The sequence below is a fragment of the Thalassospira tepidiphila MCCC 1A03514 genome (assembly GCF_001662875.1).
In the GTDB taxonomy this organism is placed as follows: Bacteria; Pseudomonadota; Alphaproteobacteria; order Rhodospirillales; family Thalassospiraceae; genus Thalassospira; species Thalassospira tepidiphila.
The window spans coordinates 1-57,671 of sequence record NZ_JPVZ01000012.1; the positions used below are offsets into that span (position 1 = coordinate 1).

Genomic DNA, 57,671 nt, shown 5'->3' on the forward strand with positions numbered 1-57,671 from the left:
CACCGCCGTTGCCGCCGCCATTACCGCCGCCGTTGCCATTACCGCCGCCGTTGCCGCCGCCATTACCTTGACCTTGCGCAAAGGCACTTTTGCCTGCGACGTCAAACTGGGAAAGGTCAAGCGAGAGGGGGGTTACCACCAACGCAAAGGCACCAAACCCGAGAATGCCCGCTGTCGTAATCCTGCTGCGCAGACTTTTCTTCTTAATGGTCAACATTGTCAGCTCCACTTCCTTAGCAGTGAATTTCGCGTTCATTTGACAGGACAACGCACGGGGTTCGAATTTTCTTCCCGGCTGTCGAAATTATTTTTCACAATATTTTTTTCGTGGCCGAGGGAAGAAACACGAAGGCCCCGTCGTTATATGTTCAACAAGACCGAAAAATTGCGCCTGCGATCATGAATGGGACGTCTGGTTTGGACACTGCTTTAAGACAAGAGCTTGCAGATCTTCTGCCGCGCGCATTGCGGTTTGCGCGATCGCTGACGCGCGATGCTGTCGCGGCAGAGGATCTGGTGCAAACGGCATATGCGAAGGCGGTTGAACGGATCGAACAGTTCGAGCAAGGCACACGGCTTGATAGCTGGCTTTATAGGATCATCCAGACAAGCTGGATTGACGAAAAACGCCGCGATCAGCGCCAGGGAAATGTGGTTTCGTTTGAAGATGCACGTGACAGTGCGGTTCCGGGCATAAATCACGGCGGCACCGACAGGATGTTTTTGCAGGCAGCACTTGCGTCCCTTGCCGAGGAACAGCGGGCCGCCCTGACACTGGTCCTGATCGAAGGATACAGCTATCGCGAAGCCGGCGACATTTTGGGCATCCCTGACGGCACGGTCATGAGCCGCGTCGCCAGAGCCAGAAGAACACTTGCCGCTCTGCACGATGATGACGGCGAGACAATAAACAAGGACAGCATTTACAGAGGTTCGTCATGAGCAAACAACTTGAAGATCGCGACTACGTTTTGCTGTCTGCCTATATTGATGGCGAACTGGCCCCGACGGAATGTCGCGAGCTGGAAGACAGAATTGCCAAATGCCCAGCCATGACCCGTCAGTTCAACATCATGGCGGGACAATCGGTCGTTTTGCGCAATCAGTCTGAGCGCCTTCTGGCCGATCGGGTTTATCCTCAGCTGTCTCAGGACATCGAAGATATCCTTGATCAGAAAAAGACACCGACAAAACACTTCGTTACCAAAAGCGACGTCGATGCACGCCCGCGCACCGTTGCAAATAACAATACGCCGATCTGGACTGGAATTGGTGCGGCGGCGGCTGTGCTGCTGGCGTTTGTTGGCGGCAACTGGTTTAACGAAAACGTCCGTGATGCGGCTGTTGGCACCCTGGCATCAAACGATGCACAAATGTTTTCCTATTCGCCCGTCAACAACCCATTGCTTGATGAACAAATCAGCATGACGCTGGAAGAAACGCTGAGCGGCGATATTCGCCAAGTCTCGCTGGGGCTTGCCGAAAACAGTGGCGGCACCATCAAGATTGAACCGCTCAGAACCTTCCGTCAGGGGACGCGTTTCTGCCGGGAATATCATGTCACGTTCCCGACAGACCGCCTTGAAAGTGGCCCGGACGGGTTCTTTGGTCGGGCTTGCCGCACAGAGGATGGCCAGTGGGAAACAGTTTACCGGCTGATCCCGGGCGTCGATCTGCCGGGCCTTGGCAGCTCTGATGAAACACTGCCCAAACAAAAGCTTTGACTAAATCGACAGCGATGAGGGGCTCCTCGTCGCTGTCGGTGTTTTTTTTAACCGCAACAACCAAGCGATAAGAACCAGGACGTTAACGACCTGACAAAATGAATAAGCAGGATCAGAACAATGAATTTGCCGAACTACCAGCGCCCGTTTTTGGCGCTTTCTTGCGTTTTAAGCCTTTCATTGCTCGGAGCGTGCCAAACGCTTGAAAGTTTCGAAGATTCTTTAAACAGTCTCAATGACGGTCTGGGCGAATATGCCGAAAAGACCGAGAATACCGGCCCGGCCCTTCGGCCCGCTTCCTTGCCTGAATTCGGCATTGGCGATGCCTTTGTCTATGATGGCGGACGCGCCATTTATGTTGCCGATATCAAGGGGGACCGGATCGTCTGGAATGGTGGCGGTGACTATCTTTTCGAAATGACCCGCGATTTCACCGGCCCGATCCTTGACTGGTCCTACACCGATGAAGAGGATCAGAAACGATCGGGTTCTACGACGCTCAAGGCTGGCTCGGAAAATATCTGGCCGTTGGAATATGGCGACCACGTTCGTATTTCAACCCGGTCATCCAATACCGATCCCGTCACCGGTGAAGTAAACGAATATGACCAATGGCTGACCTGCACGGTACCTGCAACCGAAACGGTCGAGGTGCCGGCAGGCACGTTTGACACCTACGTTATCGAGTGTTCACGCTATTACAAACAGTGGTGGATGCAGACAACCAAATGGTGGTACGCGCCGGAAATCGGCTTTTATGTCAAACGTGACCGTTCATGGAATTCCGGCGAAGACCACAGCGAAGAACTGGTGACATATGGCCCTGCCCCGGCAAAAATTGCGAAATCCGCACAGGACCTTTTGGCAAAAACTGTTCAGCAATCGCTTGAAACCAATAATTCCGGCGATGCGAAAACAGCATCCATCGGTGCGCTTGATATCGCGGTGACCCCACTCAAAACCGTTCAGACGGACAAAGGCGTCTGGTGCCGAACCTATCGTCAGGAACTCACCGCACGCAACCGTACCAGCAGCCAAATCAAATCGGCCTGTCGCACGGATGATGGCTGGGTACTTGAAGATGATGTGCCGGATCTGACCACGCAATAACCTGAACAGGCTGGCTGGATAAAAGTCAAAACTGCGAACCCGGAATTCCCCCGCCCATATTTTGGCGGGGGATTTTTTTTACTTGCTGATTTTTTTCCCGAACGATCACCAGGACCCACTGCCCGCCAGATATCTCAATCAGCAATAGATTATCCCACGACGAGCGCGTATCATCTGTTTGTCTTAATTTGCCGGAAACAGTCGCCCACAGGGCTCCATGATCCGCCGAATGGACAATTTTCCGGGTATGCACGTCGGGGGGACGGCAATGACCTATCTTCAAAATCACACGATACTATCTTCGGGCGACCTTGATGAGGTCCGGGAGTCGATCAAAAACCTTGCGTCACGGCACGATCTGGATGTCAAAGGGCACAACGCAGAGTTTAACGCCCGCGTCGCCGCCGTGGAGTGTGATGACATCAGTCTGATGCATGTCGCATTCGGAAATTCTAGACTGACGGTCGAATCCTCCGAAGAGGATGACGATGGCCTGCTGTTATATATTGTCACGTCTGGTGCGGGTGTTGCGCAGCATTGCGGGCAAGAACTGGAATTCTTCCCCAATGCCGGGTTCATGCGCGATTTGGCCGCACCGGTCAGCGCCACAGAAGATAACTTTAGCGCCTTTGTCCTTCGTTTATCGAAAGACAAACTCAAAAACTACACACGTTCGGTGGTTGGCGAAGATGTTGAATTAAATGGATTGCGGTTCGACCCTGTGATTGATCCCACCACACCAGGCTGGAACGTTTTCTGCAATACAGTCCACTATGTCGCCGAGGCGCTCGACGGGCCTTTGCGTGAATTGCATAACCCGATCGTCACGACCCAGATGAAAGACATCCTGGTCGCACAATGTCTGAGCCTGTTGCCCAACAGTTATCAGGACATTGTGAATGGCCGCACCGTCACCGAAGTTGTGCCCTATTACATTAAACGTGCACGTGATTACATTCACGCCCATGCCGACAAGAAACTGGGACTTGCCGATATTTCGGCTGCGGCCGGATGCGGCTATCGCGGGCTGCAAAAAGGTTTCATGGACGCCTTTGGCATCACGCCGATGGCTTATTTACGTGTTGTGCGTTTGAAACGCGTCCGGGCCATTTTGATGGCGGAGCCGTACGGAAAAACGGTCTCTGAAATCGCAAGGCAATGGGGCTTCACCCATATGGGCCGATTTGCGCAGGACTATCATCGGGAATTCGGCGAACTTCCATCTGAGACAATCCGCAAACACGGCTGATATTCGCCTCCGGTATCCGAAAAGCGCCCTCAGTATCCGAGAAGCGCAGCAAACGTACCACACCATCCAATTACATGTATCCTTATCGGCGTCGCTGCTCAATTCTCCGTGCGGGGAATGGGCCGTCATGCCTTTGTTTTCAGACATGACGGAGAGTGGGGGAACACTCTGATCAAAGGACAGTCCTGAAATTGGTCAGGACTGTCCACCCAACGACAATCAAAGCGTTGGCCTTGCTCCAAAGAGACTTGGTGTGTCGCTGATTGATCGGCTGCAAGGTAAGCGGTTACGATTTTTATACTTCTTCTCATCCCCAACGCAGTCCACGCGGCACACCTCGTGTGATGTGCGCCTTGAACCTGCCTGCTGAATGGCCGGCGGGCGGGAAATTTACATAACAAGCGTTGTTTGGTTGAGGAAAGATCGATGGGAAGCCGTATTAAGTCTGGCTACATACTCTGGCGGGCGTTGATCGTCCTGATTGCAGGGTTCGTCAGTATTCTGGCAAGCATTTCAGAGGTAAAGGCGCAGCAGACGCAAGCTGCCTTCACAGAAGGTGGCCATGCCATTTGTGGCGCAATGGATTTGCGCACAAACACCCTTTTGGGGGCTTGCGGCTTTGCATCGGCAACCAAAACAGGCAAGGCTGTTGGTGAATGCCCACGGGGGTCCTTCTTCGACATCGGCACCTGGTCCTGTTTCTCATGTCCAAGTGGTTACAATCGAACCGGTTTTGCGGTGGACACTCCGAAGGCATGTTCAAAGCAGATTTCAGCAGAATATAAACGCGCAACCCGCGTCGGCGCACACAAATCCTGCCCGTCTGGCTCGTTCAAAGATCTTCGTAATGGCGGTGAATGTTGGTCTTGCCCAGCCGGATTTGACCGTACCTTGTCAGCCGTGAATGAATGGGATGCTTGCGGTAAAATCTTTGAACCAGCACGTCGGGCAGAATTCATTGATCGGGTTTGCCCAGAAGGTTCGTTCCCGGATCTGAATGGCAGTTGTTATACCTGCCCTGACGGATATCGCCGTACGGCGGCTGCGGTCAGCGCGCACAATGCCTGTTTCCGCAATGAAAGTCTCGTGGCTGCAGAAAAAATAACTGCGCTGACCTGTAAAGCTGGCGAATATTTCGACTTCATCGACGGCGGGACATGCTGGTCATGCCCGGTGAATTCGGTCCGGTCGGTTTATGGCGTTAAGACCAGTCAGGCTTGTGAATACCTTACCATGCGTTGGGAACCCGCAAGACGTACACCCAATGGGTTGTTCGGTCTGCCTGGCGCCCATGAGATCGTTGCCGAGGTAATTAAGGACCGTACGCTGATCGATGAAAGCATCAGCAATTACATCGCAGCTGCCGGACTCAATAAAGCCAAAGCAGACGAGCTAAAAACCGAAGCTTGGAACCTGATCCTGACGGAACCCGAGGAATCGGCGATCCTAAAGGCGGCCGTTTATATGCATGTTTTCAACGTGATCAAAAGAGGGGCAAAGACCAAAGCTGAACGCGATTTATTGAATTATTTGGCTGTATACGTTCAGCAGTCCCGGCTTTTGGTCGCGAAAGAAATGCAAGGCGTCTGGCAAAGCTGGGAACGCGGCTTGAAGGTAGCGCGTCCGGGCAGGTCAACCGGCTTGAATCCCAATGATATTGGTGTTCGTCCGCCACAAATGGAAGACCAGGTAGGCGATATCATGTTGCTTGCGCCGGGCGCTGCGGTTGTCGTCGCATATGTAGGGCTTGGGAGCGCAACGCTTGTATCAACGTCCGTCGCCAAAGCGGTGGGAACGGTTGGCCAAGCAATTTTTCCCCACTTGGTGCAGGGGATGAAAGAAACAATGAGAATAACGGTAACGACGACTAGTATTGGCACCACCTCTATGGCCTTTATGGCGCCGACAATGATTATTTTGTCCGCAAGCTCGATTGTCGCCAGCATCGGAACCGATATCGCTCTGGATCAGATCAAACAAGAGTCCATCATCACTGACGCCCTCGCGAACTCAAAAAAGCCCGTAAACTTATCCCGCCTTCTACTGACTGATAACGGGCGGACCGAGGTGTTGATGAACTGGGGGCTCATGACCCAGGAGACCATCAAGCCGAACACACAGACCTGGGCACAATTGATGCCGGCTGAGAAGGCAACGGGTGCCGGCGATCACAGCGTGACGTTGGACAACGGCAATGTTGTTGTCGGCAACTTCGAAATCGATACTGTCATTGATGGCGGCCAAAATAACACTAGAAATGACACGATCACGTTAAGCCAGATTGAATCGACCGGTACAGTCGGCGCTGCTGGTCGTGCAACGAATTGGGACTTGATCCCGGGGGACGCCACCGATGTTGCGATCGGCACGGATGGAACCACCTATGTCATCGGTGTAAGCAAAGCTGGCGGTGGCTATGAAATCTTCAAGCGCGCCAAGACGGCAAAAAGATGGATCAAAATGGCCGGTGCTGCAGTCCGTATCGCTGTTTCAGATAAAGACGCATGGGTCGTCAACGATGCGGGCCTGATATTCGCCCAATCAGGAACAAAATGGCGGCAAATCCCCGGCCCGGCGGCACAAGATATTGGCGCCAGTGCCAACGGGGTTTGGATTACCGCCGTTGACAACACCATCCATGTCCGGAATGGGAACCGCTGGCAAAAACTTCCGGGAACGGCAACACGGATCGACATTGATCAGAATGGTCGACCGTGGGTCGTAAACAAAAATGGCGATATCTTTGTCCATGACAACAACAAGAAGTGGCAAAAGCTTCCGGGCGCGGCCGTTGATATCGCGGTCGATATCCCGGGTGCGGCGTTGATCATTGGCACGGACGGCAAAACCTACCTGTTTAATGGCGCCAAGCAAGACTGGGATCCGATTGTAAACGAGCCGGACTCTAGTGCGATTGGTGCTGGCGATGGTCAGGTATGGCGGCTGACCAAAAACAATAAAATCTATCAAATGCAGTAGCCGGTCACGGGTTGGGGCTCATCGGGGCCCCAACCCGCCCGCACGCCGAATTTATGCACCTAGCGTGCACAAGAAACATCAGGAATAGGTATTTGATGCGGTTGTTTATGACGTCTCTTCGCAGCACGGTTGCGGTTTATGCCTTGGTGACTTTGGCCGGTTGCCAGACGGTGGGTTTAAACAACGCACAGACAAAGCCGGACAATCAGTTTGTTGTTAATTCCGGGGTCGAGGCGGATGCTGTTTCGGAACTGGTGAACGCAAGTAATCTGGCCCTGGAAGCCCGGAAAATGGATGAAGCATCACGCTTGATCAATCTGGCCTTGAAGCTTGATGTTACCAATCCGGATTTGCAGTTTCTCAATGGCTTGACCTACCACCTGATGGGGGTGCAGGGCGACGCCAGCAAGTTTGATCTGGCAGAGCAAGGCTACAAACAGGCGCTTAAATTCGATCCGGGTAACCTGTCGGCCAGTTACCAGTTGGGCCTTTTGTATATGGACCAACGGCGCTATGGCCTTGCGCAGGCCTATTTTGCCGCGGTCGCCCTTCATCGCGGTGACGACCCCGCGGTACTGTATAGTCTGGCTTCGGCGTCATACTACGCGCGTGATCCCCTAACCGCGGAAGCCGCGTTAAAACGTCTGATGGATGTGGCACCCGAGGCCAAACAACAGCCCGAAGTGCTCAAAGCTGCGGCATTGTCTTTGGCGGCAATGGACGACCGTACAGGCGCGTCGGCATTTTTGGCAGCCTATCGCAAGGCAGTTCTGGGACCGGAAAACATCGAATATCTCGAACGCCGCGTCCAAGGATGGCAGTCGTTTTATGACAGTGATGCCAAAGTCATGCTGGCGCAGTATGGAAATGATCCCTATGGCAGCAGTGATCCTTATGGCTCGGCAAATCCATACGGCGCCCAAGATCCTTACGGTTCCAGCAATCCTTACGGCGCAGCAGCAGCCCCGGATCCCTATGCCGCTCAGCAGCAGGATCCATATGGTGCGGCAAACCCTGCACAACAGGGCTTTGCAGATACCGGCATGGTGGTCGTGGATGTGGTCCTGATCGGCACACAGGAAGATGTCCGTAATTCGCGTGGCATCAACCTGTTGAACGGGTTGCAGTTGCAGTTCGGCGACCCGCTCAGCGGAACGTCCGGATTTGGCTATGAGTCCACACGGACCAAGGATTATCTCAACACCGGGCTGGAACAAAGTACGCAAACAATCACCCGGGCCATCAGTATTCCTGCGGTAACGTATTCGCTCAATATTGCCAACTCCGCCGATGCTGACAATCAGGTCCTGGCCAAACCAAGTTTGGTGGCCCAGACCGGACAAACGTCGGAATTCTTCTCGGGGACTGAAATTCTGGCTGCTGCCGTTTCCGGCGGCAATGGCGACAGTGTTTCGGTGCAAAAGGAGGTTGGCGTCAAACTGGCTGTCACGCCGGAAATACTACCAGACGACATGATCCGCTTGCACGTGGTTGCAGAACGTACCTTCCTGACTGATCCGTCGAATTCGGTTGTGTTTGAATTCCGCCTCGACACCACCAAAACCAATGTCAATTCGACCGTCACCATGAAGTTTGGCGAGACGCTTGTTTTGGGTGGCCTCAGCGAACGCGAAACATCCAAATCAGCCGATGGTGTACCGGGCCTGATGGATATACCGATTGTCAATTTGTTGTTCTCACAGCGCATTGAACGCCAGTTCGAACGATCTGTATTGATCCTGATGACGCCACGCCGTCCGCTTTATGCCCGTCGGGCTCAGGAAGACCGTGACGTCATGATCGAAGAAATGTCGGATCTTGAACGCGACATTGAACGTCTGGAAAACCGTCACAAGGATTGGTTTACGCCGCGCGCAACCTTCAGCGAAGTCATTGAAAAGCTTCAGGGGCGCGAATTCTTCGAAGAGTTCAGGAATGGAGATGTGAAAATTCAGTCTTGGCAGAACGACGAAAATGGCCAGCAACATATCGCGATGGTGCGTGACCGGTTGCTTGGTCTATAGCTTTTTGTATTCGGAGACTGCGATGCGAAGTCGTCCAATGACACCGCTCATCATGCGGTTCTGTCTGGTTTTGTACTGTGTTGCCTTTACGACAGTTCATCCGATCACCGGCGCACACGCGCAAGACAGCGCCCCATCATCAAACTGGACCCGTTTGCCCGGCACGGCTGTTGACATCTCGATCAACAGTGACGGGCAGGCCTATGCCGTTGCCCCGGATGGCACGCCGTGGCGCTGGGACGCGATAGAACAGCGTTGGCGCAAAATGTCGGGCAATTTTGTGCGCATTTCCGCAGCCGAGGGAAACCGCCCCTGGGCAATCAGCGCCGACGGCGTGGTTTATCGCTATAACGGGTTGTGGTGGGAAAACAAGGACACCGACGTTGCCGATGTTGCGGCCGATACGCTTGGCAATGTCTTTATTGCCAAAGTCAGTGGCGAAATCAAAAAATGGTATCCGTTGCGCAGTGAATGGCGGCCGATCGACGGCAGTGCGTATCGCATTGCACTCGACAGGACGGGAAATCCATGGGCGGTGGCGCGCGATGGCGGCATTCGGTCCTATGATGGAAAGACCTGGACCACTATGCCGGGTCGTGCCCTCGACATTGCGATTGCCGGTAACGATAGGGTTGTAATTGTCGATGCCGAAGGTCAGATCAGGATCTGGAATGCAACACAACGCAGTTGGCGTATTGTCGGCGGTATCAGTGGTGCGACAGCCACCGCCGCCACACCCGATGGTGGACCGTGGGCGGTTGTCGCCGGTGGTGCCATCATGGCAACGACATTGCTGGTTGCACCGGAAAAAATCAAAACCGAAGAAGGCCGTGCACCGGAAATTCGCGCGCCCGATGCCGTCGCCCCTGTTGATAGTGCGCCCGCGGCAATTGCCCCGGATGTCACAGCCCCGCCCCTGCCACCAGCAGCAGCTGTTGCACCACCCGCAGCACAAGCAGCACCATCAACGGCACCAGTCGCGGTGGCAACTGGCGCAACCGCGTCACCTGTCACACCAAGTACAGATGCAACTGCGCAAGGCCCCAGCCGAACCGTGGCCCCGTCAACCGGGGACGACCCCGGTCTTGATCCGACGACGGTAACAACGACCGAAGACATTCCCTTTACCAACACCCGCGAGAACGCCACGGCTTTGGCAATCGGTCGGGATGGAAGTGTGTTTGCTCTGAACGCGGCCGGAAGTGTTTTCCGCTGGTCCAACAGCCGCAAACGGCTTGAAGATTTTCCGGGAACACTGGTGCGTTTGGCCGTTGATACAAATGGCGACCCTTGGGGCATTTCCACCTTGGGCCGGGTATTCCGTCATACCGGAAAACTGTGGAGGCAAATTCCCGGTGCAACCGGTTCAGACATTGCGATTGGCGGGGATGGATCGGTTGTCATTGCCGATGCCAGCGGAAGCCTATCCAAACTAAATGACGCCATGACGCGGTTTGATCGCATTCCCGGTCAGGGCATTTTGGTTGCAGTCGACCCGGACGGAACGCCTTGGACAATTCGTTCTGACAACCTTGTCCAACGATGCGAACAATCACCGTGCGAGGTGTTATCGCAAAAGGCCAAAAGCATCTCGATCGGTCCGGATGGCAGCGTTTATATCGTTTCCGCCAATCAATTCCTGATGCGGTTGGCTGCGGATGGCAAAACCTTTGAAGTCGTTCAAACACCGGGCCACACCGCGGAAAGTGTCGCGGTCGGCCCCAATGGTTATCCCTGGGTTGTTACAACTGATACTGTTGTGCTTGCATCAAAGTTCTTTGAACGTGACGAACAGAATGATCGTCTTGTTGCGGCCTCAACCGTCGGGGATACCACCGGCAGTGGCGATACCGCGGCTGTTGTGGATGTTACATCCCCAAGCGCCTTTACGTTTTCAAAAAACATAACTTTTGAAACATTCACCGCGGACCTCAATACGATTGATGAAATCGCCGTCGGACAAGATGATGGTTTCTACCTGTATGGCACACCCTTAAATCAGGGAGCAAACCAGTTCCAGAAGTTCAACACCAAGACCAAGAAGCTCGAACAAGTCACCCTGTCCTTTAACCAGAATGTCGAGAAGTTTGATGTTGCGACTGATGGCAGCATCTGGACAAACGGAAACAGTTCGAACTCGATCTATAAGCTGTCATCAACGGGCACTATCCAGCGGACCTATTCGGTAACATCGGGCAACATTCAAAATATATCGATTGGTCCGGATGGCACGGTTTATGTCGTCATCAGCGGCAAGCTTTATCACCTTAAACCCGGAACCAATGCCTTTGCCAAATTCAGCAATGACGACGTGCGCAAGGTGGCTATTGGCCGTGCAGGTGATTTGTGGATCGCGGACGAAAATAACATTGTTCAGCAGTACACCGGCACAAGGTTTGAAAACCGCCCGTTGGGTCAAAGTGTAACTGTCGAAGATATTGGTGCCGGGACGGATGGCAGTGTCTATGTCACCGTATTCGAAAACAGTGCATACGCTTTGAAAAAATGGAATGCGACAAACGGTTCGTTTGACAAGGTTAACAACGTAACTGCCAACATGGTCGATGTGTTGTCAGATGGCCGTCCCTGGATCACGAATACCAGTTCCGGTACCGACGTCAAACGCGCCAAGGATTAGGTTTCATTCGCTTCGCATTCATCACGAAATGAAATGAAAAACGCCCTGACCATTCAGTTGGCTCAGGGCGTTTTGCCAGATCGTCCAGATCGTATTTTATCAGGTCTCTGGCGTCAGGACGCGGCCTTGCGGACAAAATTGCCACGCTGGTAATCGTCAAAGGCCTGCATCAGTTCCTGTTTGCTGCTCATGACAAACGGGCCATAGCGCACGACCTGTTCGTGGATCGGACGTGCGGCAATCACCAGCATGCGGCCACCCTCGGCACCGCCTTTAAGGGTCACACCATCACCGTCTTTCAAGATCGCCAGATGATGGGTCGGGACATCTTTGCCGCCAACAATTGCATCGCCGATAAAGACATATACCACTGCTGTGTGCCCTTCGGGCAGCGGGACGGTGATTTCCGCACCGGCATCAAGTTTGGCATCAACAAAGACCGGGTCGGTCGAAATACCGTTGATCGGGCCGGTTGCCCCATGCATCGACCCTGCCAGAAGGCGCAACTGCGCGCCCTCGACCGGGGAGATTTCCGGCAGTTCATCGGGCTCCATATTCTGGTAGCGCGGATCGATCATCTTGTCCTTTGCCGGCAGATTGATCCAAAGCTGGAAACCCTGCAAAAGGCCGTTTTCCTGTTCAGGCGTTTCGGAATGCACGATGCCGCTACCGGCGGTCATCCACTGACCACCGCCTGAACGCAAAATGCCCTCGTTGCCCATGCTGTCCTGATGGCGCATCGCCCCTTCGACCATATAGGTCACGGTTTCAAAGCCGCGATGGGGATGTTCCGGGAAGCCTGCGATATATTCGTCCGGGTTATCGGTCGAAAGTGAATCAAGCATCAGGAACGGGTCAAGCATATCAAGCTGCGGCGTCCCAATGGACCGTCGCAGCGACACGCCCGCACCATCGGATGTATCCATCGCGCGCAAGACACGTTCAACACCGCGTGCATTTTTCACAGACTCAGACATTTCAAAACTCCTCTGCCTGTCGGCATTCTTGCCAGACAACATTTCATACCCCGCATGGTCGCACAAAACTGTCGCCAAACAAGGCCCAATCAGGCACCTGATTGTTTATCAAATCGCAACAAAAAAGGCAGCGCAGGAACCCTGCACTGCCTTGATCAGATCAGACGACTTGAAAATCAGCCTGCAAGTTTGGCGGCAAGTTCTGCCACGTGCTTGCCCTGGAATTTGGCGATATCAAGCTCGTTCTGGGAGGGTGTACGCGAACCATCGGCACCCGCAAGCGTACCGGCACCATAAGGCGAACCACCGGTGATTTCGTCCATATTGGTCAGGCCAGCACAGCTGTAAGGCACACCGACGATCACCATCCCCTGATGGAGCAAGGTGGTATGGGTCGAGGTGATGGTGGTTTCATGACCACCATGCTGGGTGCCGGTCGAGGTGAAGACAGAACCGATCTTGCCGATCAATTTGCCTTCGGCCCAAAGACCACCGGTCTGGTCAAGGAAGGTGCGCATCTGGCCTGGCATGTTGCCAAAGCGGGTCGGCACACCAAAGATGATCGCGTCATATTCCGGAAGATCGGAAACCTCGGCAACCGGGGCAGCCTGATCAAGCTTGGCACCTGCGCCCTTTGCGACATCTTCAGGCATGGTTTCAGGAACACGTTTGACATCAACATGCGTTCCGGAAACACCGCGTGCGCCTTCGGCAACGGCGTTGGCCATGGTTTCGATATGACCATACATCGAATAATAAAGTACCAGTACTTTCGCCACGTCATCCTCCTTGGTTGAATTTCGTCGGCTTGCATAGTGACCTAAGAATGCACCCCTGATAACGGCCAGCTTGGAAACAGTCTGTTCGTTATCGGATGCGAACCCGATCAGGCATCAGGATTAAGCATCGGGATTAAGCATCGGGATTCCGGGCCAGATACTGCACGACCTGATCGGGGAAATCGGTGAAAATGCCATCAATCCCGGCATCATCAAAAATGGCCTTGAGCGCGATCTGCATATCCCCCGCCCATTTCGGCAACTGATCCGCACGCAGGGTATAGGGATGAACCTTCAATTGCGCGCGCTGGGCGGCAATCAGGGTAGGTGTCATGATCGCCGTGCCATTTTCGCTGAGGCCTTCAATAACTTGCGGCAACCACGGCCCGATACCATCAACAACACTGGCCATGTCGGTGATGCCGTCGTCAGATTTCAGATAATCGTAATCGGTTCCCTCTGGCGCGCCCCAGCGGTTTTCACCGATAAGCTGCACCAGCTTGCCCTGATAGTTAAGCTCTTGACGGATACGCTTGGTTTCAGACCAGTCAAAGCATTGCACAAAGGCATTTGAGTCCGGGTTATTATACCCCCACTTCTCCATCACCGCGATCACGGTTTTGGCGATGTCCTGGCCTTCCGCACGATGAAACGCAGGGTCCTTGATTTCCGGATAGATTCCAACATTGCGCCCGGTAGAGTGGTTCAATCCACGGATCAGTTTAATCTCTTCTTCAAGGGTCGGGATCTTGAAGATGGCAAACTCAGCCGGAAAGCGATCCGCATAGACCTGTTTGCCGGTATCGGCCTTGAACCGTTCGGTGACATTAAGTGTTTTAAGTTCGGCAAGGGTGAAATCAATCGCGTAGTACCGCCCGTCTTCACGTTTGCGATCCGGGAATTTTTCCGCAACGTCGGTGGTGGTATCAATGTGGATATCGTGGAGCACGACCGGAACGCCGTCCTTCGACAGAACAACATCCTGTTCGATGAAATCCGCCCCCATGCCATAGGCCAATGCCTTGGCCGGCAGGGTATGTTCGGGCAAATAGCCCGACGCCCCGCGATGGGCAATCACCACCATTTCCTGATCAAGTGCCTGCGCATCGGCCGAATTCATCGCACCTGTAACAGGCATCAATGTGGCTGCGGCAAGCCCGCCAATCGCCAGTAAGGTCGACTTGATCATTTTGCGTATCAGCATCCCGGGTTTCCTTATCCAGTGTCCTTTTGTGATCAAGGACTATAGGCGCGGATTGGCAGCACAAAAACGCGTCACCGCGTCTTGGGTGCAATCTTCATGAAACTGTTACAGCAAAGAACGCGGGCCTAGCGGTTAAGTTCCCCGGTCATGCGATCAAGCCCGTCAAGGGTCAGCGGAAACATCCGGCCTTCCATCAGCTTGTGCATGATCTGGATCGATTGATGGTGACGCCACCAGTTTTCCGGTTGCGGATTGATCCAGGCGGCATGTTCGAAATGATCGAGCAATCGCTGCATCCAGACAGCCCCTGCCTCGGCATTCCAGTATTCCACCGCCCCGCCAGGATAGGTAATTTCATAGGGGCTCATAGTGGCATCGCCGACAATCACCAGCTTGTAATCCGCGCCATAGGTATTGATCACATCCCAGGTCGATACCTGTTCGTTCCAGCGCCGCGCGTTATCTTTCCAAAGCCCTTCATAGGGGCAATTGTGGAAGTAGTAATATTCAAGATGCTTGAATTCGGTTTTCACCGCCGAAAACAGTTCTTCACAGACCTTGATGTGATCATCCATTGATCCACCAACATCAAACAGCATCAATACCTTGACCGCGTTGTGGCGTTCCGGGCGCATCTGAACATCAAGCCAGCCTTGGCGGGCAGTTGATGTAATCGTGCCCGGCAGATCAAGCTCATCCGCCGCCCCGGTCCGCGCCCATTTGCGCAAACGTCGCAGGGCAACCTTGATGTTGCGCGTGCCGATTTCGACACTGTCATCAAGGTTCTTGAATTCGCGCTTGTCCCAGACCTTGACCGCCCGGCGATGACGGGATTTATCCTGCCCGATCCGCACCCCTTCGGGGTTATAGCCATAAGCGCCAAACGGCGATGTCCCGGCCGTGCCAATCCATTTATTGCCGCCCTGATGTCGGCCCTTTTGCTCTTCCAGACGCTGTTTCAGCGTCTCCATCAGTTTTTCCCAACCGCCAAGCGCCTCGATCTCGGCTTTTTCTTCATCGGTCAGGAATTTCTCGGCAAGCTTGCGCAGCCACTCTTCAGGGATTTCAGTCTTATCGACCTCGTCCATTCCCTCGGCAAGGTCGATCACGCCTTTGAAATGCTCGGAAAAGACGCGGTCGAACTTATCAAGATGGCGTTCATCCTTCACCAGCGCGGATCGCGCCAGATAATAGAAATCCTCAACCGAATAGCCCGCCAGTCCCTTTTCCACCGCCTCAAGCAATGTCAAATATTCGCGCAAACTGACCGGCACGCGCGCATCTTTCAGCTTATAGAAAAAGCCGGTGAACATCGGGATTAACGCCCTTCGCGCCGTGCCATGAAGGCAAGCCGCTCGAACAGATGCACGTCCTGCTCGTTTTTCAAAAGCGCCCCATGCATCGGGGGCACGGCGGTTTTGGCGTCCTTGGCGCGAAGCGCCTCGGGCGGAAGGTCTTCGGCCATCAAAAGCTTCAACCAATCAAGAAGTTCAGAGGTTGAGGGCTTTTTCTTCAAGCCTGAAACCTCGCGCATGTCATAGAAAAGGTTCAATGCCTCTGCGACCAATCGTTTCTGGATACCGGGGTAATGCACCTCGATGATTTCAGCCATGGTGTCTGCATCCGGGAAACGGATGTAATGAAAGAAACAACGCCGCAGGAACGCGTCTGGCAGTTCCTTTTCATTGTTTGAGGTGATGATCACGATCGGGCGTTTGGTGGCTTTGACCATCTGCTGGGTCTCGTAAACGAAGAACTCCATGCGGTCGAGTTCCTGAAGCAGGTCATTGGGGAACTCGATATCGGCCTTGTCGATCTCGTCAATCAGGAGGACGGGCGCTTCGCCGTCGGCTTCAAACGCCTCCCACAGCTTTCCCTTGACGATGTAATTGCCGATGTCATGGACACGCTCGTCGCCCAGCTGACTATCACGCAGGCGCGATACCGCGTCATATTCATAAAGGCCCTGTTGGGCGCGCGTTGTAGATTTGATCGACCAGGTAATCAGTTTTTTGCCGAGCGATTTGGCAATTTCCTCGGCCAGCACCGTCTTGCCCGTGCCCGGTTCGCCCTTGACCAGAAGCGGTCGCTGCAACGTGATCGCGGCATTGACCGCCACCATCAGATCTTCGGTCGCGACGTAATTTTCCGTACCCTGAAACTTCATTTTTGCCCTGCAACACAAGTTGACGTTTGCGTTAACCTAGGGCGTCCAACTGATTTGAGCAAGGGCACAAACACCGCACAGCTTATGCGTTGTTGCGCTTGAGTGCCTGAGCCGGACTTTCGCCATACCAGTCGCGATAGGACCGCGAAAAGTTGCTGACATGGTTAAAGCCAACCGCTGCTGCGACCTGCTTGACGGTGAAATCACGCGATGCCAGCAATTCCCGGGCCCACTCCATCCGCCTGGAGCGGATAAAGTCCGCACAGCTTTTGCCCGTCTCGTGCTTGAACAGGCTGTTAAGGCGGCTTTCCGTCATACCGCCCGCATCCGCCAACTGCGCAACCGAAACCGAGCCCGCCAGATCGCGAGTGATTTTGGCAATCGTGTCTTCGATCACCGTCTTTTCAAGAACGCTTGGTTCCGGCGTCTTTTCGCCATCGTGATGCAGCAGGCAATAGGCATCAATCATCTCGGCCAGAAACAGGGTTGATAAACCTTCAAGCTTGAACTTGCGCCCAACACCGGTCGCTTGGGCGGAGAACATCGCACTGACGATGCTTCTGATCTTGTTGTTAAGCCCAAGCGCCCTGACTTCAATCACGCTTTGATCATCGGACAGATAGGGATCAAGTGCTGCTGGCAGATCATCGCCAAACTTGGCACGCAGCGCATCAAGTTCAATGGTAACCCCGGCATGGCGGATCACTTGTCCACCGGGCAGGAAATAGCGCGTCCCGGGCCGGTCGACGCGCATTATCAAACCAATCTCGGGCGACATGGTATGTTTGCCGCCATCCGGGCAATCAAAATCAAGGTCGCCGAGAATATTGACAGATCCGGCAAGCCAGCCCGGCGGCAAAGCGTTTTGAACGTCAAATCTGGAATCCTCACGGACATTCAATTCCGCACGGTGCAAACAGATGCCGTTACCGAAATCGATCCGTTCCAGACGCCCGGTCACACCGGGCAATTCAAACAGGTCACCATCGGCAAGCCTGAGCTCGCCGATACCGCCTGCTCTGTCCTGATCCGAAAACATGCCAAACGCGTCATCCGCGCTCTGACCGGTCTCCTGCATACTCTGCCCGTTCCACTATTTTTAACTGACTGTCGATGCGATCACCCGCCGACGCAATCAACAGCATTTTGTCTTTGATATCATGGAATCAACGGGTTGTCTGTGACAGTGCGCACCTCAAGTCGAACTCAACATGGGTCTAAAAGCGTCTTGTTAGACGAATGATCGGGTGATCACGACGTTGTTTTCTGAGCCAGACTGGTAAGCTTCAGGCCGCGTCACCAGACATCAGCAATGCCAGCGGGGCATTCTGCCGTGCCACGCTGGCCTTCAGGCCATCGACATCCATCTCCTCGTCTTTGACGAACTCGATGAACATCATGTTGACGTTGTTAAAGATCAGCTCACCTGTGGCATCGCAGTCGACACCCTTGCGCACGACACCGCGATTCTGCAAGGCGCGAATCAGATCGCAGACCTGTTTGGACAGCCGATGATCAAGCGCTGTGTAGCGCTGGGAAAACGGCGTTTCGGGCTGCGCAATCGACAGTGACATCGCCGTGCGCCACATCTCCTTGGACAGATATGTCAGGGAGTGGTCGTAATATTTCCCGATCAGTTCGGACAAGGCCGTGGCGACATCTTCATGTTCGCGCGCGATAATAGCATCTCCCGCTGCCAGCACTTCCTCGACCTCCATCGAGACCGTGGCCATCAGCATATCGCCCTTGTTTTTGAAGTAGTTATAGAACGTGCCGACAGACACACCGGCCATTTCGGCAATGTCTTCGATGCGCGCACTGTCATATCCGACTTTGCGAAACAGCGTCGTCGCCGCCTCCAGAATACGGCGGTTTTTATCGGCTTTCTTTTGGGCGCGCAGTCCTGACATCGTCACTCCGGAAAAACTGAACGGGTTCAAAATTAACATTGACTCAAAAAATGAACGCGTTCAATATTTTTTCAACGGCGCCGGATAAGCGCCGAAAAACCCAATTCAAGGGAGGCCTCAACTATGAAATCAGGGAGAGCCTATGTCTCGTCACGTCTCTACGGGGAAGACCCGCAACAAGTTTCTGAGTAGCACTGCGACCTTTATTCTGGGCGCTGTTGCCATGGCGCAAACCGCACAAGCAACCGAAGAATTGAATGCTTTGGTCTGGTGCGACCATACCGATCCGGCCTTGATCGAGCCGTTTGAGAAAGAATACGACGTCAAAGTCAATCTCAAGGAGTACGAAGGCACCGGTGCCGGTCTTTCGATCATTGAACAATCCCGTCCGGGCGACTGGGATGTGTTTGTGATCGACGGGGTTGATGTCCATCGCGCGGTCGAAATGGGCGTTCTGGCCGAAATCCCGGCCGATGCCCTGCCGACATCCGATATCTTCCCCGAAGTCGTGATGGCCGAAAACAACGTGGTGGATGGCAAAACCTATGCTGTCACCGAGAAGTTCGGCTACAACACCATTTCGTTCGACAAGACCAAGGTCGATCCCAAGGACATGGAAGACATGTCGGTGATCTGGTCGGACAAATATGCCGGCCGCATCGCGGTTTATGATTATTACCTGCCGGTGATCGGCCTTGTTGGCTTGGGTCTTGGCATCGATACGGCTGATCTTGGCGCGGACGACATGCCCGCGATCAAGGAAAAGCTGTTTGCGATGAAAAAGGTCTCCAAACAGGTTGGTGAAGTTGTTTCTTCCCAGACCGCCCTTGCCACCGGGGAAGTCGATATCCTTGTTGGTGGTGGTGAATGGATCACGGCGGTTCTGTCCGAAGAAAAACCGAACCTTGACTGGATCATCCCCAAACAGGGCGGCCTTCGCTGGGCCCAGTCGATCGGGGTGATGAAGGATTCTGAAAAGCCTGATCTTGCGCTTAAATTCGTTCAATACATCATGAGCCCCGAAGGCCAGGCGCGCCTTGCGACCTCGTCTTGTTATTGGGGTATGCCAGCCAACGCCAAGGCAGGCGAAAACCTGACCGATGCCCAGAAAGCGGCCCTTCGCTGGGATGATCAGGACGGATACCTCAAAAACTCGCAGCTTTACCCGATCCCGGATGCCGATCTCGATGCCGAGATGCAGGATGCCTGGGTCGAGATGCTCCAGCAGTAAGCAATCCCTTGTCTACTGCCACCAGCCGATGTCCCGCTTTTTGCGGGGCATCGGTGCCAAACTTGCGGTAAGCTGACCCCAACGGCGCCCACCATCCCAAGCGAGTTATAAGCAACCATCCCCCCACCCAGGCGGGCTGGTTTGCGAAAAGGATACCGTTATGGCCACTGCCAGCCTTGAAACACGCGAAAATCGCCGCGCATGGGGCTTTGTGACCCCGGCCCTGCTGTGGACCGTCGCGTTTTTCGTTATTCCCTTTATCGTCATGGCCGCGATCAGCCTTGCGACCCGCAAGGGACGCGAAATCGTCATGGCGTGGAATTTCGATAATTACATCGAATTCTTTGAAAAGGCCCATCTGCTTAAAGGGCTTTTTGTCTCGCTTGAAATCACCTTCACAGTCACGATCATTTCCGTGATCCTTGCCTATCCGCTGGCCTGGATCATTGCCGAACGCGTCCCGCAGAAATGGCAGCGTATGGCACTAATCATGGCGATACTTCCATTCTGGACGAGCTATGTGGTGCGATCCTATTCATGGCTTCTGGTGCTGGCGCAAAACGGCGTGATAAATAACACTCTGGTCTATTTGGGGGTGATTTCCGAACCGCTTGAACTGGCCAGCACACGGACGGCCACCGTCATCGGGTTTGTGCATTTCTTTGTCATGCTGTTGACGCTCACGATCTATGCCAATCTGGTGCAGATGCCGCCGAACTATCGCAGGGCTGCGGCCGATCTTGGTGCAAACGGGTTTCAGGTATTCTGGCATGTTGTGTTACCGCTCACATTGCCGGGCATTATGGTCGGTGCGTTCCTGACCTTTGTGCTGTGTATTGGCGATTACATCACCCCGCAGATCCTGGGCGGGAATAACGAACTCGCCCTGCCGCAAGTCATCATGCTCCAACTGGGCCGCCGGGCTGATTTCCCGATGGCAGCCACGCTTTCGATCATTCTGATGGTGGTGGTGACACTGGCCTATATTGCCTGTGCGCGCTGGCTTAAGATGGAGAGAACATAAAATGATCTCTTCACGCTTTTCCAAACTGCTGTCCTGGTCTTATCTGGCGGCACTTTATGGCTTCATCTTTTTGCCCGTGGCGGTCCTTGTCCTGTTTTCGTTTCAGGATGGCCGCCTGCCGGTTCCGCCTTTTAACGGCGCGACCCTTAAATGGTATGGCGAGGTCTTTTCGGACAATCGTCTGATGTCGGCCCTGACCAATTCCTTGATGGTTGCCATCGGCTCGGCCACGGTTGCCTGCGTGCTTGGTTTCTGTGCGGCCTATGGGCTGGCGCGCTTTGTTTTGCCCGCATCGCGCTTGCAACGTGGCCTTTTGATTGCACCGATGACGGTCAGTTACCTGATCATTGCGTTGGGCTTGCTCACCACCTTTAACTGGCTGGGTGTTTCGCTGTCGCTTTGGACTGTCGGCATCGGGCATGTGGTGATCAATCTGCCGCTGTGCTTTGCGATTATTTATGCATCCATGGGCGATCATCAGAAAAATATCGAACGGGCCGCCCGCGATCTGGGTGCCGCCGAATGGCAGGTGATGACGCAGGTATCTGCCCCGATGTTGATGCCATCGATCCTTGCGGCCTTTTTCCTGTCGGTGACGTTTAGCTGGGATGAATTCATCATCGCATTCTTGCTGTCGCGCTTTGACGTCACCCTGCCAGTTGAAATCTGGAGCATGCTTCGTTCGGGCCTGAACCCGAAAACCAACGCGGTTGGAAGCATTGTCTTCCTGGTATCAGTTGCGCTTCTGCTTATTCTTGAATTGATTGTCTTTAGAAGGACGGCAAAGAAATGACCGCCCCTGTCTCCATTCGCAACGCCACCAAGATTTTTGGCGACTTTACCGCCCTTGACGATATCAGCCTCGAAATCGCGGCGGGGGAATATATCGTCCTGCTGGGCCCATCGGGTTGTGGCAAGACCACCTTGTTATCCCTTCTGGGCGGGTTCCTGTCGCCATCCAGTGGCACGATTGAAATCAATGGCAAGGATATGGGCGATGTCGCACCGGCCAAACGCCCGACCACCACGATGTTTCAGGACTATGCCCTGTTCCCGCATATGAGCCTGCGCGACAATGTCGCCTTTGGCCTTAAAATGCGCAAGGTCGGCAAATCCGAACGTCACGCCAAGGCCGAAGAACTGCTTGATATGGTCGGGCTAAAAACGTCCGCCAACAAGAAACCGCATGAACTTTCGGGCGGGCAGCGTCAACGCGTTGCCCTTGCCCGTGCACTTGCGGTCGAGCCCGATGTGTTGTTGCTTGATGAACCGCTGGGTGCGCTTGACCTCAAGCTGCGTCGTCAGATGCAGGATGAGCTTAAAGCCATTCAGAAACGGGTTGGCACCACCTTTGTCCACGTCACCCACGATCAGGAAGAAGCCATGGCGATTGCTGATCGGATCGTGGTGATGAATGCCGGCCGGATCGAAGATGTCGGCAGCCCCGAAAATATCTATATGCAGCCCAAGACGATTTTCACCGCAAGCTTCATGGGGGAGGTCAATTTCATCCCCGGCACATTTGAAAGCGCAACCGACAGCACCATTTCCGTCAAGACATCGCTTGGTACTGTTGAACTGCCTGAATTCGAATGCAGGGGCTTCACCCCCGGCGCATCGGTCACCCTTGCCATTCGCCCGGAACATTTCCGTGCCAGCACCGGGACTGGCCCGCGCATCACGCTGGGCAAGGCCAAGGTCGAAGACGGATCGTTCTTTGGCACCCATCATCGCGCCCATCTAAGCCCGCTTGATTACCCCAACATGACGATCACCGCCCACATGCCGCAATCGGCCATCATCGAACCGGGGGCATGGGTTGAACTGACCCTTGATCCGACCTCGGTTGTGGTGTTGCATGGCCATCCGCCCCGCCCCACGCCAGAAAGTGCTGCCCTATGACGATTGACCGCGCCAAACCCGAAGACTGGTATAGCCTGAAAACCGTCGGCGATGACGTCACGTATATCGGCGAACCGTTTATCGAGGAATTTTACCGTTGCAACATCTGGCATGTGCGCGGCCGCGATGGCGACATGCTGGTCGATAGTGGCATGGGTGTTGTATCGCTGACCGAATGGGTACCACTTGTCACCGAACGCAGCGTTCAGGCGGTTGCCAGCCACACCCATTTTGATCATATCGGTTGCCACCATGAATTTGAAAACCGGGTATGCCATCGTTGCGAAGCCGATCTTCTGGCCGCGCCAACGCGTAAAAACACGCTTGCCGATCCCTATGTGACCGACGAGATTTTCACAAAACTCCCGCCGCTTCCCTATGCCTCGACCACCTACGCGGTCAAGGCCGCACCGGCGACCCGCATTGTCGAGGACGGCGATGTGATTGACCTTGGCGACCGCCATTTCGAGGTCATCCACACACCGGGCCATTCACCGGGCGGCATTGCGCTTTGGGAAAAGGCCACCGGCATCCTGTTTTCCGGTGACATTGTTTATGATGGACCTTTGATCGAAGACACTTATCATGCAAATGCAGCTGACTATGTCCGATCGATGGAACGGCTTTATGATTTGCCGGTCCGGGTCGTGCATGGCGGACATTTCGCCAGTTACGGGGCCGAACGCCACCGGGAAATAATAAAAAACTGGCTGAGGGAACGAACCTGAAACCGCGCCAACAGCGTCACCAGTGCGAGGGATAATGCGCTGGCCCGAACCACATACATGATCAGGAAGGCTTCCTATGGATAACGCAGGCAAATTTTACATCAACGGCAAATGGGTTGATCCGATTTCCTCGGAAAAGATGGACGTGATCAATCCGGCCACCGAAGAAGTCATCACCCAAATCACCCTGGCCAGCGAAGAAGATGTCGACCTTGCCGTCGCCGCAGCCAAGCGCGCCTTTGAAAGCTATAGCCAGACCACGCTCGAACAGCGTCTTGGCTGGCTTGAGAACCTGCTTGCTATCTATAAGCGCCGCTACGGCGAAGTTGCAGATACCATCACCATGGAACTCGGCGCGCCAACCACCATGTCGCACGAACAGCAGGCCGCAGCCGGCACGGCACATCTCGAAGATTTCATTGTTGCGCTGAAGAAGCTCAAGACTGAGGAAATCCTTTATAATGGCGAACTTCTGTTGCGCGAACCCATCGGGGTTTGCGGCCTGATCACGCCGTGGAACTGGCCGATCAACCAGATCGTGCTTAAGGTCATCCCGGCCCTTGCCACCGGCTGCACCTGTGTGTTGAAGCCATCCGAATTCACCCCGCTTAATGCCATGCTTTATGCCGAAATGATCCACGAGGCAGGCTTCCCGGCAGGCGCCTTTAACATGGTTCAGGGTGCGGGTCCGGTTGCCGGTGCAACCCTGTCGCGTCATCCCGATATCACCATGATGTCCTTTACCGGATCGACCCGTGCGGGCAAGGCAATCACCAAGGATGCGTCGGAAAACATCAAACGCGTGACGCTCGAACTCGGCGGAAAGTCCCCCAACATCGTGTTCGACGATGTCGATATCGAAGACCGCATCGCCTGGAGTGTGAATGCCGTTTTCAACAACTCCGGCCAGACCTGTGATGCGCCGACCCGCATGCTGGTGCAACGCTCGATCTATGATGACGCGGTCACGGTTGCCAAACGCGTTGGCGAACAGGCATCCGTCGGCGATCCGACCAAGGAAGGCAGCCATATCGGCCCGCTGGTCAGCCACATCCAGTTTGACCGGGTTCAGACCCTTATTCAGGCCGGCATTGACGAAGGTGCGACCCTTCTCGTTGGTGGTGCGGGCAAGCCTGACGACACCAACGAGGGATACTTCGTCAAACCGACCATCTTTGCCGATGTGAACAACAATATGCGCATCGCACGCGAGGAAATCTTTGGCCCGGTGGTCTCGATGATCCCGTTTGACACCGAAGAAGAAGCGATTGAAATCGCCAATGACACGCCATACGGTTTGGCCGCCTATATCCAGACCCCGGATGCCAAAAAGGCCGACCGCGTCGCCCGCCAACTGCGTGCCGGTATGGTGTTGCTGAATGGCTCCGCCCCAATGGCGGGCAGTCCGTTTGGCGGTTACAAGCAATCAGGCAACGGCCGCGAAGGCGGTCTGTTTGGCCTTGAAGACTTCATGGAAATCAAGATGATCCATAAGCTTTAAAATCGCCTACCTCTTTGCCGGGCGCTGACTGGCTGATGGCGCCCGGCCCTGCTTCCATCGGAAATGCTTCAAATACCTCCTGCGAACGACACTATCCGAATGGGCGCGTCCCCATGAATTTGGATAGTTTACCCTTTCCATTCAGACACGTAAGAATTGTCGGGACGTTGAGGAAAGGGACACAAATGATCAAAAAATTCGTCATTCTTGCGACTGCTGCCCTGCTTGCAGGATGTGTAACGGCTACCAGTGCATTTAACGAGCAAAACAAAATTGGCACGATCTATTCAGGGAAAGTGAGCGTCCCGCAAGGCCAAGTTCTTTTGCCACCAGGCGATTGGAAGGTTGTCGGAAAATCAATATCAAAAAACAACTCAGGTCAGCCATTTGGTGAGGTTGTTTTGGCCAAAATTGATGCTGACAAAAATCTGGATGGCCTCGTAATGTTTGCCACCGCACTTGAGACGTCGATGCGGTATTATTTCTATGCGACCGACTATTGTGATCCTGATCAGAGCACACTCTATTACGAGCAGTCGGCCAATCAGGAAGGCGGAAATCAAAAGTGCTTTATTATTGAAGATTGGTCGCTGCATGTCGGGGCGAACGCAAATGAACGCGTCAAACAGGCTGAGGCCTATTTCCGTGGAAACAACATAAAGAAACCCGAAACTATGGTGTTTTCCAACTATCGCTTTTCCCGCCGCAACAAGCTGCTAACCGTGCAGTACGGCTTTAATTACCGCCAACCCACCGACGAGGTAATCCCAGGTTACATCCCGGAAGAAAAGTTTTCTTATGATCGCCCGTTTGGTACGGAACTCTGGAAAACCAACCTTGAAACCATCATTGCTTGGACCAAGGAACATGAAGAACCGATTGCTGACACCTTCTTGAACTAAGTGCTCAGGGATCACAAATCGGTCCTGACACAGGCCCCGGCTGGTTCCGGGGCCTTTTCTTTTTGGGGCTCACAACGGCAACAGGTCTGGCGTCATGAATTCGTTATGACATAGGGCTGGTAATGATCGGTTTGGGCATTATAATCCCATCGTTAATCGATAAATTCAGCAGTCCGGTCAACGGATTGCGATTGGATTGGGAGACCTCCTATGAATGCAATGTCCTTTTCTGATATGGGGCTTGCCGCCTTGAAGCAGCGACAGTATGACGCCGCAATCAACATGCTGCGCCAGGCACTTGGCGAAGATATGGATAACCTTGATGCCCGTTTCGGGCTGGCGCGTGCGCTTCATGAAAAAGGTTCGATCATCGAAGCAATCGGTGAGTATCGCACGGTGCTGCAATCTGATGGGGGTCATGAAGACTGCCTGCATCACATTGCACGCGCATTGCTTGAAAACGGTGACGCACGTAGCGCACTCAACCACATTGATATCGTGCTGCGCGCCAAACCGACTGATCCGGAAATGCTGACCTTGCGCGGGCAGGCATTGATCGCGCTGGAACGCTATGACGCAGCCCTTTCGGCCCTGCAAACTGCCGCCCACCACAATCCGGGATCAGAGGGCATCCACCGGCTGATCGCCACATGCCACCGCACCAACGAGGATTTTGAAGGCGAACGGCGTGCGGTTGAACAGCTGCTTCGGATCAATCCGTCCTCGCTTGCTGCATCAAACGATTTGGGTGTGATCAATCTGCGCGAAGGCCATCTGATAGCAGCCTTTGAGGCGTTTGAACAAATCCTGTCCCAGGATGCCAACCATCCGCAGGCAACGCTTAATCGCGCCATCTCCCTGACCGTTATGGGCGGGATGGATCATGACGCGATCTGGAACCGGGTGATGGAAGTCTGTGACGAGATCGATGACCTTGACGACATCCGGGCAACCGCCGATCAACTGGCAAAGCTGCCCGACACTGCGCGCAAGGGCACACCAGAGGCACAGGCGCTGATTGGCAAAGCAGCCATCGAACAAGTCGATATCTGAGACGTTTGCCCTGCCTTTCTGCGCACGTTTCCTCATTGCTTGCGCATTTTGAAATCCCCTTTGCCGACGGCAAAACAGATCAGGCGGGAACTGCATGCACTGATCGGCGTTTAATCATATGATGTCCATGCGTTTTCCCCCGATCCGGGTCACGCGACACTCTTTGACCCGAAAGGGGTTTTTGCATCATGGTTCAACGCCTGATCCGCGTCTGGGAATTTCTGACCTATAGCCTGTGGGTATCGCCTTTGCTTTTTGCACTGGGCGGTGCGGCCCTTGCGGTCGGCATTATGGCAGCCCCCCAGGATATCTTGCGCGACATGTTTCCCAGCCTGCTGCCCGGGTTTAATGAAATCCAGGCAGTGCGCGGGTTGCTTGAAACGCTGTTGGCCACGCTCGTCACCCTTACAACCTTTGCCCTGTCGATCACGATGGTGGTCCTGACCCTTGCCGCCGGATCACTTGGACCGCGTATGATCCGCAACTTCATGGGCGATAACAAAACCCAGAATGCGCTGGGCACTTTTGTTGGCAGCATTCTGTTTTTGATCACCTCGCTTATGTTGATGGGTGAAAAACCGGATTCTGCACCGGTGCCGCATCTGGCCGTGACGGTCGGTATCGCGCTGTTTGTCATCAGCGTTTTTGTCCTGATCCTGTTTGTCCATCACCTTGGCCGGTCCATCGTTGCCGATGAGGTCATACAGCGTGTTGGCAAAAACCTTGAAGAAACCATTCAATCGGCCAGCAACACCCTGACTGACCCAATCAAGGCGGCCGAAAGCGCCCAGACAACCCTGCCCGACCCACAGGACATCCCCCGCGATCAGGCCATTTGCGTCGCGTCTTCGGGATATGTGCAGGGCGTCGACTATGAAAAAATCTGTGAAATCGCCAAACAGACGGATACGCGTATCTCGCTTGTGATCCGCGCCGGGCAGCATGTGCTGATCGGTGATATTGTCGGGCGCATCACACCCTTGAAGGATGACGTCTCCAAACAGGCACAAGACAATATCGAACAATGCCACGCCGATATTCTTGAGGCGATCATGATCGGATCGCACCGCACGGCCATGCTCGATGTCGAATTTGCCCTGCGCCAGCTGGTCGAAGTTGCTCTGCGCGCCCTGTCACCGGGCATCAACGATCCGTTCACGGCCATTGCCGCAATCTATCGTCTGGGGGACGCACTTCCACATGCCATGCAGTTTCGCTATCCGGTCGGCATCTGGCGCGATGATGACGATGAAGTCCGCCTGCATGCCCTGATGTCCGATTTTGGCGGCATGCTGGGGGCAGCCTATGACCAGATCCGCCAGTCTGCGACGGCAAAGCCGGATGTGTTGTTGCCGATGGCTGAAATCCTTGAAAGCCTGATGCGACTGGCCGAGACCGATCATCAACGCGAAGTGCTGCGCACCCACGCCCGCATGATCGCCAATGCCGCCGAGCGTGACATCCCCGAAGAAAACGACCGTAAAACCGTCGTTCGCGCCGCCACCCGTGTCCTGCATCATCAGAAGCCGGTCAAAAATTCTGCGTCCGAAGAAGACGCATAACAAAAGCAACCGAAATCATCAGACAAAAGAAAAGGGCCCCGATTGGGGCCCTTTTAATTCATCAGACTTTTGGCAGGTGATCGCTTAGCCGGCGATATGTGCCTCAATCGCGGCCAGTGCGGCATCCGCCTGCGCCGGATCAGAACCGCCGCCCTGTGCCATATCCGGACGGCCACCGCCGCCCTTGCCACCGAGCTTTTCAACACCGATGCGCACAAGATCAACTGCGCTGTATTTATCCGTCAGGTCCGCGGTCAGGCCGACAACGATGGAGGCCTTGCCACCGTCGCCCGAAACAAGGGCAACGATGCCTGAGCCCATCTGATCGCGGAGCTCGTCGACCATGCCTTTGAGTTCCTTGGCCGGGATGCCGTCAAGCGACCGCAGCGCCATTTTGACGCCATTAACTTCCTTAAACGCATCAGCGCCGGAAGCCGCACCAGAGCCAGCCGTTGCCAGCTTTTTGCGCAGGTCGGAAACTTCGCGTTCCAGACGACGACGTTCTTCCTGCAGCGCCTTGACGCGGGCCGGGACATCTTCAGGAACGGCCTTAAGGTCTGCTGCAACCGTGGTCAGAACGTTTTCACGGGCCGACATGTATTTGGCGGCATCGGCGCCGGTCAGGGCCTCGATACGGCGGACACCGCTTGAAACAGCGCCCTCTGACACGATCTTGAACATGCCGATATCGCCGGTACGCTTCACATGCGTACCGCCGCAAAGTTCAAGCGAATAGGCATGTTCATTGGCGACCGGCAGGCCCATCGACACAACGCGGACTTCATCGCCGTATTTTTCGCCAAACAGCGCCATGGCACCCAGCTCAATCGCCTCGTCCGGGGTCATCAGACGGGTGGTGACTTCGCTGTTTTCGCGGATCAGGCTGTTGACGTCGGCTTCGATTACCGCGGCTTCCTCGGCCGTGACGGCCTTGGGATGCGAGATGTCGAAACGCAGACGGTCAGCCGCGACCAGGGATCCCTTCTGGGTTACGTGGTCACCAAGATGCTTGCGCAGAACCGCATGCAAAAGGTGGGTGGCCGAGTGGTTAGCACGCAAGCTTGAACGGCGGGTATGATCGACGCGGAATTCCGCAGCGTCGCCAACCTTGACGTCGCCTTCGGTCACTTTGCCGAGATGCACATGCAAGCTTCCCAGCTTTTTCTGGGTGTCGGTGATTTCAATGATCGCACCATGTTCGGTTTTGATCACACCAGCATCGCCCTGCTGACCACCGGACTCACCAAAGAAAGTGGTCTGGTTGGCAAGAACGGCAACTTCGTCGCCCTTCGATGCCGATTTGACTTCGGCACCGTCCTTGATCAGCGCGGTAACCACACCCTCAGCCGTTTCGGTTTCATAGCCCAGGAACTCGGTCGCACCGTCACGGTCATTGATGTCAAACCAGACTTCCTCGGTCGCCGCTTCGCCCGAACCGGACCAAGCCGAACGTGCCTTGGCTTTCTGTTCTTCCATGGCGGTGGTAAAGCCGGCTTCATCGATGCCGATTTTGCGTTCTTTAAGCGCATCGGCCGTCAGATCAAGCGGGAAGCCATAGGTGTCATAAAGCTTGAACGCGACATCGCCCGAAAGGGTCGCGCCCGCATCCATGCCATCGGTCGCGTCATCAAGCATCTTGAGACCGCGATCAAGCATGGTTTTAAAGCCCTGCTCTTCCAGCTTAAGGGTTTCTTCGATCAATGCCTGTGCACGGACCAGTTCCGGGAAGGCACCGCCCATCTTGCTTACCAGGGCGGGGACCAGCTTATACATCGTCGGATCCTGGGTTCCGACCATATGCAGGTGGCGCATCGCGCGGCGCATGATACGGCGCAGAACGTTGCCACGACCGGCATTGGACGGCAGAACACCATCGGCAATCAGGAAGCTGGTTGAACGCAGATGGTCGGCAACCACACGGTGCGACACATTATGCGAACCATCCGGATCGGTGTTGGTGGCATCGGCCGATGCTTCGACCAGCGCACGCATCAAATCGATGTCATAGTTGTCGTGCTTGCCCTGAAGCACAGCGGCAATACGTTCAAGCCCCATGCCGGTATCGATCGACGGTTTTGGCAGATCAACACGATCACCATTTGCCATCTGTTCGTACTGCATAAAGACGAGGTTCCAGATTTCAATGAAACGGTCGCCGTCTTCTTCCGCACTGCCCGGAGGACCACCCCAGATATGATCGCCATGGTCAAAGAAGATTTCCGAGCACGGACCACACGGGCCGGTATCGCCCATCGACCAGAAGTTATCCGAGGTCGGGATACGGATGATGCGATCTTCGGTCAGACCGGCGATCTTTTTCCAAAGACCATGCGCCTCGTCATCGGTGTGATAAACCGTGACCAGCAGCTTGTCTTTCGGAAGGCCATATTCCTTGGTGATCAGGTTCCAGGCGAATTCAATCGCGTTTTCCTTGAAATAGTCGCCGAACGAAAAGTTACCGAGCATTTCAAAGAAGGTGTGATGGCGTGCGGTATGACCGACATTTTCAAGGTCGTTATGCTTGCCCCCGGCGCGCACGCATTTCTGCGAGGTCGCGGCACGCGAATAATCGCGGTGTTCCTGGCCGGTGAAAACGTTCTTGAACTGAACCATCCCGGCGTTGGTGAACATCAGGGTAGGGTCATTGCGCGGCACCAGCGGGCTGGACGAAACGACTTCGTGGCCGTTCTTGCGGAAGAACTCCAGAAACGTGGTGCGGATATCGTTGACGGTCTGCATATCTCTCCAACCCGGAAAACGCGGAACAACTGCGCGCGCCATACTGGCGAACGGACTGCCCTATTTAGCGGCTCGGCCCTGCCCTGTCCAGTCAGGCGAAAGGAGTCCGGGGGATTTGCCGCAAGTTTTGCCCAATTCGGCGATTTCGGGCCGCTCCGTCTGGCCAAAGGCAGCCAAAATTCAGCCGGTTTTCAGCAATAATGTGAATCGATCCCGGTTCATTTCCTCGACAAACCCGGCGGCCTCAAATCCAAGGCCCAGCAACAATTTGCGCGATGCCGAGTTTTGCGGATGGGCAAAGGCGGTCAGACACGAAATCGATGTCCGGCCGCGTCCATAGTCAAGCGCCGCAGCCGCCAGTTCCCGGCCTAGCCCCTGCCCCCAGGCGTTCGGGGCCAGATAATAGCCAAGCTCAGGTCCCCAACCGGGATCAAACGGATCGGTATATAACCCGCCCCATCCAATGATGTCGCCAGACGTGCGCAGCCTTACGACCCATGGTGCAAATCCATCACGACGCCGGAACCATTCATGGACCAGTACGCGCTTGCGGCACGCCGCAAAGCTTTCATCACACTGGGTGAACCGCATCGCGTCACGATCACCAAGGAACGCATAAAGGTCGGGGATATCGGCCAATCTGGCCGCCGAAAGGTCGAGGCGGTCTGTGTGAAGAAGGTTTGTCTGAAGATGGGCCGTTCGTGGACTAGTCGTTTGCACTGTCCTGGATCGACTTGCCGAGTTTTTCCATATCGCGACCAAATCCTTCGGCGGTTTCGCAGGCACCAAGGGCAAGACCAAAGCCAATAACCATCAGGACGGCCAGAAGACGTTTTGTCATCGTTTCCATCTTTGCAGGATGCTCCATTCAAGTCCGGATAACAGGCATGTCGCCTGTCTTGTTGTTTATCGCGATATTTTGGCCTCGGGGCATCCGGCTTGCAACCGTTATCGCGCACAAGGGCCGTTTGCCGCACTAAACGCAGAAAAGGACGCCAAAATGGCGTCCTTTCTATAGGCATGTATGCTTCGTGCAGTTTTGCAACTGTCTGGTCATCAGACCGGCGGGCGACGGCCACGCAACGCGTTAACGACAAGCGATACGACAAACAGCACGAGGAAAACAAAGAACAAGATCTTTGCGATCCCGACGAATGTCCCTGCAAGGCCGCCAAAGCCAAGAACGGCGGCGATCAGTGCCAGAACCAAACAGAATATTGCCCAACCTAGCATGGGATTCTCCCACTATTGTTGCTTTAAGATAATGAATAACGATCCGTTACAGATCAGGAAGCGCCGTCCTGGATTGCTTCACCGGCATCTTCGACGTCTTCGCCAAAGCCTTCGGCAGTTTCACAGGCAGCAAGGCCAAGGCCCATACCCGAAATCATCAGAATCGCGAGAAACTTTTTCATTGTATTCGACATGTTCATTCTCCTGGTTGATCGTGTCAAAGCTCACAGGAAATCAAACGGCGACAACTCATAATTGTTCCCAGCATTGTTCTTCCCGGTCAAATTTTCCGTCATAAACAGTGCGACAATCCGTTGATTTTAAATGAACTTTCCTCAATCGTGATCATTTTGGGGCACGTCAAGTGAAGGAGATCACGGTGGACCTCCTTCACATCAATACCTGCGAAATCAGGATGCCTTTGCATCAAGCGCCAGATATTCACTGATTTCATCAATGATCTGGCGATGGATCAGGGCGCGGTCCGTACCAGGGGGATCGGTGCAGATCGGATCGCTACCTTCTTCTTTCAGGATTTCGGCGACGTTTGGCTGACATTCGTCAAGAAATGTCAGGTGATGTGCAGGCGCAAAATTCGCCGAAGATGCATTTTTGATCCGTGCAACAAGATTGCTGCCAGTCGGACCAAAATCGGCAGCCGCCCATTTTTCTTCTTCGCCAAGGCCAATGAAAAGCACAGGAGAAGTTACCGCTGCAAGGCTTTGCTCCGTCGCTGCGAACCCCATGCCCGGTTCAATCGCAATACTACGCACAATCCGGTCATCCCGGCTGGGAACGTCGAAATCATTGGGCATATGATCAAGATCGACGCCTCCTTTGCGCAAAAAGTCGCAATCCTGTGCGGCATCGCCAAATCGGTCGCAATATTGCGCAAAAAGCGTTTGATCAAACCTTACCCCGATAAGGTTTAGGATCGTCGTTCCGCCCAAAGAGAAGCCAATCGCAGAGATATTTTGGCGATCAATGTAAGGAGCAAAGGACGGATTTGACAGAACCTGATCAAGGGTCGCCCGAATATCTGCCGCCCGCTCGCCAATAAATGGTGTCCGGCGGGGTGAAGAATCCCCTGATGTCGTGCCGGGATGGTTTAGCGCAACAACAATTGCCCCGCGCAGGGCCAGTTGCGAAGACAACCAGCCAAGTCCATCCATATTACCGCCCGAACCATGCGACAGAAGAACAAGCGGGTGCTTACCCGGTGCAATTGCCGCACCGATATAGGCGATTGTTCCCTTCCAGATGATATTGTTGCCGACAGGTGCCTTGTAAATCACGGTATCTGCGGGATACCAGACTGAGGCCGCGATTGGCATGGAACGATGGGCAGCACGCACATCAAAACGATCATACCCGGCATAATCGGTTTGCTGTTCCGCCAGCACAGGCGATGTTTTCAGGCCTGCGAACAGACACAGGGCAAAGGCGAGATATATCGGTTTCATCACAAGGATCCTTGTCCTAAGTTGGAGTACAGAAGAAGTTCTGCCCAAAACAGGATGGCCTTGCGTCCTCGAACGGGTTTGTGGACGTCTCAAAACCGGTTTTGATACCCCTTAGGCGGAAAATTGCGATCAGATGCTTGTTCTACCTGTTCCGATGATTGTGGCGCTGGTTTTAGGGTTCTTGTTTGTCCGCGCCCTTGTCGGCCAGAAAACGCCCAAGATGCTGATGGCGCTTCTGCTGGCGGCTGCCGCGCAAAGTTTTTTGGTCGGGCTTGTTCAATATTACGGCATCGACGGGCTGAGATGGCTTCAGCCGATCACGGCTTCTGCCATTCCGGTCATGGCGTGGATGGCATTTGTCGAAGCAAGCCTTCGCGCCCGTTTACAACGCGGGGATCTGCTGCATTTTTCGATGCCCGCACTTGTCGCGTTCTGTGTCTTCTTTTTGCCTGTCGTGATTGATGCTGTCTTGTGCAGCCTGTTTGTCGGATATGGATCGGCAATTTTGGTGATGCTTCGTCGCCAACGGGGTGATTTTGCACATATGCGTCTGACATCGGGACAGATCCCCACACTGGTCTGGCGCTTTATCGCCATTGCACTGATCATATCAGCCATCAGCGACCTTCTGATATTGCTGGCCAAGATTGACGGGAACGACGAGATTGCCGGTGTGGTTCTCAGCGTCACCTCGTCAATCGCGCTACTGACAATTGGCTTTCTCAGCCTGTCGCCAGACATTGCGATTGATGTCGCATTGAAGGACCCGGTCGATGATAGCCAGGCCGTATTGAGTTCTGAGCAATGTCAGGCCATCATGAACGAACTCAACGCGTTACAGACACAGGAACGGTTGTATCTTGATCCGGATCTGACCCTTGCCCGAATTTCCCGACGCATGGGACGCCCCCTAAAACAGATTTCAATGGCGATCAACACCACGACCGGTGAAAACGTGTCGCGCTATATCAATAAATACCGGATTGACCATGCCTGCCGCATGCTTGACGCGGGGGAAAATGTGACCAACACGATGCTTGAAAGCGGCTTTAACACCAAGTCCAACTTCAATCGTGAATTCCTGCGGATTACAGGCAAGACGCCAAGCCAATGGCAGCAGAAAACCATTATTTCACGCGAAATTTGACAACGCATTCGCCCCAAGCATCATGCCCGGATCATTCCAAAACCGGGCGCATGAAGCTGCGCTCATAGGAAATGATGCTACGATTACGTACTTCCATTTCAAACACTTCCTGACATTCGGGATCATCGGCCATGCGTTTGCGGTAATCCTCATAGTCGGCAAGGCTTGGAAAGCTAAACAGCGCATAAGCAACATTGCTGGCCCCTTCATGAGGCAAGAAATAGCCATGATGGGTTCCGCCCATGCGAGTGACGATGGGGATCCAGCGTTTGGCATAGGTCTCGAATTCAGGGACCTTGTAGCTGTCGAGGATGTATTTCACATAACAAGTAACCACGGCTTTATCTCCGCCATAGGGTATTGCAGCAAAAAGGGCGGGATACATTTGTACCCCACCCTTTGAAATTATGTCGCCAGATTGATCAGATCAATCGTCGTTGACCGGTTCGTCTTCGCTCATATTGGTCATGGCTTCGGCGATCAGACCGGCACTCTCGCGAATGCTGTTTTCGATCTCCTTGGTCATTTCCGGATTTTCACGCAGGAAGCTCTTGGCGTTCTCGCGGCCCTGACCGATACGGGTCGAGTTATAGGAGAACCAGGAACCAGATTTCTCGACGATGCCGGCCTTGACGCCAAGATCAAGGATTTCACCCATCTTGGAAATGCCTTCACCATACATGATGTCGAATTCGACCTGCTTGAACGGCGGGGCCATCTTGTTTTTGACGACCTTGACACGCGTCTGGTTACCAACGACTTCATCACGGTCCTTGATCTGACCGATACGGCGGATATCAAGGCGGACAGAGGCATAGAATTTAAGCGCGTTACCACCGGTGGTGGTTTCCGGGCTGCCAAACATCACGCCGATCTTCATACGGATCTGGTTGATGAAGATGACCATGCAGTTCGAACGCGAGACCGAACTGGTCAGTTTACGCAGTGCCTGGCTCATCAGGCGGGCCTGCAGACCAACGTGCGTATCGCCCATCTCACCTTCAAGTTCGGCGCGCGGGACAAGGGCAGCAACCGAATCGACGACCAGAACATCAATCGCGCCAGAACGCACCAGCGTGTCGGCGATTTCAAGAGCCTGTTCACCGGCATCAGGCTGGGAAATCAGGAGTTCGTCGGTATTCACACCCAGCTTGCGGGCATATCCCGGGTCAAGCGCGTGTTCGGCATCGACAAACGCACAGGTCCCGCCAAGCTTCTGGGCTTCGGCAACCGTGTGCAACGCCAGCGTGGTTTTACCCGAACTTTCCGGACCATAGATTTCGACGATACGGCCACGCGGCAGACCGCCAATGCCCAGTCCGATATCAAGACCGAGCGAACCGGTTGAAATGGCTGAGATATCAACGGCGCTTTCCCGCTGACCCAGCTTCATAATCGAACCTTTGCCAAATGCCCGTTCGATCTGCCCAAGGGCGGCTTCGAGTGCCTTCTGCTTATCCATAGTATCCTTATCCACCAAATGCAGCGCGGTCTGAATCATTGCTCGAACTCTCTTATTCCACAGGGCCGGGTTGGATGCAACGCAGGCGGTTCCCCGGACCTATAATGCGGAACGCCACCGCTAGACTGTTTTGCCTGTAGCCGCAGCCTGCCACTGCGTTCTTATCGACAAAACAACTGAGAACATAATGCGAACATTCTCACAAAAATTCAGATGTTGCAAGTTTGTTCTCATTGCGTCGAGCAGAACTTTCAGAGAACAGACCCATCAATCGCCCGCCCGACAACAGCGGGACGTGCGGTCAGTGACGGTTTGGCAATGCGATCAGGTGGTGATTTTAAGATGTTCGTGCTTGTGCGCATGTCCGTGATGATCATCGCCATGATGATGGCTTTCGACATGCAATTCGCCCGGCACGGTATAAAGCTGCCCGTGGCGCACGCCCGGCTGAGCCAGCACCTTGTCGGCAAAGGCACGGATTTCCGAAAGCCGCCCGCGCAATGTCACGCTTTCAAGGCAGGTATCATGATCGATATGGAAGTGAACCGTGGAAACCGTCAGATTGTGATGTTCGTGCTGGGTACTCATCAGGCGTGATGCCAGCATGCGTTCTTCGTGATCATAGACATAGTTCAGAACCGCAATCCCGACCCCGTCGGCATTGTCTTCAAGCTTGGTATTCTGAAGCTTTTCACGGATCAGATCGCGAAAACCCTCGGACCGGTTGGTATAGCCGCGGTGATCAAGAAACGCGTCAAACGCCTCCATCAGATCGTCTTCAATCGATACGGTCACGCGGGTCATTTTGACTACCTCTCACAATCAACGGCTTGACGAGTATGATCTTTTTTGAAAAGTTCACACCCGCACATGGTTCTTCCATAAAAACAATTTCCCAAAGGAACGCAAATGTTTCAACCAAAGTTCGCAGCAAGCATGGTGATTGGTGCCGCAACGCTTTTGATCGGCCTGTCGGCAAACGCCCATGAATTCATCGCAAGCCAATCGCCTGCAACGGCGAAGCCGGGCGAGAATGCGACACTTATCCTTGATTCGACCCATCAGTTTGGCCTTCCGGAAGAAGCAGAAGGCGTAAATGATGTGCGCGCCGCACTGATCACCGCTGGTGGCACGAACGACATTGCGATTTCCCAAAATGATGACGCGCCCAACCTTATCGGTACGTTTGAAGTGCCCGATACCGCGGCCTGGATTTCCGGCCATCGTCTGGGTGTTGTCTGGTCCCAGACCCCCGATGGCTGGCAGGCTGGCGGTGCCGACGAGCATCCCGATGCCATCGCATCGACCCGCTATGAAAAGTTTGCCAAGCTTCTGGTGGGTACCGAAGGTGCTGCCGATTTTGTTACCAAACCGCTTGGTGATGCGCTTGAAATCGTGCCGCTCAGCGATCCGCGTGACACCAAGGTCGGCGAGGATGCCGAATTCCAGATCCTTTTGAACGGCCACCCGTTGACGACCTCGGTTCTGGCAACCTATGCCGGATTTACCGAAACGCCGTCCTCCTGGGCCTATGCGACCGAGACACTGAGCACCGAGGCCGGCAGTGGCATTGCCAAGATCCGGGTTTCGGCCCCCGGTTTGTGGATTGTGCGTGTCGCGGCCGATATGCCCGATGCCGAGGAAGGCGTTGGCAACCACAACATCCGCGCGACGCTATCATTCGCCGTAGATAAATGATGATGGCACGGACCGGCTTTTATCGCCTTTTGGTTCTGATGGCCCTGCTGATTGCGGGGCCATTGGCCGTCCCTGCCCCCGCCCATGCCCATGGCGCTGGCTGGCAGATCGAAGACAGTGCCGATACAAAGACCTATGGTTTCCGATATACCGACGGATCCCCGATGGCCTTTGCCGAGGTTGTTGTCACAACCAAGGACGGCAAGGTCTGGCAAAAGGCGCGCACGGACCGGATCGGTCAGTTTTCGCTTGGGCTTGGCGGCACATCGCCACAAGATGCGCCAAGTGAACTCCACATCAAGGTGGCCGATGGCATGGGGCATGTTGTGCAATTGACCTATCAGCCGACGGACACCGCCAACGCCACAGTCACACCGGGGGGCGAACAGACAGCTGCTGCGTCATCGGCAACGGCCATACAAGGCACCCCCGCGCTGTTTGATTTGCCGATTTGGGCGAGCATCCTGTTTGGCTGCAGCATCCTCGCAAACCTGTTTGGCGGGCTTATGCTTTGGCAGCGTCGCCAGATGGCTCGGAAACAGTCGAACTGATCAGGGCATGAACAGCAAGGTCACCCCGCCAAAGGCAAGGCAGGTTCCGATTACCGCCTGAATGCCAACCGGCTTGCGCAGGATCAGGCCTTCATAAACGATCAGAATAACCGGCGGCAGCGCCATCAGGGTTGAGGCAATCCCGACATTAGCGTTTTGAACCGCCAGCATTGACAGCCACACACCGATTGCGGGGCCGATAAGCGCGCCCAGCAACAGCCATTTGCCAACATCCGGCGCGATACAGGCCGTAATAGTCCGCCGTACCCGGCCAAGAATGATCGCCAATCCCCACATGGCAATCACCGCAACCAGCGTTCTGATCCAGGTGGCGGAAAGTGCTGAATAGCCATCAATAAGGGCATATTTCGCCGTGATCAGATTGGCGACCTGACCGACCGCGCCGCCAAAACCAAACAGAATGCCGATGGCGTAATTGCGGCCCTCAAGCCCGATCGGGCGGCCCTTTTTGCCAAGAATGACAATCAAAACCCCGCCCACCCCACAGGCGATCCCGGTGATTTCAATCGGACGCAGCGTTTCATCAAACAGGACCCAGGCCAGAACCGCGCCCATGATCGGAACAGTCGACATCAACAACATCGAAAGCCGCGCACCGATCAGAACAAAAGCCTGAAACAGCATGGCATCACCAATCACCAGCCCCAATACCGATGAAAGTGACAACCAGCCAAGCTGTTCCCACGTGATGGCATTCGGCCATGGCTGGCCTTGAAGGATCCAATGCAAAATGGTCAGACAAAAAATCGAACAGGCCAGACGCCCGCGATTAACCGTCTGCGCCCCTGCCTTTCCGCCGATATTGGAAAAGATCATGCTGGAACTCGCCCAACAGAGCGCAGCAGTAAAGGCAGCAGCTTCGCCAAAAAGGGAAATCATGGGGCGCGTTTCCGAAAGGGTTTGTCTGTCTGGCTTCAACACCAGTTATTGAGTGCGGGCCTTGGTAGCGCATACCTGCCTCCGTCATACAGCGGAGTTTTACGTCATTTGCAATGGCTTTTATTACCTTACAAAGACACAAGCGCCCTTAAGCACGCACGTTTTCCGTCCACAAAATGGCAGACGGACAGATCAGATTATTGTCTCAAGAACACAACGCAGGCGGGACACATTTGATCTTCATTGATCGTAGGCATTAAGAGTCTGAAAATCAGATTGAGTCAGCACACGGGTGATCTCTGGCAGATATTTTTCGTTCTTCTTCGAAAGCCAAAGATAGGCGTGCCCCTGCCTGACCACCGTTTTCGTCGCAGACGCCAATTGCGCTTCATACTGTTTCAGATTGTTACTTTCGATCAGAAACGCATCAAGACGACGCCTTAAAAACATATCAACGACAATGTCGTATGATGGCAAAAATATCCGGTTGATATGCCCGCCAGCAGCCTCCGAGGACCATTTGGTGCCACGCCGAAGGCCCAATGTCACGGCACCAAGATCATCAACGGATTGAATCGCAGGGTCAGAGGTTACCAACACCCCCTTACCAGAGATAAGCGGGACCGGAACCATCACTGCCTTGGCGCCAACATAAGGCGCGAACTCCGGCAACCTTGGAAAATCACCATCAATCTCATCACTCAGAAGCAGCGCCTCTGAACGACTTGCAGGCATATATTGCACTGAAAGGCAGGGGTTATGACCGGCAAAGATGTGTTCGAGCTTTTCACCGACTTCTCTGCCGATGGCGTCTTCAAGACCAGCCAGTTGCAAACACGGTTGTGCTCTTACTGAAATTGGCTGCCACATGACTATCATAAGAGCAATCAATACACTGGCAGTACCGAACAACCGCATACAGCGGACTCCAAGCCTGATCTGGTTACATTAGAAAAGATTATATAACTTCAACCTATCAGTTCAGCTCACGAGATTCACGATTTTGTTTCGGTTTCCATTTCCGGCTCAAGTGCCGCCCGAAAAAGGTATGTTCCCCGATCGAATTGCGGCAACAGGGCCTCGTATTCCTTGCGCAGCCAGCTATAGGTCGTAAGCGTTTCCAGTTCGATGGTGCGATAGCCTTCCGGCACGCCTTCGGTCTGATTAAGCGAGAAGTCGTCAATAAGCAGACCATCCAGCCGCCCATGACGGAGCATGCGCAACATCATCCCGGCACCCCCGGGTACGGTGACGATATCGGCAAGACCGACCAGTTCCTGTTTGCCGTGGTCATCGCCCAGCCAAACGCCGATTTCCTTGTTTTTAAGATCACTGAGTGATTTCACGGTGTCGTCAGCCGTGATCAAAAGGCTTTTGGGACGTCCAACAACCACCGCCCCAGAAACAAGCGGCACACCTGCCGATTGTCGAATAGTTTCGCCGCTGGCAAAGACACCATCGATTTCGCCGCGTTTAAGCGAAACAGCGGTGCGTTTGTTTGGCAACCAGACGGGCTGCACACATAACCCGGCCTCTGCCATCGCGGCACGGTACCGCTCGGCAGAGCGAACATGATCGGCCATTTCCGGCAAGGCAATCTTGAGACAGACTTCTTCGTCTGCCTTTGCCGAGGGCAGCAATTCAAATGACAGGAAAAGTGCTGCCAGAAAAATGACAGCTAACATACACGACCGAACGATCGCATTGGGCTTGCGAAGCGCCATAGTATCACCCCCAAGGCAACATCTTCCCGGTGATAGCGGGAAATGTTGCGAGCCTACCTGATCTGCCCGCCGTCATTGTTTGCGGTCGGGTCATTTTCATTGTTCTTTGGTTTCGGCTTTTGCCGTTAGGGAAAACTATAAGTGTAATCCAAAAGCGCGTGCAAGCACCTGTTCGCCAACCGTCTAACGCAAACGTATAGGTCGCAGTGCAACATTATGCGCCAGAATCAAAGCCAAGCTGGTTGGGCGCCAAAGCCAATTTGACCGCGCAGTGCAGCACTCAGCAGCACTCAGCCGCAAAGGCGGGAATGCCTTTGGCCCAAAGTGTGATGCGGCTCAGGAGGGATCCTTGCGGAAGGCCGCTATCTTTTCCCGGAAGCGGACGGTGCCATTATCAAATTTCGCCATCTGTTCGGCATGTTCGGCCCGAAGGAAGCTATAGACGGCGAGATTGGCAACAGGGATCGCAACAAACCCTTCGGGCGCACCACCCTGGCTGCGCAATGAATAGTCATTGAGCAAAATGCCATCCAGACGCCCTTTCACAAGCATCTCCATCATTAACTCCGGTCCACCGGCGATGGGCACAACATGTTCATAGTGTTCAAGAAGCTTTTCTGACCAGCCTGTTCCCAACCAGACACCGATCTGCTCGGACGTAAGCTCTGACAGGGTTTTGGGCCCATCCTTTTTAACGACAAACATGCCATCGGGTTTTCCCAAAATGACACTGCCGCGGATCACAGGCGTTTCAGTCGTCTTCCCATATGTTTCAAGCATGGCAAAGACGCCATCAATCTGTTTATGGCGCATTGCCATGAACGTTCGCGCATGGGGCATCAAAACAGGTTCGACACAAAGACCGGCATCATTCATTGCCGCCTGATAAATATCGTGTCCGGTATCGCCAATTGTGGCTTCGGGGATGGCAATGCGCAGGCATGGTTGCTTTGCCTTTGCGCCGGGCAGCATGGCAAAGGAAACCAAAAGCGCCGCCAAACAGAACAGTGTCAGGGCACAGTTCCGCAAGAACGTGTGCAATTGAAAGCTCGCCATTTTCAGTCTCCCACGGCACCAACTGTTTGTTGAGTAACCGAATCCCGGGAAGTTCAGCTTGCACCTGGTTGGCAAGTTCTGTCGTTCCAGATTTTTTAATCCGTTGATTGAAAAGATATATTCAAACCCGCTGATTGCCTAGCGGCGAGTTATCAGCCTTAAGCGGTTTCAATTCGGAGGATCCGCTTTGTCGCAACAGGATATCGTAATACCAAGTTTTGCCAGAAAGGCGCGCGTGGCGCGGTCAAACTGCGGTTTGATATCGGCAAACTCGGCTTTTAGCCAGCTATGCACATCAAAATGGTCAACCTCGACCGCCTTGTATCCTTCGGGTACACCGCCCGCAAGACCAAGCGAATAGGCATCAGCCAACATGGCATCAATGCGCCCTTCGGCCAGCATTTCCTTTAACATCGCCGTACCGCGCGGTACCCTGATCACGTTTGCGTATTGCTCAACAAGCTTGGTGCACCAGGTCGCGCCAAGCGGCACGCCAAGGACCTCCGTAGTGAGATCTGCAATACCATTGACGGGACCGTCGCGCACAACAAGATATCCAGCCAATCGACCAAGCAGCACATCACCGGAAATCAATGGCACAGTAACAAGTTCCGGCAGATCTTCACGCGATGCAAAAACCCCTTCAAGTTGCCCGGAATTCAGTGCTGCCACAGCACGTGTTTGCGGCATGGCTTCGGGATGAACGCACAGGCCAACGTCTGCCATCGCCTTGCGATAGAGCTCGATTTTTTGCTGATCCACGTAGATTTCCGGCATCGCAATACGAATACATTTCTCATCTGCACTGGCAGCGGGCAAAAGCCGGAAAGAAAGCAATAGGGCAATGAAACATATCACTGCAAAAACACAGTTTCGGGCAAACCTGTGGCTTGAATAGCAGGCCATAAATACTCCCAAGAGGCGTTGGTCTATTTTCTTTTTTGTTCGCCGAGGTTCCGCAATTTCGGAATGCTCTGGAACTTGTTTGTTCTGGCGTTTGCACCGCAACAGACCAAACGATACGTCTTATTGTATGATGTGACCAGCGCCGAATGCGCATATCCTTCATCGCATCAATACATCTTGTCCCGAGTGCGACATGCTGCAACCCCCGATGTTTTGGAATTACAAGTATTCCGCGCTTGACCGATGAAAAAATGGCGCGCACCATCTGCGCGCGGCTGGCCCGGAAATCGGGAAAGCAGCGCCACCAAGCCACCAAAGTTTTCAACCGTGCCGCCCTGCATCCCGAATGGATGCACGACGCCCCATCTTCCGGACACCCTCGATGAAACCAGGGGATATCGCCCGCTACCTGTTCCTTGCCATCGTGTGGGGACTTTCATTCCTCGTTGTTGTTAAAATTGTCGAGGCCTTTGGCTGGGTCGGTGCCGTCACCTTCCGCGCCCTGATTGCTGCCGGATCGCTTTACCTTCTTGCCCGGTTGTTTCGCCGCAAACTTGATTTTTCTGCTGGTTGGCGTCCCTTTGCCATTGTCGGCGCCACCACGGTTGCCGGGCAACTGATCGGCCTTTCCTATGCTGCACCGCGGATCGGGACTGCGATGGCCGCCATTTTTGTCGCAGCCATTCCATTGTTTTCCATGATCATCAGCCAGCTCTGGGGCCTTGAACGCACCACAAGACAGGGCTTTGCCGGCTTGGTACTTGGCATCAGTGGCATTGTGTTGCTGGTCGGGTTCCCCGCCGTCCCGGTCACGTTCGAATTTGCCCTCGGCTGTGTGGCATCAATCCTTGCCGCCCTGTGTGCGGCTTTTGGCAGCAACTATGCCAGCCGCCATCTGCGCAACAGTGGCAACTGGGAAACCACCATCGGGGCGTTTCTGTTTGGTGGATTGATGACCTTGCCACTGATCTTTGCCGTGCCGCTGGAACGCATACCGGTTGCCATGGATTACCTGTATCTGATCATTGCCGCAGTTTTGATGAGTGTGTGCACCTATATCGCCTATTTCCGACTGGTCGCCTCCATCGGGCCGACGCGCGCGATCAGTGTTGAATTTCTGGTCACCGTGATTGCCGTCTTTATCGGGGCGACCGTTCTGGGTGAAAAACTTTCTGCCATGCAGTTCATTGGCGGGATCACAATCATGCTGGGCTGCGCGTTGGTGCTGAACCTTGTGCCTGCGTGGATGCGTCCGCGTCCGAGCGTCCCTGAAACCCCGTAAGCCACGCGCACCACATCTGCCAAGGAACAAGCAGGCCTGTGAGAAGTTAGACTAGATAGTCCTCTCTGATCACGGAAAGCAGCGCATGCCCTTTGACCTTGGCCAGCAGTCGCTCGGCATAATTGTGATGACCTTTGCGGTCTGCACATTGATTATCGGTTTTGCCGGGACCCGACTTGCAGGGATTGCCGTCAAACTGGCCGAGCGTACCGGCATGGGGCAAATCATCGCAGGCGCACTGTTTGTCGGCATGTCGACCAGCCTTCCGGGCAGTGTCCTGTCGGTCACTACCGCATGGCAGGGCCATACAGACCTTGCGATTGGCAACGCACTTGGCGGGATCGCCGCCCAGACAACCTTTCTGGCGATTGCCGATCTGGTTTATCGCAAGGGCAATCTCGAACATGCCGCGGCAAGTGCTACCGGCCTTGCGCAAACCACCCTTCTTTTAAGCATGCTGTCCGTGCCGCTTCTGGCCTATGCCGGGCCGGAATGGATGATTTTTCATATTCACCCGGCATCGATCCTTTTGTTCATCATCTACGCGTTTGGTCTGAACCTTTTGTCGGAAATCCGTGATGAACCGATGTGGCATCCCAAGAAAACCGACCTGACCGAAGAAGACGCCAAACATGACGAAGCCGACACCCACCCGGAAAGCTCCGTTCGGCTTTGGGTTGAGTTTCTTGCCTTCGCGCTTTTGACCGCCATTGCCGGCCACGTCATCGGGCAGGCTGGCCTTGCAATCGTTGCAGTGACCGGGATCAGTGAAACCGCCGTTGGCACCTTCCTGACCGCGATTTCAACGTCCTTCCCGGAGTTTGTTTCGGCCATTGCCGCGGTGCGCATGGGGGCGGTCAATCTGGCAGTTGGCGACATCATCGGCGGCAATGCATTTGATGTGCTGTTTTTGGCCGCATCCGACTTTGCCTATCGCGAAGGGTCGATCTACGCCGCCTTTACCGATCAGCACATTTTCACCATTGCGCTGGTCATCCTGATGAGCGGAGTATTGCTGTTAGGCATGCTGAACCGCGAACGCCGTGGCATTGGCAATATCGGCTGGGAAAGCTTTGCGATGCTGGCACTTTATGGTGGATCAATATTCTATCTGGCGGGCTAGATTCTATCTGGCGGGCTGGCCTGTGGCGTAAACGCCTCAAAGCACTTCCTTGACCTTGGTCGCAAGATCTTTGAGCGAAAACGGCTTGGGCAGGAAGTGCACACCGTTTTCTTCGTCCAGCTCATCGCGATAGGTATCCTCGGCATAGCCAGAGATGAAGATGACCTTCAGTTCCGGCTTTTTCTCTCGCAGCATGCGGATCAGGGTCGGGCCATCAATGCCGGGCATAACAACGTCCGAAATCACCAGATCTATGACCTTGTCGGTGTTGTTTAGCACCTCAAGCGCGTTGTCGCCGTTATTGGCTTCAAGCACGTCATAGCCCTTGCTGCGAAGGGCGCGCGCGCCAAAGGTCCGCACCGCGTCCTCATCCTCGACCAGCAAGATTGCGCCGGTGCCGGTCAAATCGCGTGACGGGGTTTCTTCAACAACGGCCTGCGTTTCGGCAAGTTCGGCCTCGGATGCCTCATAGCGCGGCAGATAGATGGTAAAGGTCGTGCCTTTGCCCTCTTCGCTATTGACCGCGATAAAGCCGCCGGTCTGTTTGACGATGCCATAGACGGTCGAAAGACCAAGACCCGTCCCCTCGCCGCGTTGCTTGGTCGAGAAGAAGGGCTCGAAAATGCGGGTCAGGTTATCCTTGGGAATGCCGATGCCGGTATCGGTCACCTTGATGCCGATATAATCGCCCGGCGGGATGACCTCGGTGCCGGTTGCGGTCGGCTCGTCGATAATTTCGGTGCTGGTCTGAACCGTAAGCGTCCCGCCCTCGCCCGCCATGGCATCACGCGCATTGACGACAAGATTGATAATCACCTGATCAAGCTGCCCCGGGTCGACCTTGACCAACCCGATGTCGCGACCGTGGCTGACCTTAAGATCGATCTTCTCGCCGATCAGGCGACGCAGAAGGTTGGACATTTCCGCCAGCGCATCGGTGATGTTGATGATTTTCGGCTGCAACGTCTGACGACGCGAGAACGCCAACAGCTGCCGGACAAGATTGGCCGCACGGTTGGCATTCTGTTTGATCTGCATGATGTCGGCAAAGCTGGGATCACCCGGCCCGTGACGCGACAGCAACAGATCACAGAAGCCGATCATCGCGGTCAGAAGGTTATTGAAGTCATGCGCCACCCCGCCGGCAAGCTGACCGACAGCCTGCATTTTCTGGGACTGGGCAAATTGTTCCTCAAGGTTCTTCTGTTCGGTCGTATCAAGGAAGTTCAACAGCAACGCACCGGCTTCGCCCGAACGGCCCGCCACACGTTGCAGATAAATCTGGGCGGCAACTCCGCGTGATCCCGAAAGGCGGGCTTCAATCTGCCCCCCCTTGCCCATGCCCATCACGGCCTTGGACAGGTAACGCGCCACTTCGTCACGGTCTTCGGGCACGATCAGTTCCAGGATCGAACGACCAACAACCTTGTGATGCATCTGACCGGCCGTATCGATAAAGGCGCGGTTGGCATCCGTGACTGTGCCAGACATATCGGCAAGAACGATCGAAAGCGGGCTTTCATCAAAGAACCAGCGCACCCGACGTTCGGTTTCTGCCAATGCATGTTCCCATTCGTGGGCCGGCATCGGATCGGGGAAGATCACAGCCTGACTGCGCACTGGCCCGGTACCCGGCGCATTGATCGAATGAGTCACGAAACAACGAATGGGTTCGCCACCGGCAACCTTGAATTTGACCTCGCCATTAACGCCGTCACCAACAATCAGATCGGCAAGTTCGACCGACCCGTTGTTGAAGTCTTCGGGCTCCCCGCCCAGCCAGCTTGCCAGACGGCGGTTGAGGTAGAGAATGCGGCCTTCTTCATCCAGGCCACACACCCCGACCGGCAGACGTTCAATCATCTGATCGGCATGTTCGAACCCACCTTGCGCCTCAGCAACCGGAAGGTTTGCGACCATTTCGCTGGCCTGCGGCCCCGACAGGGCAAATCGTTTCTCGGTCTCTTCGGCCGGTAACAGCAACGAAGATCCGCCATCGGCCATCACAGCGCTGTCGACACCGTCAACAGTCCAAAGCATCTTGCCCGCACGCGCATCGGCGGCGGTGACAGAAATGCGAAGACAGGCACCATTGGCGGCGTTGTTCGTATCAGGCGTGCCGTCGGCTTCTTTGTCAGCCTCTTCGCCGTCTGTGGCTTCTTCGGGGGTTTCGTCATCCGCATCCGAAGTGGCGAGATCGGCCTGATACTTTTCAGAACGCGACAGATCGACAAACATCTGCCCGCCTTCACCGCGCATCGCACGGGTGCGCAATTCGGCCAGTTCGTCGCTGCCAATGCCAAGGAAGGACAGGCGCGCCTCAAGGGCGGACAGCATGTCCGATCCGGCTTCTATGCCGAGCTTGGATGAAAAGGCCGGGTTGGCGTAAAGCGTGCGGCCATAGGCATCAATCAGTGCAACACCAATATCGGATTTCGCGAAGCCCGAAATCAGCGGGCCAAGCCCGTCATGCCCGCCATTACGAAGCTTTGCAGACAGCGACAATGACGCAACGGCGACCACCGCAACACCGGTGACCATCGCACCGATGATCCACATCAGACGCGCGTCAAGCCCCGCCTTTGCCAAGACGTCCATCAGGACGAAGACAAACGCAACGAATGCGACACTTACAGCAAGGATAAGCCCCCGAAACAGCACGCGACCGCCTTTAACGACAATAACTTAACAAAATAGTCTATACTTTTAGCTGCTTATCGCCCGACTGGCTACCGGCAAGTTTATCCTCGATAAGACTGCCCGGCAATCACGACAAACCGAACACAGTTCACACAAGATATGCCAAAGGCAGGAACCAAATCCGGCCCTGCCTTTCAAACAATATTGTCCCCTGAACGCGTCATTTTTGTGATCGCATGACACGCAATAATTATCCGAGTTTCTTGCCGCGCTGGCGGAAGACGAAGGAGATGATCTCGGCAACGGCCTTGTAATGTTCTGGCGGAATTTCCTGATCGATTTCGACGGTGGCAAACAGGGCGCGCGCAACCGGCGGGTTTTCCATGATCGTGATGTTGTGCTCCTCGGCAACTTCACGAATTTTAAGCGCGACATTGTCCTGCCCCTTGGCGATACATACCGGCGCCCCCATGGTATCGATGTCATATTGCAGGGCGACGGCAAAGTGCGTCGGGTTGGTGATGACCACGTCGGCCTTGGGCACGTTTGACATCATGCGCTGCTGGGCGCGTTCCATCCTGATCTGGCGGACCTTTGCCTTGATCTCGGGGCTACCCTCGGTCTGTTTGTATTCGTCCTTGATCTCCTGCTTGGACATTTTCATTTTCTGATTGAACTCGTACTTCTGATAGGCAAAGTCGAGCCCGGCAATCACCGCAGTGAGCGAGATCGTCGCAATCAGCAGGATCACGATCATGTCGTAAAGGCGTTCCAGCGTCAGGCCGAGTGACAGTTGCGGATACAGTTCAACGTCCATCAGTTCAGGCACGATCACGAGGCCAAGCACAACGCCAACAAGGATGATCTTGCTTACGTTTTTGACAAACTCGACCATGCTTTTCATCGAAAACAGGTTCTTGAGCCCGGTCAGCGGGTTCAGTTTGTCAGGCTTGGGTTCAATCCGTTCCATCGCAACGACGATACCGTTCTGAACAATGTGCCCGGCTGCGGCAAAAAACATCAACAGCACAAACGGAATGCCCAGCACCCAAAGCATGCCCAGAATCACGTCTTCAAACAGACCGGGAATGCCCGCCTGGGTGACGTCAAATCGATGGGGATGTTCAAGGAAACCGACAGCAAGATCGCGCACGCTTGCGGCCATGCTCGGCCCGAGCATGGTCATGACCAGACCACCGCCGAACAGGATCATGAAGTTGCCGACTTCCTTGGAAACCGGCACCTGACCTTTCTTTCGCGCGTCCTCAAGCTTTTTACTTGTGGGGTCTTCTGTCTTTTGGCTGTCGTCTTCTTCTGACATTGGTAAACCCATACGCGGCGATGCAGGATCAAATTCGCCCTGTCAGCGCCTTACGGACTCAGAAACGCCTCAAGCCCGTTCTCGAAATATGCAAGATAAACCATCATCATGGATGGCAGGGCCAAGGTCAACAAAAGCAGTGCGATCGCGATCTGTATGGGCATTGCGACAAAGAACACCGGCAACTGTGGCATCAACTTGTTGAGCAGCCCCAAAGAAATCTGCAAACAGATTGCGACCACCAGAAACGGTGCCGACATCTGCATTGCAATCGCGAAACTGTCATTCAGCGCCCTTGCAAAAAACTCGCTCATATCGCCCACCGGCAAGATACCGCCCGGCGGAAACAGCGTATAGCTTTCAAACACCGCCTGGATCATCAAATGATCCATACCGGTGGCAAACAGCAACACCAACCCGACCTGCATCAGGAAATTACCCGTCACAGCACTTTGTGCCCCGGACAACGGATCGGCGGTAAAGGCGTTCGCCATCGATGACAGATAGGCAATAATCGACCCGGCAGTCTGGATTCCGGCCATCATGACCTGGGCAAACAGGGCAAAGAACAATCCGACCGTGACTTCATATCCGATGCCAACCAGAAGCGACGGCGCATCAGCCGGCTGGGGGGGGAAAAGCGGCCCGGCCAACGGTGAAATGACAACCGCCACCCAAAAGGCAAACAACAGGCGCGCGCGTGCCGGGACTGAACGCGCCCCGATACCCGGCATAAAGGCAAAGGCCGCCCCCACCCTGGCGAAAGTCATCAGGACGACGTAAACATTCAGCGTAAGAAGTTCTTGAAGATCCATGTCGTCTTCGACTGCCTTACTCATCCACGCTGGCGGGCGGCGGGTTTATCGCTAATTCGGTAGCCCGATAAAGTGGTCAACCATTCGGCCCATAAATTCAACCATCTCGGTCATCATCCACGGCAGCAAAACCAGAAGGGCGATGAAGATCACCAGAATTTTGGGCACGAAGGTCAGTGTCATTTCCTGAATTTGTGTCAGGGCCTGAAACAGGGCGATGATCAGGCCAACCCCAAGTGCAATCAGCATCAACGGCGTGGTGACTTTCAGCAGTGTCCACACCGCGTCATAGGCCACGTCCATGATTTCAGCTTGATCCATCGGGTCTTCCTGTTTCGCCGTCTTGTCATGCGGGCCGCTTCGGGCCTTTATCCTTCATACAGGATTTATCACGGGTTTTGCCATGATTTCCTGACTTATCAAACGCTTCCTTGCGGATTTCCCCAAAAACACAAAAACCGCACGAATGATCGCGCGGTTTTATCACGGGCGTCTGAAAATGCCGATCAAACCGGCATGTTGAGAATGCTCTGATAGGCTTCGACGGCCTTGTCACGAACCGAGACAACGGTACGCAGGGTAACTTCTGCGGCGGACACTGCAGTCACCACTTCGTGCAGTTCGGCATCACCGGTAATGGCCTTTTGGGTCATCTGTTCGCTGACTTTCATGGTATCGCGGGCATCATATGCCGCCCCCTTGACCATGTCGGCAAAACTTTCCCCCGGATTCACGGACTGGCCCGTACCGGTTACGGTTTCCGTAACGGTGTTGGTCTTGCCAGCGGCCGCATTGCGGTAGGCAGAAATAGCATCGTTGAAGCTTGCGACCATCGGTATCAATCCTTAAGCGTGTTCTTGTCCCGTTATATCGACTGCCTACTGCAGGATATCAAGGGTCTTGAGCAACATACTGCGCGATGACTGGATCACATTGAGGTTCGCCTCGTATGAACGCTGTGCTTCGCGCATATCCATCATTTCGACCAGCGTTTCAACGTTCGGTGTCTGAACATAGCCCTGATCGTTGGCGGCCGGATGGCTTGGTTCATATCTCATACCAAAATCAGAGCGATCCGGCATCACCTTATTGACCTTGACCATCTCGACACCGACTTCGCGGTCCATGACGTTTTTAAACGTCAGAAGCTTGCGGCGATACGGCTCCTGCCCGGGTGCCGTTGCAAGGCTGTCTGCGTTGGCAACGTTTTCAGCCGCAACACGAAGACGGGTACCCTGTGCGCGCATACCGGCAGCCGAGATTTTAAAAGCCTTGTAAAGTTCCATGGTTCTTACTCTCTAACGACAGGTTAAATGCGGCCAAGGGCCGAAATGAACATTGATTTCTGTTTGGCATACAGACGGGTCATGGTCTGATAATCGACCTGGTTTTCGTTCATCTTGACCATCTGTTCTTCAAGGATGACGGCGTTTTTGCCCGGTGCGACTTCATAGTTCTTGCGCACTTCCTCGTCCTTGAAGTTCTGCGGTTTGTTAAGACCCTGACTATGGCCCGGCGTGGTCGCCTGCATCGCAAGGATGAACTGACGGTCGCGGCCGATATTCTTCGGGTCGAATTCCTTAAGATCGTTGGCGCGGTAGTTTGGCGTATCGGAGTTGGCAATATTCTGCGCGATGACTTCCTGACGCTGTGTCAGCCAGTCCATCTTCTCTTTGAGGTTGGCGAACATGCCAAGTTTGCCGATATCCATTTCCTGCTCCTTGTCTGCGCGTCTTGCAGTATTGAGTGCGCGGGTAAAGCCGAAGTTAACATCACGCCCTGATCGGACCCGGATCGTTCGAAGGGCCGTTTTTGCCGCCCCGATAAATCCTGCCAATACAAATGCACGTAGCGTGCCAAACATAAAAACAGCGTTGAATTTGCCCGCATTTCGTTCTAATCACTGCGGGTACTAGACCCCGAGTATGAAACCGGGCATATTGAGCGCATCTGACGAATTATATTTGTCATCTATCTATCGAAACCGGGACATTGCATGCTCTATCTCACACGAAAAGTTGGCGACTCCGTTGTCATTGATGACAATATTGAAGTCACTGTCGTTGAGGTGCGCGGCAAGACCGTAAAGCTCGGCTTCACCTTCCCCGAAGATGTTCAAGTCCTGCGTCGCGAACTTTATGATCGCATTCAGGAAGAAAACCGTTCGGCAGCAGTCAGCGAAGATCTTATTCGCCACCTCGGCACTGTCGGATCATCCGACAAGACCGCGTCCGAGAAAAAGAGCGATTCCAGCGACGATTAGGCACTATGCCGCGGCCCCGTTCATCGCTTAAATCCCTCCCCTACTGACATCCCACATACAGAACGTCTCAGCCCGATGATTATCGACTGTGTCATCTGACAGTCGTTTGCCCGACAACACTCGCAGTTGTCGGCGACAACGATTTGTTGACCATCTTGGGTCTATGGTCGACGCTATTGAGGTTGATCGCCGCAAGCTGGCACGGCAAACCGTCCTGAGTTGAAGAACCGAATGAGCGGGAAAAAGCCCACCTATGACATTACCGACACCCCGGCAAGCAGGACGGAAAATCTTGCCGCACCGGGTGCGCATGACCAAAAGGCGGTCGCGCTGCGGTATCGGCATGGGAAGGATAATGCCCCGACATTAAGTGCCAAGGGTGAAGGCAGCGTTGCGGAACAGATATTGCAAGTCGCGTTTGCCAACGGCATCAAGGTCCGCAAGGACAGTGACCTGACCGAAATTCTGATGGCTGTCGATGTTGAAAGCGAAATCCCGCTCGAAGCCTTTGCAGCCGTCGCCGAGATTTTGAACTATATATACCGGATCAATCGCATCTATGGCGGTCCGTCGCGCAGCCAGTCCGATCCCGAAGATCAGATCATGGCCACACCAAATAATGACGTAAACGGGGAAGGCCCATCATGAGCCCAGAACAGTACAAGCCCGATCAGTTCAAAAACGACCTGAAGCGCGTCCTGTCATTGATCCGCACCGGACAGCGATACCTTGAAGACGGCAAGGTGGTTGAACTGGCAGCGCTTGAAAGCCGCATTGCCGATTTGTGCGAGAAGGCCCGTACCATGGCCCCGGATCAGCGTCAGGATGTTGCCCCGTTGCTTGCCGCTTTGAGCGAGGAACTGGCAGAGTTCGAAACCCGCATGCAGCAGGAATATAGCGACATCCAGCGGCAGCTGCGCGGCATCAGCAACACCGCACAGGCAACAAATGCCTATGCGCAGGCCGCACGCACGAAATAGGCTCTGCCCACTAAGGTGCTGATTTAAAACCGGCCCTTGAAACTGACCTTTGGGGGCAGCGCATGTGGATGCTGCCTTGCCTGACCTTGCACGGCACGGTAAACAGAAACACGAAGACAGGTGATCGTTTCAAGATCAACCTGCCAACTGAGCGTCACAGGTTGTCGACGGGGAAAACTGCCTGATGGAACTAAGCGCCTATTTCCGGTTTGTGGCCGCCCTGCTTTTTGTGCTGGGGATTATTGGCGTGTTTGCCCTTCTGGCACGACGGTTCGTACCCGGTGCGCGCAACATCAACCGCCGTGGTGTGAAAAGACGCCTGTCCGTTGTTGAAGTCGTCCCGGTCGATACCAAACGCCGTCTGGTTCTGCTCAAACGTGATGACACTGAACATCTTGTCATGCTTGGCCCGAATGGCGACACAGTGATCGAACGTAATATCGGCACACAATTCAGTGAAATCCTTGGCAATCAGAGCCTTGCCGATGAAATCCCCGCATCTTCGGATAGCTCGATCACGGCCGACAGCCCAAAAGACACCGATCAGACTGACAGGAATGCGCCTGCATGAACCGTGACATCCCATCACCATCGGCACGCACCCAGGATGTGAAACCGGCCAAAACTGGTTGGCGCGCGCCGCGCTGGTTAACGCTTTGCGCAATCTGGTCGCTGATCCCGCTGATCGCCATCATGGCAGGCGGCGATACCGTTCAGGCACAATCATTCAACTTTGATCTTGGCGACGGCCCCGGGGTGACATCATCGGGACGTCTGATCCAGTTGATCGGCCTGATCACGGTTCTGTCCATCGCGCCGGCCATCCTGATGATGGTGACGTCCTTTACCCGTATTATCGTGGTTCTCAGCCTGCTTCGAACCGCCCTTGGCATTCAGCAATCGCCGCCAAACCAGGTTCTGATCAGTCTGGCGATGTTCCTGACCCTGTTTATCATGATGCCGACATTGGAACGGGTCTGGGAAGAGGGGCTGGAGCCGATGATCAATGGCAACATTGATGAATTCGAAGGGTTCGAACGGTCCGTCAAACCGGTTCATGATTTCATGATGACCCAGGTCCGCGAGCGTGATCTTCAGCTGTTCGTCAATCTGGCGGGGATCGAGGAAATCACATCCCCTGATGACATCCCGCTGCGCTCGCTGATCCCGGCCTTCATGATCAGTGAATTGCGCCGTGCGTTCGAAATCGGCTTTTTGCTGTTTATTCCGTTTCTGATCATCGACATGGTTGTCGCCAGTATCCTGATGTCGATGGGTATGATGATGCTGCCGCCGGTCATCATTTCCCTGCCGTTCAAACTGATCTTCTTTGTGATGGTTGATGGCTGGTACCTGATTGCCGGATCACTGGTCGAGAGTTTCGGCGGTTAGGCCGACGGGCCAAAAACGTCGCATCCCAGACAACAGAAAAACAGCTTATCTCAGCTTTCGAGATAATCGCGCAGGCGATAATACCAGATCGCAATCGTCGCATAGGCACGATGCATGTCATGGGCAATCAACGGGCTGATGTCACTGAACCGCAGGGGCAACGGCGTATCGGGTGCCAACAGGTTATCGGCGATAGCCTTGCCCAGTGACGTCGACAAAGCCACCCCGCGCCCGTTATAGCCAACCGCCATCGTCATATTGTCCACCGGACGATGAATATGCGGCAAATGGTCATAGGTCATGGCAAGACGGCCCGACCAGCAAAACTCAATCGGAACCGACTTCGTCCAAGGATAATAGGCATGAAGTTCCGAGACGATCCCATTGAATGCCGCGCGACTGACGGGATCAGCAAAGGATCCCCGCCCCCCGATCATCAGGCGTCCGCCCGGACCGATGCGGAAATAATTGCCAATCCGGCGGCTATCGGAAACGGGGGTTTTGGTTGGCAGCACTGTCGCAAGCTGCTCTTCACTGAGTGGCGCTGTTGCCACCTGAAAGCTGTTTACCGGGATCAGGCTTTTGCGCAATTTCGGAAACAGGTCGCCGGAATAGGCGTTTGTCGCAACCACCAGATGGTCGCTTGTGATGGATGCCGTGCCATCACCAATCTCGGCATGCCATTTCCGGGAAATGCTTTTAACGCGCTGAACCGGTGCCGGTGCAAATACCTGACACCCTGCCGCCTGCGCTGCACGCGTCAGGCCGCGAATGTATTTCAACGGATGAAGCTGGCCTGCCCGGTTATCGAGCCAGCCACCGACAAGGCGCTGGCTTCCCGAAAGGGCCTGAATTTCCGCGGTATCGAGCATTTTGACATCCGCCCCGCGCGTCTGCCATTCGCGCATGCGGTTTTCCAACCAGCCAAGGTGATCGCGCTTGACCGAACCCTGTATCCATCCGCTTGGTGTGGCATCGCAGTCGATGTCATGTTCCTTGATCAGGTTGAATGTTGTCTCGGCGGTTTTACCGGCAAACGCGGTTGAGAATTCGCCATAAAGCCGGTCTATCTTGTCCGGGTCGTGTTTAAGCCCCGGGATCACCTGCCCGCCATTGCGCCCGGACGCACCAAAACCCGGCCGGATGGTATCCACCACAATCACCGACGCACCGCCCTTGGCAAGCTGAAGCGCGCAGGACATCCCGGTGAAGCCGCCACCGATAACCAAGACATCGCAGGCGTATTCACCTTCGGGCTTTTGCGTTTCGGGGGCGTTATTCGCGGTCGCTTCCCAGACCGACGTCAGATCATCTTGCATGTGGACCTCGGTCACCGGGTGTTGCGGCGGAACTCGGAAATTAATGGGGTTAACGAGCTGATTTTAAAACCATAACTCAAATCCAGATGGCATCAATGGATTAGTTCTGATGTATCGGGCGCCGTTGGTAACAACACCTTCCCTCGAACCCGACCGGCAAATAAAAAAGCCGCCTGCAGCGCAGGACGGCTTTTGGTCTTCCCTAGACTTGGGCTTTGGCGCCCAACGGATATCCGGTCCTAACCTTGGCGGCGGCCGGATTTGAAAACATCCTGTTCAAGCGGCTTGAGGCCAAAGCTGCCGCGACGCGGGCCTGGATTTTCCGCCACGTATTTTTCGGCCACCTTGCGTTCGTCCTCGCTCATACGGGCGTGGATTGCCCCCATTTCGCGCTGCGCCTGACTGCCTTCGGACGGTGCCGACATTTTCAGCCAGTAATAGGCCAGAATATTGTCCTGTTCGACGCCGCTACCAATCGCATAAAGGCGTCCAAGTGCTGCCTGACCATTTGCCGATCCCTTGCGGGCGGCACGTTCATACCAGGTCGCCGCGCGCACCATATCAACCGGCACGCCAAGGCCATGTTCGTACATCACACCGATCAGGTGATAGCCGCCCGGATGGCCAAGCTCGGCCAGATCCATGGCAAGGTCCAGCGCATTGGCGTAATCGGGTTCGCGATGCGGCACACCGAAAATCTGGATCTGGGTCATCTGATATTTCGCAGATGCATCCCCCTGATTAACTGCATGGCTCAACATTTTCCATCCGCGGTCAAACAGCTTCAGATCCGATGAATGGCAGAAATACATCGCAAGGTTGGCCTGGGCATAGGCATCGCCTTCGCTCGCGGCGAGTTCGAACCAGCTGATGCTTTCGGCGATATTGCGTTCCGCGCCAAGCCCGACACCAAGGGCATAACCAAGGGCCGATGCGGCCTCGACACTGCCGGCACGGGCCGCACGCATGTTAAACTCGAACGATTTCGACGGA

General features: G+C 54.5%; 56 protein-coding genes and 1 pseudogene (1 of these 57 running past the window's edge). 26 read left to right on the forward strand and 31 right to left on the reverse strand.

Going from position 1 to position 57,671, the window contains the following annotated elements; genetic code table 11:
• Positions 1–256: pseudogene (locus tag TH4_RS20830) on the reverse strand (hypothetical protein); the annotation flags it as partial.
• Between the two features lie 161 nt (positions 257–417).
• Between TH4_RS20830 and TH4_RS18520 the strand changes: the two are divergent.
• The 7 genes from TH4_RS18520 (at position 418) to TH4_RS18550 (ending at position 11,724) form a co-directional block, all read left to right on the forward strand.
• Entirely contained in the window at positions 418–942 is a 525-nt protein-coding gene (locus TH4_RS18520; RefSeq protein ID WP_040823515.1) for a sigma-70 family RNA polymerase sigma factor, read from the forward strand.
• The gene (locus TH4_RS18525; RefSeq protein WP_064782309.1) at positions 939–1,724 is read left to right on the forward strand and encodes a zf-HC2 domain-containing protein; all 786 of its coding nucleotides are present in this window, start codon (positions 939–941) and stop codon (positions 1,722–1,724) included. Before TH4_RS18520 ends, TH4_RS18525 begins: the two co-directional genes overlap by 4 nt.
• Before the next feature lie 120 nt (positions 1,725–1,844).
• Positions 1,845–2,834: a hypothetical protein gene (locus tag TH4_RS18530; protein ID WP_064782310.1), complete on the forward strand. Its 990-nt coding sequence runs from the start codon at positions 1,845–1,847 to the stop codon at positions 2,832–2,834.
• Positions 2,835–3,102: 268 nt separating this feature from the next.
• Positions 3,103–4,083: an AraC family transcriptional regulator gene (locus TH4_RS18535; protein ID WP_051007616.1), complete on the forward strand. Its 981-nt coding sequence runs from the start codon at positions 3,103–3,105 to the stop codon at positions 4,081–4,083.
• A 426-nt stretch (positions 4,084–4,509) separates the two neighbouring features.
• The gene (locus tag TH4_RS18540) at positions 4,510–7,062 is read left to right on the forward strand and encodes a tectonin domain-containing protein (protein WP_157097803.1); all 2,553 of its coding nucleotides are present in this window, start codon (positions 4,510–4,512) and stop codon (positions 7,060–7,062) included.
• 107 nt (positions 7,063–7,169) lie between these two features.
• A complete protein-coding gene (locus tag TH4_RS18545) occupies positions 7,170–9,086 on the forward strand; it encodes a type II and III secretion system protein (RefSeq protein WP_064782312.1) in 1,917 nt (638 codons plus the stop codon).
• Between the two features lie 37 nt (positions 9,087–9,123).
• Positions 9,124–11,724: a tectonin domain-containing protein gene (locus TH4_RS18550; protein WP_064782313.1), complete on the forward strand. Its 2,601-nt coding sequence runs from the start codon at positions 9,124–9,126 to the stop codon at positions 11,722–11,724.
• Between the two features lie 113 nt (positions 11,725–11,837).
• On the opposite strand, the gene TH4_RS18555 is transcribed toward TH4_RS18550, so the two are convergent.
• The 7 genes from TH4_RS18555 to TH4_RS18585 form a co-directional block, all read right to left on the reverse strand.
• Positions 11,838–12,701 (reverse strand): pirin family protein, encoded by an 864-nt coding sequence (locus TH4_RS18555; RefSeq protein ID WP_064782314.1) that lies wholly within the window; start codon positions 12,699–12,701, stop codon positions 11,838–11,840.
• A gap of 176 nt (positions 12,702–12,877) precedes the next feature.
• Entirely contained in the window at positions 12,878–13,480 is a 603-nt protein-coding gene (gene wrbA / locus TH4_RS18560) for an NAD(P)H:quinone oxidoreductase (protein WP_064782315.1), read from the reverse strand.
• A 133-nt stretch (positions 13,481–13,613) separates the two neighbouring features.
• The gene (glpQ, locus tag TH4_RS18565; RefSeq protein WP_083997192.1) at positions 13,614–14,684 is read right to left on the reverse strand and encodes a glycerophosphodiester phosphodiesterase; all 1,071 of its coding nucleotides are present in this window, start codon (positions 14,682–14,684) and stop codon (positions 13,614–13,616) included.
• A gap of 125 nt (positions 14,685–14,809) precedes the next feature.
• Positions 14,810–15,997 carry a vWA domain-containing protein gene (locus TH4_RS18570; RefSeq protein WP_064782316.1) on the reverse strand — a complete coding sequence of 396 codons (1,188 nt, stop codon included), beginning with the start codon at positions 15,995–15,997 and terminating at the stop codon, positions 14,810–14,812.
• Positions 15,998–16,002: 5 nt separating this feature from the next.
• A complete protein-coding gene (locus tag TH4_RS18575; RefSeq protein WP_064782317.1) occupies positions 16,003–16,851 on the reverse strand; it encodes an AAA family ATPase in 849 nt (282 codons plus the stop codon).
• A gap of 82 nt (positions 16,852–16,933) precedes the next feature.
• Positions 16,934–17,929, reverse strand: a complete 996-nt coding sequence (locus TH4_RS18580; RefSeq protein WP_064782318.1) for a helix-turn-helix transcriptional regulator — start codon at positions 17,927–17,929, stop codon at positions 16,934–16,936.
• Between the two features lie 208 nt (positions 17,930–18,137).
• Positions 18,138–18,761 (reverse strand): TetR/AcrR family transcriptional regulator, encoded by a 624-nt coding sequence (locus TH4_RS18585; RefSeq protein WP_064782319.1) that lies wholly within the window; start codon positions 18,759–18,761, stop codon positions 18,138–18,140.
• Positions 18,762–18,903: 142 nt separating this feature from the next.
• Between TH4_RS18585 and TH4_RS18590 the strand changes: the two genes are divergently transcribed.
• The 9 genes from TH4_RS18590 to TH4_RS18630 all read left to right on the forward strand — a co-directional run bounded on the left by TH4_RS18590 (position 18,904) and on the right by TH4_RS18630 (position 28,664).
• Entirely contained in the window at positions 18,904–19,992 is a 1,089-nt protein-coding gene (locus tag TH4_RS18590; protein ID WP_064782320.1) for an ABC transporter substrate-binding protein, read from the forward strand.
• A gap of 160 nt (positions 19,993–20,152) precedes the next feature.
• A complete protein-coding gene (locus tag TH4_RS18595) occupies positions 20,153–21,016 on the forward strand; it encodes an ABC transporter permease (RefSeq protein WP_064782321.1) in 864 nt (287 codons plus the stop codon).
• Position 21,017: 1 nt separating this feature from the next.
• Entirely contained in the window at positions 21,018–21,809 is a 792-nt protein-coding gene (locus tag TH4_RS18600; protein WP_064782322.1) for an ABC transporter permease, read from the forward strand.
• Positions 21,806–22,918, forward strand: coding sequence for an ABC transporter ATP-binding protein (locus TH4_RS21045; RefSeq protein WP_064782323.1), 1,113 nt, complete (start codon positions 21,806–21,808; stop codon positions 22,916–22,918). Before TH4_RS18600 ends, TH4_RS21045 begins: the two co-directional genes overlap by 4 nt.
• Entirely contained in the window at positions 22,915–23,646 is a 732-nt protein-coding gene (locus tag TH4_RS18610) for an MBL fold metallo-hydrolase (protein WP_064782324.1), read from the forward strand. Before TH4_RS21045 ends, TH4_RS18610 begins: the two co-directional genes overlap by 4 nt.
• 76 nt (positions 23,647–23,722) lie before the next feature.
• Positions 23,723–25,147, forward strand: coding sequence for an aldehyde dehydrogenase family protein (locus TH4_RS18615; protein ID WP_064782325.1), 1,425 nt, complete (start codon positions 23,723–23,725; stop codon positions 25,145–25,147).
• Positions 25,148–25,332: 185 nt separating this feature from the next.
• A complete protein-coding gene (locus tag TH4_RS18620; protein WP_064782326.1) occupies positions 25,333–26,049 on the forward strand; it encodes a hypothetical protein in 717 nt (238 codons plus the stop codon).
• Between the two features lie 210 nt (positions 26,050–26,259).
• Positions 26,260–27,102: a tetratricopeptide repeat protein gene (locus TH4_RS18625; protein WP_064782327.1), complete on the forward strand. Its 843-nt coding sequence runs from the start codon at positions 26,260–26,262 to the stop codon at positions 27,100–27,102.
• A gap of 188 nt (positions 27,103–27,290) precedes the next feature.
• Positions 27,291–28,664, forward strand: coding sequence for a DUF2254 domain-containing protein (locus tag TH4_RS18630; protein WP_064782328.1), 1,374 nt, complete (start codon positions 27,291–27,293; stop codon positions 28,662–28,664).
• An 84-nt stretch (positions 28,665–28,748) separates the two neighbouring features.
• Here TH4_RS18630 and alaS read toward each other — a convergent pair whose 3' ends face one another.
• The 6 genes from alaS to TH4_RS18660 form a co-directional block, all read right to left on the reverse strand.
• A complete protein-coding gene (gene alaS / locus TH4_RS18635) occupies positions 28,749–31,403 on the reverse strand; it encodes an alanine--tRNA ligase (protein WP_064782329.1) in 2,655 nt (884 codons plus the stop codon).
• Between the two features lie 180 nt (positions 31,404–31,583).
• On the reverse strand, positions 31,584–32,123 hold the full coding sequence (locus TH4_RS18640; RefSeq protein ID WP_064782330.1) for a GNAT family N-acetyltransferase: 540 nt from the start codon (positions 32,121–32,123) through the stop codon (positions 31,584–31,586).
• Positions 32,110–32,253: an entericidin A/B family lipoprotein gene (locus TH4_RS18645; protein WP_008890358.1), complete on the reverse strand. Its 144-nt coding sequence runs from the start codon at positions 32,251–32,253 to the stop codon at positions 32,110–32,112. Before TH4_RS18645 ends, TH4_RS18640 begins: the two co-directional genes overlap by 14 nt.
• A 206-nt stretch (positions 32,254–32,459) precedes the next feature.
• The gene (locus TH4_RS18650) at positions 32,460–32,636 is read right to left on the reverse strand and encodes a DUF1328 domain-containing protein (protein ID WP_008890359.1); all 177 of its coding nucleotides are present in this window, start codon (positions 32,634–32,636) and stop codon (positions 32,460–32,462) included.
• Between the two features lie 53 nt (positions 32,637–32,689).
• Positions 32,690–32,830 (reverse strand): entericidin A/B family lipoprotein, encoded by a 141-nt coding sequence (locus tag TH4_RS18655; RefSeq protein ID WP_008890360.1) that lies wholly within the window; start codon positions 32,828–32,830, stop codon positions 32,690–32,692.
• Between the two features lie 216 nt (positions 32,831–33,046).
• Positions 33,047–34,099 (reverse strand): alpha/beta hydrolase family protein, encoded by a 1,053-nt coding sequence (locus TH4_RS18660; RefSeq protein ID WP_064782331.1) that lies wholly within the window; start codon positions 34,097–34,099, stop codon positions 33,047–33,049.
• A 133-nt stretch (positions 34,100–34,232) separates the two neighbouring features.
• On the opposite strand from TH4_RS18660, the gene TH4_RS18665 reads away from it, so the two are divergent.
• Positions 34,233–35,246, forward strand: a complete 1,014-nt coding sequence (locus TH4_RS18665; protein ID WP_064782332.1) for a helix-turn-helix domain-containing protein — start codon at positions 34,233–34,235, stop codon at positions 35,244–35,246.
• 31 nt (positions 35,247–35,277) lie between these two features.
• On the opposite strand, the gene TH4_RS18670 is transcribed toward TH4_RS18665, so the two are convergent.
• From TH4_RS18670 to nikR, 3 genes are all read right to left on the reverse strand, one after another.
• Complete coding sequence (locus tag TH4_RS18670; protein ID WP_008890363.1) at positions 35,278–35,583, reverse strand: NIPSNAP family protein; 306 nt, start codon at positions 35,581–35,583, stop codon at positions 35,278–35,280.
• Between the two features lie 90 nt (positions 35,584–35,673).
• On the reverse strand, positions 35,674–36,747 hold the full coding sequence (recA, locus tag TH4_RS18675) for a recombinase RecA (RefSeq protein ID WP_040823385.1): 1,074 nt from the start codon (positions 36,745–36,747) through the stop codon (positions 35,674–35,676).
• A 285-nt stretch (positions 36,748–37,032) separates the two neighbouring features.
• Positions 37,033–37,512, reverse strand: coding sequence for a nickel-responsive transcriptional regulator NikR (gene nikR, locus TH4_RS18680; RefSeq protein WP_008890365.1), 480 nt, complete (start codon positions 37,510–37,512; stop codon positions 37,033–37,035).
• Between the two features lie 105 nt (positions 37,513–37,617).
• On the opposite strand from nikR, the gene TH4_RS18685 reads away from it, so the two are divergent.
• Positions 37,618–38,406 (forward strand): DUF4198 domain-containing protein, encoded by a 789-nt coding sequence (locus TH4_RS18685; RefSeq protein WP_064782333.1) that lies wholly within the window; start codon positions 37,618–37,620, stop codon positions 38,404–38,406.
• Between the two features lie 2 nt (positions 38,407–38,408).
• A complete protein-coding gene (locus tag TH4_RS18690) occupies positions 38,409–38,957 on the forward strand; it encodes a hypothetical protein (RefSeq protein WP_209437395.1) in 549 nt (182 codons plus the stop codon).
• Here TH4_RS18690 and TH4_RS18695 read toward each other — a convergent pair whose 3' ends face one another.
• The 5 genes from TH4_RS18695 to TH4_RS18715 form a co-directional block, all read right to left on the reverse strand.
• A complete protein-coding gene (locus TH4_RS18695; protein WP_064782335.1) occupies positions 38,958–39,857 on the reverse strand; it encodes a DMT family transporter in 900 nt (299 codons plus the stop codon).
• 240 nt (positions 39,858–40,097) lie between these two features.
• Positions 40,098–40,775, reverse strand: a complete 678-nt coding sequence (locus TH4_RS18700) for a hypothetical protein (RefSeq protein ID WP_157097805.1) — start codon at positions 40,773–40,775, stop codon at positions 40,098–40,100.
• 77 nt (positions 40,776–40,852) lie between these two features.
• Complete coding sequence (locus TH4_RS18705; protein ID WP_064782337.1) at positions 40,853–41,581, reverse strand: substrate-binding periplasmic protein; 729 nt, start codon at positions 41,579–41,581, stop codon at positions 40,853–40,855.
• A 336-nt stretch (positions 41,582–41,917) separates the two neighbouring features.
• A complete protein-coding gene (locus TH4_RS18710) occupies positions 41,918–42,637 on the reverse strand; it encodes a substrate-binding periplasmic protein (protein WP_064782338.1) in 720 nt (239 codons plus the stop codon).
• Positions 42,638–42,805: 168 nt separating this feature from the next.
• Positions 42,806–43,399 carry a type 2 periplasmic-binding domain-containing protein gene (locus tag TH4_RS18715; RefSeq protein ID WP_157097806.1) on the reverse strand — a complete coding sequence of 198 codons (594 nt, stop codon included), beginning with the start codon at positions 43,397–43,399 and terminating at the stop codon, positions 42,806–42,808.
• 526 nt (positions 43,400–43,925) lie between these two features.
• Between TH4_RS18715 and TH4_RS18720 the strand changes: the two genes are divergently transcribed.
• Together TH4_RS18720 and TH4_RS18725 are read left to right on the forward strand one after the other, a co-directional pair.
• The gene (locus tag TH4_RS18720) at positions 43,926–44,825 is read left to right on the forward strand and encodes a DMT family transporter (RefSeq protein ID WP_064782340.1); all 900 of its coding nucleotides are present in this window, start codon (positions 43,926–43,928) and stop codon (positions 44,823–44,825) included.
• Between the two features lie 85 nt (positions 44,826–44,910).
• Positions 44,911–45,948, forward strand: a complete 1,038-nt coding sequence (locus TH4_RS18725) for a sodium:calcium antiporter (RefSeq protein WP_064782341.1) — start codon at positions 44,911–44,913, stop codon at positions 45,946–45,948.
• Positions 45,949–45,984: 36 nt separating this feature from the next.
• Here the strand turns inward: TH4_RS18725 and TH4_RS18730 are convergent, their stop codons facing one another.
• The 7 genes from TH4_RS18730 to flgB form a co-directional block, all read right to left on the reverse strand.
• Positions 45,985–48,609, reverse strand: coding sequence for a hybrid sensor histidine kinase/response regulator (locus tag TH4_RS18730; RefSeq protein WP_064782342.1), 2,625 nt, complete (start codon positions 48,607–48,609; stop codon positions 45,985–45,987).
• Between the two features lie 229 nt (positions 48,610–48,838).
• On the reverse strand, positions 48,839–49,909 hold the full coding sequence (flhB, locus tag TH4_RS18735) for a flagellar biosynthesis protein FlhB (protein WP_064782343.1): 1,071 nt from the start codon (positions 49,907–49,909) through the stop codon (positions 48,839–48,841).
• Between the two features lie 50 nt (positions 49,910–49,959).
• A complete protein-coding gene (gene fliR / locus TH4_RS18740) occupies positions 49,960–50,724 on the reverse strand; it encodes a flagellar biosynthetic protein FliR (protein ID WP_064782376.1) in 765 nt (254 codons plus the stop codon).
• A 51-nt stretch (positions 50,725–50,775) separates the two neighbouring features.
• Positions 50,776–51,045 carry a flagellar biosynthesis protein FliQ gene (gene fliQ / locus TH4_RS18745; RefSeq protein WP_063087530.1) on the reverse strand — a complete coding sequence of 90 codons (270 nt, stop codon included), beginning with the start codon at positions 51,043–51,045 and terminating at the stop codon, positions 50,776–50,778.
• Positions 51,046–51,230: 185 nt separating this feature from the next.
• On the reverse strand, positions 51,231–51,557 hold the full coding sequence (gene fliE / locus TH4_RS18750; protein ID WP_064782344.1) for a flagellar hook-basal body complex protein FliE: 327 nt from the start codon (positions 51,555–51,557) through the stop codon (positions 51,231–51,233).
• 45 nt (positions 51,558–51,602) lie between these two features.
• Complete coding sequence (gene flgC, locus TH4_RS18755) at positions 51,603–52,010, reverse strand: flagellar basal body rod protein FlgC (RefSeq protein WP_063087529.1); 408 nt, start codon at positions 52,008–52,010, stop codon at positions 51,603–51,605.
• Between the two features lie 23 nt (positions 52,011–52,033).
• Positions 52,034–52,435 (reverse strand): flagellar basal body rod protein FlgB, encoded by a 402-nt coding sequence (flgB, locus tag TH4_RS18760; RefSeq protein ID WP_008890382.1) that lies wholly within the window; start codon positions 52,433–52,435, stop codon positions 52,034–52,036.
• A 285-nt stretch (positions 52,436–52,720) separates the two neighbouring features.
• On the opposite strand from flgB, the gene csrA reads away from it, so the two are divergent.
• The 5 genes from csrA (at position 52,721) to fliP (ending at position 55,359) form a co-directional block, all read left to right on the forward strand.
• Complete coding sequence (gene csrA, locus TH4_RS18765) at positions 52,721–52,987, forward strand: carbon storage regulator CsrA (protein ID WP_008890383.1); 267 nt, start codon at positions 52,721–52,723, stop codon at positions 52,985–52,987.
• A 231-nt stretch (positions 52,988–53,218) separates the two neighbouring features.
• Complete coding sequence (locus tag TH4_RS18770; protein ID WP_008890384.1) at positions 53,219–53,635, forward strand: EscU/YscU/HrcU family type III secretion system export apparatus switch protein; 417 nt, start codon at positions 53,219–53,221, stop codon at positions 53,633–53,635.
• Positions 53,632–53,967, forward strand: coding sequence for a flagellar protein FliT (locus TH4_RS18775; RefSeq protein WP_008890385.1), 336 nt, complete (start codon positions 53,632–53,634; stop codon positions 53,965–53,967). The genes TH4_RS18770 and TH4_RS18775 overlap by 4 nt, the downstream gene beginning before the upstream one ends.
• Positions 53,968–54,151: 184 nt before the next feature.
• On the forward strand, positions 54,152–54,538 hold the full coding sequence (locus TH4_RS18780; protein WP_064782345.1) for a FliO/MopB family protein: 387 nt from the start codon (positions 54,152–54,154) through the stop codon (positions 54,536–54,538).
• Positions 54,535–55,359 carry a flagellar type III secretion system pore protein FliP gene (fliP, locus tag TH4_RS18785; protein ID WP_209272241.1) on the forward strand — a complete coding sequence of 275 codons (825 nt, stop codon included), beginning with the start codon at positions 54,535–54,537 and terminating at the stop codon, positions 55,357–55,359. The genes TH4_RS18780 and fliP overlap by 4 nt, the downstream gene beginning before the upstream one ends.
• A 50-nt stretch (positions 55,360–55,409) precedes the next feature.
• Here fliP and TH4_RS18790 read toward each other — a convergent pair whose 3' ends face one another.
• Entirely contained in the window at positions 55,410–56,678 is a 1,269-nt protein-coding gene (locus TH4_RS18790; RefSeq protein ID WP_064782378.1) for an NAD(P)/FAD-dependent oxidoreductase, read from the reverse strand.
• 239 nt (positions 56,679–56,917) lie between these two features.
• Positions 56,918–57,671 carry the 3' portion of a tetratricopeptide repeat protein gene (locus TH4_RS18795; RefSeq protein WP_064782346.1) on the reverse strand. It continues 566 nt past the right edge of the window, so only the last 754 of its 1,320 coding nucleotides appear in the window; its start codon lies off the right edge, out of view; its stop codon occupies positions 56,918–56,920.

Excerpts from the sequence above, each read along its gene's own strand:
- flhB (WP_064782343.1), bottom strand. The coding sequence starts at position 49,909 with ATGTCAGAAGAAGACGACAGCCAAAAGACAGAAGACCCCACAAGTAAA.
- TH4_RS18780 (WP_064782345.1), top strand. The coding sequence starts at position 54,152 with ATGGAACTAAGCGCCTATTTCCGGTTTGTGGCCGCCCTGCTTTTTGTG.
- TH4_RS18590 (WP_064782320.1), top strand. The coding sequence starts at position 18,904 with ATGTCTCGTCACGTCTCTACGGGGAAGACCCGCAACAAGTTTCTGAGT.
- nikR (WP_008890365.1), bottom strand. The coding sequence starts at position 37,512 with ATGACCCGCGTGACCGTATCGATTGAAGACGATCTGATGGAGGCGTTT.
- TH4_RS18530 (WP_064782310.1), top strand. The coding sequence starts at position 1,845 with ATGAATTTGCCGAACTACCAGCGCCCGTTTTTGGCGCTTTCTTGCGTT.
- TH4_RS18620 (WP_064782326.1), top strand. The coding sequence starts at position 25,333 with ATGATCAAAAAATTCGTCATTCTTGCGACTGCTGCCCTGCTTGCAGGA.
- flgC (WP_063087529.1), bottom strand. The coding sequence starts at position 52,010 with ATGGAACTTTACAAGGCTTTTAAAATCTCGGCTGCCGGTATGCGCGCA.
- glpQ (WP_083997192.1), bottom strand. The coding sequence starts at position 14,684 with ATGCTGATACGCAAAATGATCAAGTCGACCTTACTGGCGATTGGCGGG.
- TH4_RS21045 (WP_064782323.1), top strand. The coding sequence starts at position 21,806 with ATGACCGCCCCTGTCTCCATTCGCAACGCCACCAAGATTTTTGGCGAC.
- TH4_RS18790 (WP_064782378.1), bottom strand. The coding sequence starts at position 56,678 with ATGCAAGATGATCTGACGTCGGTCTGGGAAGCGACCGCGAATAACGCC.
- TH4_RS18595 (WP_064782321.1), top strand. The coding sequence starts at position 20,153 with ATGGCCACTGCCAGCCTTGAAACACGCGAAAATCGCCGCGCATGGGGC.
- fliQ (WP_063087530.1), bottom strand. The coding sequence starts at position 51,045 with ATGGATCAAGCTGAAATCATGGACGTGGCCTATGACGCGGTGTGGACA.
- TH4_RS18775 (WP_008890385.1), top strand. The coding sequence starts at position 53,632 with ATGAGCCCAGAACAGTACAAGCCCGATCAGTTCAAAAACGACCTGAAG.
- TH4_RS18660 (WP_064782331.1), bottom strand. The coding sequence starts at position 34,099 with ATGAAACCGATATATCTCGCCTTTGCCCTGTGTCTGTTCGCAGGCCTG.
- flgB (WP_008890382.1), bottom strand. The coding sequence starts at position 52,435 with ATGGATATCGGCAAACTTGGCATGTTCGCCAACCTCAAAGAGAAGATG.
- TH4_RS18665 (WP_064782332.1), top strand. The coding sequence starts at position 34,233 with ATGCTTGTTCTACCTGTTCCGATGATTGTGGCGCTGGTTTTAGGGTTC.
- TH4_RS18645 (WP_008890358.1), bottom strand. The coding sequence starts at position 32,253 with ATGGAAACGATGACAAAACGTCTTCTGGCCGTCCTGATGGTTATTGGC.
- TH4_RS18725 (WP_064782341.1), top strand. The coding sequence starts at position 44,911 with ATGCCCTTTGACCTTGGCCAGCAGTCGCTCGGCATAATTGTGATGACC.
- TH4_RS18525 (WP_064782309.1), top strand. The coding sequence starts at position 939 with ATGAGCAAACAACTTGAAGATCGCGACTACGTTTTGCTGTCTGCCTAT.
- TH4_RS18690 (WP_209437395.1), top strand. The coding sequence starts at position 38,409 with ATGGCACGGACCGGCTTTTATCGCCTTTTGGTTCTGATGGCCCTGCTG.
- TH4_RS18705 (WP_064782337.1), bottom strand. The coding sequence starts at position 41,581 with ATGGCGCTTCGCAAGCCCAATGCGATCGTTCGGTCGTGTATGTTAGCT.
- TH4_RS18720 (WP_064782340.1), top strand. The coding sequence starts at position 43,926 with ATGAAACCAGGGGATATCGCCCGCTACCTGTTCCTTGCCATCGTGTGG.
- TH4_RS18580 (WP_064782318.1), bottom strand. The coding sequence starts at position 17,929 with ATGCAGGAGACCGGTCAGAGCGCGGATGACGCGTTTGGCATGTTTTCG.
- TH4_RS18545 (WP_064782312.1), top strand. The coding sequence starts at position 7,170 with ATGACGTCTCTTCGCAGCACGGTTGCGGTTTATGCCTTGGTGACTTTG.
- TH4_RS18700 (WP_157097805.1), bottom strand. The coding sequence starts at position 40,775 with ATGCGGTTGTTCGGTACTGCCAGTGTATTGATTGCTCTTATGATAGTC.
- TH4_RS18685 (WP_064782333.1), top strand. The coding sequence starts at position 37,618 with ATGTTTCAACCAAAGTTCGCAGCAAGCATGGTGATTGGTGCCGCAACG.
- TH4_RS18615 (WP_064782325.1), top strand. The coding sequence starts at position 23,723 with ATGGATAACGCAGGCAAATTTTACATCAACGGCAAATGGGTTGATCCG.
- TH4_RS18600 (WP_064782322.1), top strand. The coding sequence starts at position 21,018 with ATGATCTCTTCACGCTTTTCCAAACTGCTGTCCTGGTCTTATCTGGCG.
- TH4_RS18610 (WP_064782324.1), top strand. The coding sequence starts at position 22,915 with ATGACGATTGACCGCGCCAAACCCGAAGACTGGTATAGCCTGAAAACC.
- fliE (WP_064782344.1), bottom strand. The coding sequence starts at position 51,557 with ATGGTCGCAAGCTTCAACGATGCTATTTCTGCCTACCGCAATGCGGCC.
- TH4_RS18540 (WP_157097803.1), top strand. The coding sequence starts at position 4,510 with ATGGGAAGCCGTATTAAGTCTGGCTACATACTCTGGCGGGCGTTGATC.
- TH4_RS18555 (WP_064782314.1), bottom strand. The coding sequence starts at position 12,701 with ATGTCTGAGTCTGTGAAAAATGCACGCGGTGTTGAACGTGTCTTGCGC.
- recA (WP_040823385.1), bottom strand. The coding sequence starts at position 36,747 with ATGATTCAGACCGCGCTGCATTTGGTGGATAAGGATACTATGGATAAG.
- TH4_RS18650 (WP_008890359.1), bottom strand. The coding sequence starts at position 32,636 with ATGCTAGGTTGGGCAATATTCTGTTTGGTTCTGGCACTGATCGCCGCC.
- alaS (WP_064782329.1), bottom strand. The coding sequence starts at position 31,403 with ATGCAGACCGTCAACGATATCCGCACCACGTTTCTGGAGTTCTTCCGC.
- fliR (WP_064782376.1), bottom strand. The coding sequence starts at position 50,724 with ATGGATCTTCAAGAACTTCTTACGCTGAATGTTTACGTCGTCCTGATG.
- TH4_RS18630 (WP_064782328.1), top strand. The coding sequence starts at position 27,291 with ATGGTTCAACGCCTGATCCGCGTCTGGGAATTTCTGACCTATAGCCTG.
- TH4_RS18655 (WP_008890360.1), bottom strand. The coding sequence starts at position 32,830 with ATGTCGAATACAATGAAAAAGTTTCTCGCGATTCTGATGATTTCGGGT.
- csrA (WP_008890383.1), top strand. The coding sequence starts at position 52,721 with ATGCTCTATCTCACACGAAAAGTTGGCGACTCCGTTGTCATTGATGAC.
- TH4_RS18585 (WP_064782319.1), bottom strand. The coding sequence starts at position 18,761 with ATGTCAGGACTGCGCGCCCAAAAGAAAGCCGATAAAAACCGCCGTATT.
- TH4_RS18710 (WP_064782338.1), bottom strand. The coding sequence starts at position 42,637 with ATGGCGAGCTTTCAATTGCACACGTTCTTGCGGAACTGTGCCCTGACA.
- TH4_RS18695 (WP_064782335.1), bottom strand. The coding sequence starts at position 39,857 with ATGATTTCCCTTTTTGGCGAAGCTGCTGCCTTTACTGCTGCGCTCTGT.
- TH4_RS18575 (WP_064782317.1), bottom strand. The coding sequence starts at position 16,851 with ATGAAGTTTCAGGGTACGGAAAATTACGTCGCGACCGAAGATCTGATG.
- TH4_RS18550 (WP_064782313.1), top strand. The coding sequence starts at position 9,124 with ATGACACCGCTCATCATGCGGTTCTGTCTGGTTTTGTACTGTGTTGCC.
- TH4_RS18535 (WP_051007616.1), top strand. The coding sequence starts at position 3,103 with ATGACCTATCTTCAAAATCACACGATACTATCTTCGGGCGACCTTGAT.
- TH4_RS18625 (WP_064782327.1), top strand. The coding sequence starts at position 26,260 with ATGAATGCAATGTCCTTTTCTGATATGGGGCTTGCCGCCTTGAAGCAG.
- fliP (WP_209272241.1), top strand. The coding sequence starts at position 54,535 with ATGAACCGTGACATCCCATCACCATCGGCACGCACCCAGGATGTGAAA.
- TH4_RS18570 (WP_064782316.1), bottom strand. The coding sequence starts at position 15,997 with ATGTTCACCGGCTTTTTCTATAAGCTGAAAGATGCGCGCGTGCCGGTC.
- TH4_RS18770 (WP_008890384.1), top strand. The coding sequence starts at position 53,219 with ATGAGCGGGAAAAAGCCCACCTATGACATTACCGACACCCCGGCAAGC.